This is a genomic window from Pseudomonas sp. AC083 (assembly GCF_979253165.1).
Map to the genome: position 1 here is coordinate 1 of NZ_CEEDDH010000008.1, position 55,511 is coordinate 55,511.

Genomic DNA, 55,511 nt, shown 5'->3' on the forward strand with positions numbered 1-55,511 from the left:
ACGGAGTGCTCAAGTCTGGACTGCCATATGACCCGAAACTTGCGCTTGCCCGGTGAGGCTCAAGACGGTATCTACAGGGTGTGCGTCAAATCAAGGAGCGCCGGTTTATTCGGCGTTACACAATGCCAGGCAGTTATCCAGCATGCGGTTGGAGAAGCCCCATTCGTTGTCGTACCAGGCCAGCACCTTGAGCAACTTGCCGCTGACCTTGGTGTGGTTGGCGTCGAAGATCGACGACAGCGGGTTGTGGTTGAAGTCGCTGGAAACCAGCGGCAAGGTGTTGTAACCGAGAATTTTCGAATGCTGGCTCGCCGCTTTCAGCAGCGCGTTGACTTCGTCGGCACTGGCTTCTTTCTTCAGTTGCACGGTGAGGTCGACCAGCGACACGTTGATCACCGGCACGCGCACAGCCATGCCGGTCAGTTTGCCCGCCAGTTCCGGCAGCACCAGGCCTACCGCTTCGGCTGCGCCGGTCTTGCTCGGGATCATGTTCTGCGTGGCCGAGCGGGCACGGTACGGGTCGCTGTGATAGACGTCGGTGAGGTTCTGGTCATTGGTGTAGGCGTGGATGGTGGTCATCAGGCCGCTTTCGATGCCCAACTCGCGATGCAGCACCTGCGCCACTGGTGCGAGGCAGTTGGTGGTGCACGAAGCGTTGGAAATGATCTGGTGCGACTGACGCAGAATGTCGTGGTTGACGCCGTAGACGACGGTGGCGTCGGCGCCTTTGGCCGGGGCGGAAATGATCACCTTGCGGGCGCCGGCGCTGATATGCGCGGCGGCTTTGGCACGGTCGGTAAACAGACCGGTGCATTCGAACACTACGTCGATTTTTTCAGCGGCCCACGGCAGGTCGGCCGGGTTGCGAATGGCGCTGACCGCGATGCGGTCGCCATTGACCGTCAGGCTTTCGTTATCGTGCGCCACTTCGGCGTCGAAAGTGCCGTGGACGGTGTCGTATTTGAGCAGATGGGCATTGATCGAACTGTCACCCAGATCGTTGATCGCGACGATCTGCAGGTCTTGACGATAGCCTTGGGTATACAGTGCGCGCAGGACATTACGGCCGATGCGGCCGAAACCATTGATTGCAATTCGAAGAGTCATGGAACAGCGCCGCCGTCGTTTTGTTGTTGGAATTACAAGATTATTCGCATAAAAATAGAAAACAAGCCTTTTTAGTGGCAATATTTTGTTTTATCTACAACGAGTGACCTGAATCAACTGGTCCGAATGGTCAAAAAAGCCGTCTGTCATTCCAACAACAACGGCGTTTGACCAGCATAGACAATCAGGTCGCCACATCCGTTAGCCTGGAGTTCTACACATGCATCCCCGCGTTCTTGAGGTCACCGAACGGCTTATCGCCCGCAGCCGCGCCACGCGTCAGGCTTACCTTGCATTGATTCGCGGCGCCGCCACCGACGGCCCGATGCGCGGCAAGCTGCAATGCGCCAACTTCGCCCACGGCGTGGCCGGTTGCGGCACTGAAGACAAGCACAGCCTGCGGATGATGAACTCGGCGAACATCGCCATTGTGTCTTCGTATAACGACATGCTTTCGGCGCACCAGCCGTACGAAGTCTTTCCACAACAGATCAAGAACGCCCTGCGCGAAATCGGCTCGGTCGGCCAGTTCGCCGGCGGCACTCCGGCGATGTGCGACGGCGTGACCCAGGGCGAGCCGGGCATGGAACTTAGCCTGCCGAGCCGCGAAGTGATCGCCATGTCGACCGCCGTGGCGCTGTCGCATAACATGTTTGACGGCGCGCTGATGCTCGGCATCTGCGACAAGATCGTCCCGGGCCTGATGATGGGTTCGCTGCGTTTCGGTCATCTGCCAACGATCTTTGTCCCGGGCGGGCCGATGGTTTCGGGGATTTCCAACAAGGAAAAAGCCGACGTCCGTCAGAAGTACGCCGAAGGCAAGGCGACCCGCGAAGAGCTGCTGGAATCGGAGATGAAGTCCTACCACAGCCCGGGCACCTGCACCTTCTACGGCACCGCCAACACCAACCAGTTGCTGATGGAAGTCATGGGCCTGCACTTGCCGGGCGCCTCTTTCGTCAACCCGAACACACCACTGCGCGACGCGCTGACCCGCGAAGCCGCGCATCAGGTCACGCGCCTGACCAAGCAGAACGGCAACTTCATGCCGATCGGCGAAATCGTCGACGAGAAAGCGCTGGTCAACTCCATCGTTGCCCTGCACGCCACCGGCGGCTCGACCAATCACACCCTGCACATGCCGGCCATCGCCATGGCCGCTGGCATTCAACTGACCTGGCAGGACATGGCCGACCTTTCCGAAGTCGTGCCGACCCTGAGCCACGTCTACCCGAACGGCAAAGCCGACATCAACCACTTTCAGGCAGCGGGCGGCATGTCGTTCCTGATCCGCGAACTGCTCGGCGCCGGCCTGCTGCATGAAGACGTCAACACCGTGCTCGGTCATGGCCTGAGCCAGTACACCAAAGAGCCGTTCCTCGATAACGGCGAGCTGGTCTGGCGCGAAGGCCCGACCGACAGTCTCGACGAAAACATCTTGCGTCCGGTGTCCCGTGCGTTCTCGCAAGAGGGCGGCTTGCGGGTGATGGAAGGCAACCTCGGTCGCGGGGTGATGAAGGTTTCTGCCGTTGCGCTGGAGAACCAGATCGTCGAAGCACCGGCGATGGTGTTCCAGGATCAACAAGACTTGGCGGACGCATTCAAGGCCGGTCTGCTGGAGAAGGATTTCGTCGCGGTGATGCGCTTCCAGGGCCCGCGTTCCAACGGCATGCCCGAGCTGCACAAGATGACGCCGTTCCTCGGCGTATTGCAGGATCGCGGCTTCAAAGTGGCGTTGGTGACTGACGGGCGCATGTCCGGCGCGTCGGGGAAAATCCCCGCAGCGATTCACGTCAGCCCGGAAGCTTATGTCGGTGGCGCTTTGGCGCGCGTGCAAGAGGGCGATATCATCCGCGTCGATGGCGTCAAAGGCACCTTGGAACTAAAGGTCGACGCCGCCGAATTTGCAGCGCGCGAACCTGCCAAGGGCCTGTTGGGCAACAACATTGGCAGCGGCCGCGAGCTGTTTGGCTTCATGCGCATGGCCTTCAGCTCGGCGGAGCAGGGCGCCAGCGCCTTCACTTCTGCCCTGGAGACGCTTAATTGAAACTGGCTTTGGTCGGTGACATCGGAGGCACCAACGCGCGGTTCGCGTTGTGGCAAAACCAGCAACTGCAATCGGTTCAGGTGCTGGCCACGGCCGACTTTGCCAGCCCGGAAGAGGCGATTGCTCTGTACCTGAGCGGGCTCGGTCTGGCGCCGGGCTCGATTGGCTCGGTGTGCCTGTCGGTGGCAGGTCCGGTGAGTGGCGATGAATTCAAGTTCACCAACAATCACTGGCGGCTCAGCCGCAGCGCGTTCTGCAAGACCTTGCAGGTCGAGCAGTTGTTGCTGACCAACGACTTCTCGGCGATGGCGCTGGGCATGACCCGCTTGCAGCCCGGCGAATTCCGCGTGGTTTGCGAAGGCACGCCGGAGCCTCTGCGCCCGGCAGTGGTGATCGGCCCGGGCACTGGTCTGGGTGTCGGCACCTTGCTCGATCTCGGCGAAGGACGCTTCGCGGCGTTGCCGGGCGAGGGCGGCCACGTCGACCTGCCGCTGAGCAGCCCGCGCGAAACGCAACTGTGGCAACACATCTACAACGAGATCGGCCATGTCAGCGCGGAAACCGCGTTGAGCGGCGGCGGCCTGCCTCGGCTGTACCGGGCGATCTGCGCGGTCGATGGTCATGAGCCTAAGCTGGAGACGCCGGAAGCGATCACCGCCGCCGGCCTGGCCGGTGATCCGATTGCTTTGGAAGTGCTTGAGCAGTTCTGCTGCTGGCTCGGTCGCGTCGCCGGCAACAACGTGCTCACCACCGGCGCGCGCGGCGGGGTGTTCATCGTTGGCGGGGTGATTCCACGCTTCGCCGATTTCTTCCTCGCCAGCGGCTTCGCCCGCTGCTTCGCCGACAAGGGCTGCATGAGCGATTACTTCAAAGGCATCCCGGTCTGGCTGGTGACCGCGCCGTATTCCGGCCTCGTTGGTGCCGGTGTGGCCCTGGACCAATCAATCCCGACCTGAAATGCAATCCAATTGTGGGAGCGAGCCTGCTCGCGAAAGCGGTGTGTCAGTCAACAGATCTGTTGAATGTTAAAACCGATTCGCGAGCAGGCTCGCTTTCACAAGGGTTTCTGTAGTGTTTGTTAGTTTGATGCTTAAGGCATAATCCGCCCCAACTCCAACAACAAGGATGCCTTCGAAGTGAGCTCAGTCAACAAGTCGATATTGTTGGTCGATGACGACCAGGAAATACGCGAGTTGCTGGAAACCTACCTGACCCGCGCCGGGTTTCAGGTGAGGGCCACCGCCGATGGTGCCGGTTTTCGTCAGGCGCTCAACGAGGCGCCGAGCGATCTGGTGATCCTCGATGTGATGCTGCCCGACGAAGACGGTTTCAGCCTGTGCCGCTGGGTGCGCCAGCATCCGCGTCAGGCGCAGGTGCCGATCATCATGCTGACCGCCAGTTCCGACGAAGCCGACCGGGTGATCGGTCTGGAACTTGGCGCTGATGACTACCTCGGCAAACCGTTCAGCCCGCGCGAACTGCAAGCGCGGATCAAGGCCCTGCTGCGCCGCGCACAGTTCGCCCACGAACGCAGCGGCAGCGAAGTGCTGGCCTTCGACGACTGGCGCCTGGACACGGTCAGTCATCGGCTGTTCCACACCGACGGCGAGGAAGTGATCCTCTCCGGCGCCGATTTCGCCCTGCTGAAACTGTTCCTCGATCATCCGCAGCAAATCCTCGACCGCGACACCATCGGCAACGCCACCCGTGGCCGCGATCTGATGCCCCTCGATCGCATTGTCGACATGGCCGTCAGCCGTTTGCGCCAACGCCTGCGCGACACCGAAAAACCGCCACGGCTGATCCGCACCGTGCGTGGCAGCGGTTATCAGTTGGCAGCCAATGTGGTTGCCGGCAATGCTCACTGAGTCGCTACGCAAATTTGCCAACCGCATACCGGTGCCGCGCTCGCTGCTCGGGCGGATGCTGCTGCTGACCCTGCTTGCCGTGTTGTTCGCGCAGACGCTGTCGAGCGTGATCTGGGTATCGCAGTTGCGCGCCACTCAACTCGAAGGCCTCGTCACCAGTGCCCGCAGCCTGGCGCATTCGATGACTGCCAGCGTCAGCTATTTCCGTTCCTTGCCAGTGGCCTATCGACCGCTGGTGCTCGATCAGTTGCGCAGCATGGGCGGCACCCGATTTGTCGTGACCCTCAACGATAAGCCGCTGGGCATGGACGTGCTGCCGGTGACGCCGCGCAAGGCTGCGGTGATGCAAGCGGTGGACGAAGTGCTGCGCCAGTCTCTGGGCCATGACACGGATATTTCGGTGACCTTCGTCAGCCCCGAAGACCTGCGCATTTTCAACGCAGGGTTGAAACTTGATGAATTGCCGCGCTCCTGGGCGCATTACGCGTTGACGCTGGAGCCGGTGAATCCGCCGGTGCTGGTCACGCAGATTCAAATGGCTCCGGGGGAATGGCTGTACATCGCCTCGTTGCTGCCCGAGCCGTACACCAGTCTCGAAGAGCAAGGCCTGCCGGCGCAGCAGGTGTGGTTTATCGTCCTCACCAGCGGCTTCTTGCTGTTGTTCATCGGCCTGCTGGTGCACTGGCAGAGCCGGCCGCTCAAGCGTCTGGCGCGGGCAGCGCGGGATCTGTCGCTGGGCGCCGACGTCGAGCCGGTGGCGGAGGGCGGTGGCAGTGAAGTGGTCGAAGTCGGTCGCGCGTTCAACACCATGCGCGAACGCATCAGCCGCTACCTGACCGAGCGCAGCCAGTTGTTCAGCGCGATTTCCCACGACTTGCGCACGCCGATCACCCGTTTGCGTTTGCGCGTCGAGCTGCTCGAGGACGAACAGCTGCAAGCCAAATTCGGCCGCGATCTGGATGAACTCGAATTGCTGGTCAAAGGCGCGTTGCAATGCGTGAAAGACACCGACATCCACGAGAACATCGAGCCGGTGGATCTCAACCATGTCCTCGATTGTCTGGTCGAGCCGTATCTGGCGCCGAACGGCAATGGCCGCGTCACTCAGCATGGCCGCGCGCTGTCGGCGTATCCGGGCAAGCCGCTGGCGCTCAAGCGCTGCATCGGCAACCTGATCGACAATGCCTTGAAGTACGGGCAGAACGCGCATCTGCACATCGATGATGATGACAGCGCCTTTGTTCTGCATGTCGATGATGAAGGGCCGGGTGTGCCGCAGCAGCGGCTGGAGCAAGTGTTCGAGCCGCACTTCCGCCTGGCGGGGCAGCAGCAGGGTTATGGCTTGGGCCTTGGCATTGCGCGCAACATTGCCCATAGCCATGGCGGCGAGGTGACGTTGCAGAACCTGCGTGAAGGTGGGCTGCGGGTGACGTTGCAGTTGCCGCGCAGTGTTGATTAGTCAGACCGCGTTATCGTTCTTCGCGAGCAGGCTCGCTCCCACATTCGCCCGCGTTGTGACGGTTGGAATGCGTTCGCCTGTGGGAGCGAGCCCGCTCGCGAAGACGTCAGACGCATCAATCCAAATGTCACAGGCCAGTGACAAACCCCGTCCCCTTCGTTACAAGCCCGCCCCGGCCCGTTGTTTAGACTGCCCGCAGTCCTAACAACAAAAAAGGGTCACACCATGGACACCTTTCACCCAGACTTCAGCAGTTGGCTGAACGCCCCTGCCCACCAGCAATGGCTAGCCGCCGAAGGCCTGCGTCTGCTGGATTTCGCCAAGGCATCACGACTGCCCGAAGGCTTCGGCAACCTCGACGAACGCGGCCGTTTGCCAGCGCACGCGCAAGCCGAGACCATGAACACCGCGCGCATGACGCACAGCTTCGCCATGGCGCACATTCAGGGCCTGCCGGGGTTTGCCGAGCTGGTCGACCACGGTATCGCCGCGTTGCGCGGGCCTCTGCGTGATGCGCTGCACGGCGGCTGGTTTGCGGTGGCCGAACATCGCGACGACAACACCGGCAAGAACGCCTACCTGCACGCCTTTGTCGCGCTCGCCGCCAGCTCCGCCGTGGTCGCGCAACGACCCGGCGCCCAGGCTTTGCTCAATGACGCCATCGACATCATCGACACTTATTTCTGGAGCGAAGAAGAGGGCGCCATGCGCGAATTCTTCAATCGCGACTGGAGCGAAGAAGAAGCCTATCGCGGCGCCAACAGCAACATGCACGCGACCGAAGCATTCCTCGCGCTGGCTGATGTCACCGAAGATCCGCGCTGGCTGGTGCGCGCCCAGCGCATCGTCGAGCGGGTGATCCATGGCCACGCTGCGGCCAACGATTACATGGTCATCGAACACTTCGATCGCGACTGGCAGCCGCTGCGCGAATACAACCACGACAATCCGGCTGACGGTTTCCGTCCTTACGGCACCACGCCGGGCCATGGTTTCGAATGGGCGCGCTTGCTCCTGCACCTTGAAGCCGCACGGGTACAGGCCGGCATGCTTACGCCGGGCTGGCTGGCGACTGATGCGCAAAAACTCTTCGAAAACAATTGCCGGCACGGCTGGAATATCGATGGCGCGGCGGGCATCGTCTACACCCTCGACTGGCACAACAAAGCCGTGGTCCGTCATCGCCTGCACTGGACGCATGCCGAAGCCAGCGCCGCCGCCAGCGCCTTGCTCAAACGCACCGGCGACGCGCAATACGAAACCTGGTACCGGCTGTTCTGGGAGTTCTGCGAGACGAATTTCATCGACCGCTGCAACGGCAGTTGGCATCACGAACTCAATCCGCAGAATGTGCCAAGTGCCGATATCTGGCCGGGCAAGCCCGATCTGTATCACGCCTGGCAGGCTGTGCTGATTCCGCGATTGCCGCTGGCGCCGAGCATGGCCACGGCTTTGGCGCGGTTGTCCCGGCCTGTTGCTGTGTAACCATGTCGTGACATTTACGCGTCCCTTCGTTACCTGCGAAGCGAAACGCTCTGTTTAAACTCCGTGCAGCGCAAGCACCAGACTTGCAATGCATAACAACAAGAAAGGTACATCTCGAATGAATGCGATTTCTCGCCTCGCTACTGTCATTTCTGTCGCCTCCCTGTTCCCGCTCGCAATCCTGCCGCTCAGTGTCTCCGCTGCCGATTCCAAAGGTTCGGTCGAAGTCGTGCACTGGTGGACTTCCGGTGGCGAAAAAGCCGCTGTCGATGTGCTCAAGGCCCAAGTCGAAAAAGACGGTTTCACCTGGAAGGACGGTGCTGTCGCCGGTGGTGGCGGTGCGACTGCCATGACCGTGCTGAAAAGCCGTGCCGTTGCCGGCAACCCGCCAGGCGTTGCCCAGATCAAAGGCCCGGACATCCAGGAATGGGCGTCGACCGGCCTGCTCGACACCGACGTTTTGAAAGACGTCGCCAAGTCGGAAAAGTGGGACAGCCTGCTCGACAAGAAAGTCTCCGATACCGTGAAGTACGACGGTGATTACGTGGCCGTGCCGGTGAACATTCACCGCGTGAACTGGCTGTGGATCAACCCGGAAGTCTTCAAGAAAGCCGGCATCACCAAGAATCCAACCACCCTCGAAGAGTTCTACGCAGCCGGCGACAAGCTGAAAGCGGCGGGCTTCATTCCGCTGGCCCACGGCGGTCAGCCTTGGCAGGACAGCACCGTGTTCGAAGCCGTGGTGCTCTCGGTCATGGGCGTGGATGGCTACAAGAAAGCCCTGGTCGATCTCGACAACAAGGCGCTGACCGGCCCGGAAATGGTCAAGGCGCTCACCGAGCTGAAGAAAGTCGCGACCTACATGGACGCGGACGGCAAAGGCCAGGACTGGAACCTCGAAGCGGCCAAGGTCATCAACGGCAAGGCCGGCATGCAGATCATGGGTGACTGGGCCAAGTCCGAATGGACCGCCGCCAAGAAAGTCGCCGGCAAGGACTACGAGTGCGTAGCGTTCCCGGGCACCGACAAGGCGTTCACCTACAACATCGACTCGCTGGCCGTGTTCAAGCAGAAGGACGCAGGCACTGCGGCCGGTCAGCAGGACATCGCCAAAGTCGTGCTGGGTGAGAACTTCCAGAAAGTCTTCAGCATCAACAAAGGCTCGATCCCGGTACGCAACGACATGTTGAACAACATGGACAAGCTCGGCTTCGACTCCTGCGCACAGACCGCTGCCAAGGACTTCCTCGCGGACGCCAAGTCCGGCGGCCTGCAACCGAGCATGGCGCACAACATGGCGACCACGCTGGCCGTGCAGGGCGCGTTCTTTGACGTAGTCACCAACTACATCAACGACCCGAAAGCCGACCCGGCCGATGCGGCGAAGAAACTCGGCGCGGCGGTTCAGTCGGCCAAGTAATGCTTGGCGCCTGTGGGAGTGAGCGTTTGTGGTGAGGGGATTCATCCCCGATGGGTTGCGAAGCGACCCCGGAAAGTTGCAGCGGCGCAGTGTCTGAAATACCGCATGTAATGATTTCGCGACTGCTGCGCAGTCGATCGGGGATAAATCCCCTCGCCACAGGGCTCACTCCTGCAAGGGAATGCTTTCGTAAACCCTTATTGTGGATTTCCCCATGAGTTCTGTTGCTGTGTTCAGCAAGGCCTCGCCGTTCGATGCGTTGCAGCGCTGGCTACCGAAACTGGTGCTGGCGCCGAGCATGTTCATCGTGCTGGTGGGCTTCTATGGCTACATCCTGTGGACGTTCATTCTGTCGTTCACCACCTCGACTTTCCTGCCCAACTACAAGTGGGCCGGCCTGGCGCAATACGCGCGGTTGTTCGACAACGATCGCTGGTGGGTGGCGAGCAAGAACCTCGCCGTGTTCGGCGGCATGTTCATCGGCATCACCCTGGTGATCGGCGTGTTGCTGGCGGTCTTCCTCGACCAGCGCATCCGTCGCGAAGGCTTTATCCGCACCATTTACCTGTACCCGATGGCGCTCTCGATGATCGTCACCGGTACCGCGTGGAAGTGGCTGCTCAACCCGGGCATGGGCCTGGACAAATTGTTGCGTGACTGGGGCTGGGAAGGCTTCCGTCTGGACTGGCTGATCGACCCTGATCGCGTGGTCTACTGCCTGGTGATCGCCGCTGTGTGGCAAGCCTCGGGCTTCATCATGGCGATGTTCCTCGCCGGCCTGCGTGGCGTCGATCAATCGATCATCCGTGCTGCACAGATCGACGGCGCGAGCATGCCGCGCATCTACTGGAAAGTCGTGCTGCCAAGCCTGCGTCCGGTGTTCTTCAGTGCGGTGATGATCCTCGCGCACATCGCGATCAAGAGCTTCGACCTCGTTGCGGCAATGACCGCCGGCGGTCCGGGTTATTCCTCCGACCTGCCAGCGATGTTCATGTATTCCTTCACCTTCAGTCGCGGCCAGATGGGCATGGGCTCGGCCAGTGCGATTCTGATGCTCGGTGCGATCCTCGCGATCATCGTGCCTTACCTGTATTCCGAGCTGAGGACCAAGCGTCATGACTAGTCTTGCTGCCAAACCCGCTATCAGCTTGAGCCGCATCGCAATCTATGCGGTGCTGATCCTTGCAGTGTTCCTCTATCTGGTGCCGCTGGTGGTCATGTTGCTGACCAGCTTCAAGACCCCGGAAGACATCAGCACCGGCAACCTGCTGAGCTGGCCGACCGTGGTCAGCGGCATCGGCTGGGTCAAGGCCTGGGCCACGGTTGACGGCTACTTCTGGAACTCGATCAAGATCACCGTACCGGCGGTAATCATCTCCACCGCCATCGGTGCGTTGAACGGTTACGTGCTGTCGATGTGGCGCTTTCGTGGTTCGCAGTTGTTCTTCGGTCTGCTGCTGTTCGGCTGCTTCCTGCCGTTCCAGACCGTGCTGCTGCCGGCCTCGTTCACCCTCGGCAAGATGGGCCTGGCGAGCACCACCACCGGCCTGGTCTTCGTGCACGTGGTCTACGGTCTGGCGTTCACCACACTGTTCTTCCGCAACTACTACGTGAGCATTCCCGACGCGCTGGTCAAGGCTGCGCGTCTGGATGGCGCCGGGTTCTTCACGATTTTCCGCCGCATCATTCTGCCGATGTCGACGCCGATCATCATGGTCTGCCTGATCTGGCAGTTCACCCAGATCTGGAACGACTTCCTCTTCGGGGTGGTGTTCTCCAGCGGTGATTCGCAACCGATTACCGTGGCGCTCAATAACCTGGTCAACACCAGCACCGGCGCCAAGGAATACAACGTGGATATGGCAGCGGCGATGATCGCCGGCCTGCCAACCCTGCTGGTCTATGTGGTCGCAGGCAAGTATTTCGTGCGCGGGCTGACGGCCGGCGCGGTCAAGGGGTAATCATGGCTACGCTTGAACTTCGCAACGTAAACAAGACCTACGGGGCCGGCCTGCCGGACACCCTGAAGAACATCGAACTGTCGATCAAGGACGGTGAATTCCTGATCCTCGTCGGCCCGTCGGGCTGCGGCAAATCGACCTTGATGAACTGCATCGCCGGCCTGGAAACCATCACCGGCGGCGCGATCATGATCGGTGATCAGGACGTCAGCGGCATGAGCCCCAAGGATCGCGACATCGCCATGGTGTTTCAGTCCTATGCGCTGTACCCGACCATGAGCGTGCGCGAGAACATCGAGTTCGGCCTGAAAATCCGCAAGATGCCGCAGGCAGCGATCGACGAAGAAGTCGCCCGCGTGGCCAAGCTGTTGCAGATCGAACACCTGCTCAATCGCAAGCCGGGCCAGCTCTCCGGTGGTCAGCAGCAGCGCGTGGCGATGGGTCGTGCTCTGGCGCGGCGGCCGAAGATCTATCTGTTCGACGAACCGCTGTCGAACCTCGACGCCAAGCTGCGCGTCGAGATGCGCACCGAAATGAAACTGATGCACCAGCGCCTGAAAACCACCACGGTCTACGTAACCCACGACCAGATCGAAGCGATGACCCTGGGCGACAAAGTCGCGGTGATGAAGGACGGCATCATTCAGCAATTCGGTACGCCGAAAGACATCTACAACAACCCGGCCAACCTGTTCGTGGCGAGTTTCATCGGTTCGCCGCCGATGAACTTCATTCCCCTGCGTTTGCAGCGCAAGGACGGTCGTCTGCTGGCGCTGCTCGACAGCGGCCAGGCGCGCTGCGAATTGCCGATGAGCATGCAGGACGCCGGGCTTGAAGACCGCGAAGTGATCCTTGGCCTGCGCCCGGAGCAGATCGTTCTGGCGAATGGCGAGGGCAATGGTCTGCCGAGCATCCGTGCCGAAGTGCAGGTCACCGAACCGACCGGTCCGGACACCCTGGTGTTCGTCAACTTGAACGACACCAAGGTCTGCTGCCGACTGGCGCCCGACGTGGCACCGCAGGTAGGCGAAAGCCTGACGCTGCAGTTCGATCCATCGAAAGTGTTGTTGTTCGATGCCAATACCGGTGAGCGTCTGGGCGTTGCGGGCCAGGTGCAGACAGAGACCCGGTCGGCGAATGTGGCGCAATTCAAAGGGCGCTGAAGTACAAAATGTGGGAGCGAGCCTGCTCGCGAAAGCGGTCTGACATCCAGCATTGATGTCGCCTGTTCCACCGCATTCGCGAGCAGGCTCGCTCCCACAAAGGAGCACGCGGTGCCCGGCCTGTCGAGCACTGCAATTTATGTAAACCGCGTTAGATAAAAACAGTTAATAACAATAAAGACGAGGATGTAGGGATGAAAAAGAAACACGTCAATGCCCGGTTGATCTGCCAGGTTTCTGCGGCAGCTGCACTGGTGCTGGCCGGTAATGCGATGGCGGCGGATGCGTTCAGCTCCGACTCCAAGTGGATGACCGGCGACTGGGGCGGCGAGCGCACCAAGCTGATCGAGCAGGGTATCGACATCAAGGCCGACTACGTTGGTGAGATGGGCGCCAACCTGAACGGTGGCTACAACGACGACAAGACTGCGCGTTACGCCGACCAGTTCGGTCTGGGCGTGGCCCTCGACCTGCAGAAACTGTGGGGCTGGGACAACACCCAGGCGAAGATCCAGCTGACCAATCGTAACGGTTACAACATCTCCAACGACCGCGTTGGCGATCCGCGTGCCGGCACCCTCAGCTCCTCGCAGGAAGTCTACGGCCGTGGCCACATGGTGCGTCTGACCCAACTGTGGATCCAGCACCAGTTCTTCGACAACAAGCTCGACGTCAAGGCCGGTTACTTCGGCGAAGGCGAAGACTTCAACACCTTCCCGTGCGACTTCCAGAACCTGGCGTTCTGCGGTTCGCAAGTGGGTAACTGGGCGACCAACATCTGGTACAACTGGCCCGTCAGCCAGGCCGCGATCCGTGTGAAGTACAACATCAACGACGAGCTCTACGCGCAAATCGGTGCGTACAACCAGAACCCGTCGCAGCTGGAACACGGCAACGGCTTCAAGCTCAGCGGCAGCGGCACCAAAGGTACGGTGCTGCCGGTTGAATTGGTGTGGTCGCCGAAGGTCAACAGCCTGCCGGGCGAATACCGCGTCGGTTACTACAAGAGCACGGCCGATGCCGACGACGTTCGCGAAGACGTCAACGGTTTCGACGCGGCAACCACCGGTGACGACTACAAGTCGCACAACAGCAAAAGCGGTTACTGGTTCGTCGCGCAACAGCAACTCACCAGCCACAACGGTGATGCGACTCGCGGTCTGAACATCGCTGCCAACGCGACTTTCCACGACAAGGACACCAACTTCATCGACAACTACCAGTCGGTGATGTTTGTCTACAAAGGCCCGTTCGACGCGCGTCCGAAAGATGACATCGGTATCGGCGCTGCGCGTATCCACGTCAACAAGGACGTCAAGCGCAACGCTGAACTGCTGAACGCTGCCAACGGTGTGTCCGACTACGACAACGCCGCGTTCTCGCCGATTCGTGAGACCGAATACAACTACGAGCTCAACTACGGCATCCATGTCACCAACTGGCTGACCGTGCGTCCCAACCTGCAATACATCACCCATCCGGGCGGTGTGGATGAAGTCGATAACGCTTTGGTCGCTGGCCTGAAAATTCAGTCAACGTTCTGACGCGTCTGCGATAAGCTCCTCTCTATGTGCGCATTTTGCGGACAGCCAAGGCTGTCCGCTTTTTTTTGCGAGACCCGCAGAAAGAGTTATGTCGTACCCATTGTGGTGAGGGGATTTATCCCCGATGGGCTGCGAAGCGGCCCCAAAGCCATCCACTGAGGTGTATCAGCGAGAGGCCGTTTTCCAGGTTTGCGACTGCTTCGCAGTCGAACGGGGATAAATCCCCTCGCCACAGTATTCAAGGGTCACAAAGGTAATTGTAACTCCATGATTTTCAGGACCGTAGCCAATGCATGAGCATCCGCTGCAACGCTTCTTCAAATCCCTGCGCGAGCGGCCGGTGTTCGCCTGGGAGCGCTATCAGATGCGCGACGTGTTGGTGATCGATCATACGCTGTGTCAGGCGGTGTTCAGTCGTCAGGGCGCGCAGTTGCTGCATTTTCAGCCGCGCGGGCAGAAGCCGTGGTTGTGGTGCGCGGCGAAGTGGCCGCATGTCGGCGCGATTCGCGGTGGCGTGCCGGTGTGCTGGCCGTGGTATGGCCGTCATCCGAGCGAAAACGCATGGCCGTCCCATGGTTGGGCGCGACTGCTCGACTGGAAACTGCTCGACAGCAGCAGCGCCGAGGATGGCGTGCGCCTGCACTGGCAACTGCAGCTGTGCGATTGGCAGGTCGACCTGCACGCGCACTTGGGCGAACGCATGGAATTGCGCCTGAGCACCGAGCATCAGGACGACATGCCGTGCCAGTTGAGCCAGGCTTTGCACGCTTACTGGCGTATCGGTGATGTCGGTGAGATAGCGCTGTCTGGCCTCGAAGGCGCGCAGGGTTATGATCAGTTGAATCGTCAGGTTTGCCAGCAGGAAGGCGAGTTGCGGGTCGATGGCGGCTGTCAGCGGGTGTTCCAGCATGACGGCGAATTGCAGCTCAAGGATCACGCCTGGCAGCGCGAGTTGTGCATCGATACCGGTGACAGCGGCGACACCGTCGTCTGGCATCCCGGCGCGCGGCCGTTGCTGGGGGTGAGTTGGGACGAGATTTCCGAATTCGTTTGCGTAGAAGCAGCGGCGGGCGGCACCGACAGCCTGCACCTGGCGCCGGGGGAGAAGGCACATTTGAGTTTGCAGGCGTGGGCGGCGGCCTGATCGTTCCCACGCTCTGCGTGGGAATGCAGCCCGGGACGCTCTGCGTCCCTTTCGGAACTGGAACGCGGAGCGTCCCTTGAGGCATTTCCACGCAGAGCGTGGGAACGATCAGCCATCAGAGATCAATTGAACTCGTCACCCACCGGATACCGGCTGGCATTCAGGCTCTCTTTGATCTTGCGCAAATGCGGCTGGAAATCCACGCCACGGCGCAAGGTCATCCCGGTCGCCAGCACATCCAGCACGGTCAACTGAATGATCCGCGACGTCATCGGCATGTAAATGTCGGTGTCTTCCGGCAACGGAATATTCAGGCTCAGGGTACTGGCCTTGGCCAGCGGTGAGTTCTCCGCCGTCAGGCCCAACACCGAAGCACCGTTCTCGCGGGCAATCCGCGCCACTTCCACCAGCTCGCGGGTACGCCCGGTGTAGGAAATGATCACGAACAGCTCACCGGTGTGCGCCACCGAAGCAATCATTCGCTGCATCAGCACATCGGCATGCGCAGTGACCGCAAGGTTGAAGCGGAAGAACTTGTGCTGCGCATCCAGCGCTACCGGGGCAGAGGCGCCGAGGCCGAAGAAATGGATCTGCCGGGCCTGGATCAACAGGTCGACGGCGCGGCTGATCAGGTTCGGGTCGAGCGCCTGACAAGCGCTGTCCAGGGAAGCGATGGCGCTGCCGAAAATCTTCTGCGTGTACGCCTCGGGATTGTCGTCAGCCTCGACCGCGCGGCTGACATACGCCGCGCCACTGGCCAGGCTCTGCGCCAATTGCAGCTTGAGCTCGGGATAGCCGCTGACACCGAACGAACGGCAGAAACGGTTGACCGTCGGTTCGCTCACCGAGGCGGCCTGGGCGAGGGCGGCGATGCTGAAGCGGGTGGCCTGCTGCGGGTTGAGCAGGATCACCTCGGCGACCTTACGTTCGGCCTTGTTCAGCTCTTCAAGGCGACTCTGGATCTGTTCCAGTAAATTTCGCACGCGGTCCATATGGAATTCCTGATTCACCGACGCAGAGTTGCGTCGGGCTATGCAAATTGGGCCTTTGATATGGCCCGTGACGGTGGCCTATCCTACTGATGCGTCCGGGCGACCACCACTCGGATTAAGTATTCTGCGAAAATGTTGTGGTTATTACTACATTTTCCCTTGAGTGATGCCTTGAAAAAAGGTATTTGTAGCTTAACTTGATAAAAGAACAAACATCATGCCTTCCATTACGGTTGAACCGTGCACCTTTGCCTTGTTCGGCGCGCTTGGCGATCTGGCCCTGCGCAAGCTGTTTCCTGCCCTGTATCACCTTGACGGTGCCGACCTGCTGCACGAGGACACGCGCATCATCGCGCTGGCCCGTGAGCCCGGCAGCGAGCAGCAGCACATGGCGTTCATCGCCGCCGAATTGCGCCGTTACGTCGGCAAAGAGCTGAACGAAACCGTGGCCGAGCGCTTTCTCGCGCGCCTGACCTATCTGCACGTCGACTTCCTCAAGGCTGAGGATTACGTGGCGCTGGCGGAACTGGCTGGCAGCAGCCAACGCATGATTGCCTACTTCGCCACCCCGGCGGCGGTGTACGGCGCGATCTGCGAGAACCTCGAGAAAGTCGGTCTGGCCGAAAATACTCGGGTGGTGCTGGAAAAACCGATCGGCTCTGACCTGGAATCGTCGCGCAAGGTCAACGACGCCGTCGCGCAGTTCTTCCCGGAAGACCGCACCTACCGCATCGACCACTATCTGGGCAAAGAAACCGTTCAGAACCTGATCGCCCTGCGTTTCGCCAACAGCCTGTTCGAAACCCAGTGGAACCAGAATTACATCTCCCACGTGGAAATCACCGTGGCCGAGAAGGTCGGCATCGAAGGCCGTTGGGGCTATTTCGACAAGGCCGGCCAGCTGCGCGACATGATCCAGAATCACCTGTTGCAGCTGCTCTGCCTGATCGCCATGGACCCGCCGGCCGACCTGTCCGCCGACAGCATCCGTGACGAGAAAGTGAAAGTGCTCAAGGCGCTCGCGCCGATCAGTCCGGAAGGCCTGACCACGCAAGTGGTGCGCGGTCAGTACATCGCCGGCCACAGCGAGGGCAAATCCGTTCCGGGTTACCTCGAAGAACCGAATTCCAACACCCAGAGCGACACCGAAACCTTCGTCGCCCTGCGTGCCGACATCCGCAACTGGCGCTGGGCCGGCGTGCCGTTCTACCTGCGTACCGGCAAGCGCATGCCGCAGAAGCTGTCGCAGATCGTCATCCACTTCAAGGAACCGTCGCACTACATCTTCGCCCCGGAGCAGCGTCTGCAGATCAGCAACAAACTGATCATCCGCCTGCAACCGGACGAAGGCATTTCCTTGCGCGTGATGACCAAGGAGCAGGGCCTGGACAAGGGCATGCAACTGCGCAGCGGGCCGCTGCAACTGAATTTCTCCGACACCTGGCGTAGCGCGCGGATCCCCGATGCCTACGAGCGGTTGTTGCTGGAAGTGATGAACGGCAATCAGAACCTGTTTGTCCGTAAAGATGAAATCGAAGCCGCGTGGAAGTGGTGTGACCAGCTGATCGCCGGGTGGAAGAAATCCGGTGACGCGCCCAAGCCGTATGCGGCCGGGTCGTGGGGGCCGATGAGCTCCATTGCTTTGATCACGCGGGACGGGAGGTCGTGGTATGGCGATATCTGATGTGCAACTGCCGACGGGCGTGACTGCCCGCGAATTCAACAGCCCGGTGCTGCTCGCCGAAGGTCTGGCGCTGAACGTTGCCAAGCAACTGAGCGACGCCATTGCCGCGCGCGGCAACGCGGTGCTGGTGGTGTCCGGCGGGCGCAGCCCGGTAGCGTTCTTCCAGCACCTGGCCAAGCAGGAGCTGGACTGGTCGAAGGTCGTCGTGACCCTGGCCGACGAACGCTGGGTGCCGGTGGAACATGCCGACAGCAATGCCGGCCTGCTCAAGCAGTATCTGCTCAAAGGCCCGGCAGCCAAGGCGCAGTTCCTCAGCCTCTACAGCGCGGCGGCCAACGTCGAGCAGGCTGCGGAACAGGCCGATCGTCTGCTCGGCGAACTGCCGCCGATCGACGTGCTGGTATTGGGCATGGGCGATGACGGTCACACCGCGTCGCTGTTCCCCGACAGCCCGAACCTCGGCGAAGCCCTGCAAGCCGATGGCACGCGCCGTTGCTGGCCGATGCTGGCGCCCAGCGTGCCACGTCAGCGCCTGACCATGAGCCGCGCGCTGCTGGCCTCGGCCCGGCACAAGATTCTGTCGATTTCCGGTCAATCGAAACTGACCACCCTGAATGCCGCGCTGGCATCCGATGACGTTGCGGCCATGCCGGTGCGCGCGTTTCTGCAACCTACGTTAGAGATTTACTGGTGCCCATGAGCCAAGGAACAGCCGCTATGACAACCCCATCCCCGACCGTTTCCATGGCGGACAAAGTTGCCCTGATCGACAGTCTCTGCGCCAAGGCGCGGATCCTGCCAGTGATCACCATCGCCCGCGAACAGGACGTGCTGCCACTGGCCGACGCCCTCGCTGCCGGTGGCCTGACTGCGCTGGAAGTGACCCTGCGTTCGCAGTTCGGCCTCAAGGCCATTCAGATCCTGCGCGAACAGCGCCCGGAACTGATGACCGGTGCCGGCACCGTGCTCGACCGCAACATGCTCGCAGCGGCGGAAGCGGCCGGCTCGCAATTCATCGTCACCCCGGGCATCACCCGTGACCTGCTCGAGGCCAGCGTCGACAGCCCGATTCCGCTGTTGCCGGGCATCAGCAACGCCTCGGGGATCATGGAAGGCTACGGTCTGGGCTATCGCCGCTTCAAGCTGTTCCCGGCGGAAGTCAGCGGTGGCGTGGCGGCAATCAAGGCGCTCGGCGGCCCGTTCGGCGAAGTGAAATTCTGCCCGACTGGCGGCGTCGGCCCGGCCAATATCAAGAGCTACATGGCGCTGAAAAACGTCATGTGCGTGGGCGGTAGCTGGATGCTTGATCCGGAGTGGATCAAAAACGGCGACTGGGCGCGCATTCAGGAATGCACTGCCGAAGCCCTGGCGCTGCTGGACTGATCTTTACCCCTACACCTCGTTGTGTGCTTTACGGCTTTATGGTGCGCTTGGTCGGCGCACCTTTTTTTTGCGCTGAAAAAACTGCCGGTACATGCCGCGATACATAGTTACTGCACGCTGGCTTTTTCACGGGGTTAATCTGCGTCCATCTTATGGAAGAGAGAACGCCTCATGGACGACCGTCAGTCTCTGACCCTTACACCACAATCCCGTTATCAACCGAAGCAACTTCCCCTCGGCCGCCCCGCAGCCGATTCCCAAGTGCGCAATATCAGCCAGGGTGTCCAAGGCCTGCCGCTGATCCTGCGTCTGTCGCTGGTCGATGCGATGACCAGCGAGCCGGTCATCGGCGCGCTGGTGCGCATTCAACAGCGTGTCGATGGCGACACCAGCCTGGGCGGCAGTCAATTGACTGATAGCCATGGCATCGTCCGCTTCACCAGTGTCTATCCGGATCGACCTGCGCACGGGGCTGCTTGCCTGAAGCTGAACGTATTCATTCCCGGCGACGAAGCAGGAGCCCAAGCTCACCACGAGGCCTGGGCCGGCACCTTGCACCTCCCAGGCCGCTGCGGCTGTGAAGCTGCCGCCGAGGACGCCTTGCAGTTGGTATTGCAGCCGATCGCCGGCGCCGATCTTGAAGACGGCGCCTTCGCCAGCCTGACCCTCGGCATCGACACCTTCGCCGTGTCGGCGCAGTTGGGTCTTGAAGGCTACGAAAAAAACTCCGGTGTGCCGTTCTAGCGCAGCTGGTTCAGCGCCCGAACCAGCTGCTCCATTTCGCTGGCCGTAGTGGTCAGCCCCGGGGTGATGCGGATACAAGGCCCGCACGCGGCGCCGGTGCGCACCACGGTGAACAGGTTGAATTCGTTGAGCAGACGCTCGGCCATGGCCTGTTGATCGGTATGCCGGGTGAAGCGCAGCGCGGTGATCCCGCAATACAGTTGCGGGTCGTCAGGCGTCAGCACTTCGATGCCCGGCAGGTGTCGCACGGCGCTGACCCACAGGTTGCGCAGGTAATTCAGGCGTGGGCTTTTGGCTGCGGCGCCGCCGAGCGCGTCGTGCTCTTCGAACACCAGCGGCAAAGTCATCAGCGCCGGGATGTTCGGCGTGCTGTACGAGGTGCGCGCGCGGATATCGGTAACCGGGTAATGCATCTCGCCCATGTCCGGATCGATATCAGCCAGACGCTGCGGGGCGATATAGATGAAGCCAAGGGTCAGCGGTGCGCCGATCCATTTGTGCAGGTTGTAACCGGCGAAAGCGATGCCCAACGCTTGCAGGTCAAATTCAATCTGGCCGAGGGCGTGGGCACCGTCGAGGATGATGTCGACGCCGTGCTCTTTGGCCAGTGCGGCGATGGCTTGCACCGGCATGACCAGACCGGTGCGATGGGTGACATGGGTCAGCGTCATCAGTTTGAGCTTCGGGTGGCGGGTGAAAGCTTCCCAGTAGCTTTCCAGCAGGCTGTCGAAACTGGCGGGATGCTGGTGGGTAATCTCGATGACCTCAACGCCACGCTGTTTCGCCAGCCAGCGCATGGCGCCTTTGACCGTGTCGTACTCAAGGTCGCAGATCAGCACCTGATCGCCCGGTTGCAAGCGATTGTAATTGCGGATCAGCGATTGCAGGCCTTCGGTGGCATTGCGCGTCAGCGCCACGCTTTGCGCGCGCACGCCGATCAGTTCGGCCAGTTGCGCGCGGATCTCAAGGTTGTCGTGCTGTTCAAAGCGCTGGCGCACATAAATCGAGTTGCTGGTGTTGATCAGCTCGATATTGCGCTGGTACTCCTCGATCACCGTGCGCGACATGCGCCCGAAGTAACCGTTTTCCAGATTGACCGGGCCGGGCTGCACATCGTATCGGTCGGCGAATGTCTGCCAGAAGGCTTCGTCACGGGCGCGGCGGGTGTTGTCAGGCATGGTCGGCAACGCTCAAGAGGGAAGGGCGCGTCAGTGGCGCGGGGCGGGTTTGCCGTGTTTGGCGCGCAGCGGTTCGAGCAGGTCGGACAGGCCGTTGTGGTCGATCTCCTGCATCAACGCCAACAGGCCACCGAGTTCACCGTGGGGAAAGCCTTCACGGGCGAACCAGTTCAGATAGGGGCCAGGCAAGTCGGCAATGATCCGCCCTTTGTATTTGCCGAAGGGCATCTCGCGGGTGATCAGCAGTTCGAGTTTTTCCGGATTCATCAGCACGCTTCATCGATTCACATGACAGCCTGGAAAATACAGGCATTCTGCATGCAGGCCAAATGACAGATCATGCAAAAAACCAGCATACAGATGGTTCAATCTTTCTTAAGTCACTGAAAACAAAGAATTTTTTACCTGAAGCGAAGCTGGCACGCACACTGCAATATCCCTTGCATCTTCAACCCATCGCAAGGAATTGAAAAATGACCGACATGAATAAAGAAGCCATTTCTGTACTCAACGACCTGATTGAAACCTGCAAGGACGGTCAGGAAGGGTTCAAGACTTGCGCCGAAGACATCAAGCACCCAGAACTGAAAACCCTGTTCGTGCAGCGCTCCGCCGATTGCGCCACCGCAGCAGCCGAGCTGCAGGCTCAGGTACGTTCGCTGGGCGGTGATCCGGAAACTTCGACCAGTGTTGCCGGTGATCTGCACCGTCGCTGGGTCGACGTCAAATCCATGTTCACCGGTAAAGACGAAGAGGCTGTGCTGAACGAAGCCGAGCGCGGTGAAGACCATGCGCTGAAGGCTTATCGTGAAGCGATCGAGAAGATCAACAAGCACAATCTGGTGGGCATCAAGGATCTGGTTGAGCGTCAGTACCACGGCGTACAACGCAACCACGACCAGGTGAAAGCCCTGCGTAACCAGGCTCGTGCGAACTCGTAAGAGTTAGTCGGCTGAAAAAAAACGCCAGCTTGTCTGGCGTTTTTTTGTGCCCGCAGGAAAAGCCCCTCACCCTAGCCCTCTCCCGGAGGGAGAGGGGACTGACCGAGGTGAATGCCGGAGTTAAGCCGACTTGAGCGATCTGAGTTGAACTCTGGTTCTGGAAGGTCTTGAAGATCGCCCGCGCCGAGCGCAGGATTTGAATCCGATGCAGATCAGCTCCCTTTCCCCCTCGCCCCCTTGGGGGAGAGGGCTGGGGTGAGGGGGTAGCAATCTACCTGACACTTCCCAATCATCAGCCAATACTGATCGCCGGCAATGTCGGCAACGTCACCGTCTGCTGTTTGCGCGGCGCCAGAATCTCCGCTTCACCATCCACTACCAATTCATCACGCTGATTGAACACGCGAGTGGCAATGCGCACGCGGAATTTCGGCAGTTTCTCCAGAATCTCCAGGCGCACCGTCAGCGTGTCGCCGATCTTCACCGGCTTCTGAAAGCTCATCTGCTGACCGATATAGATAGTGCCCGGCCCAGGCAATTCACAGGCCACCGCTGCGCTGATCAGCGCCCCGCTGAACATGCCGTGGGCGATGCGTTCCTTGAACATGCTGGCGGCGGCAAACTCGGCGTCCAGGTGCACCGGGTTGTGGTCGCCCGACATCGCGGCGAACAGCTGAATGTCGCGCTCTTCGACAGTCTTGCTGTAGCTGGCGGTCTGGCCGACTTCAAGGGCTTCGTAAGGGATGTTGGTAACCTGGGTCATCGGTTTCGATTCCTGTGACGGATTTCAGTCAATCCACAAAAAATTATTCGCTGCGCTGTGGGCGCCGGTGGCTCAGGGCCTGGTCGATCCAGGCGAGCACATCGGCGCTCACTTCGTCGCGATTGCTTTCATTGAACAATTCGTGCCGGGCCTGCGGGTAGATCTTCAGTTGCAGATGCTGGCTGCCGGCCCTGCGCAAGGCATTGGCCAGATCTGTCAGACGCTTGCCCTCGCTCACCGGATCACATTCGCCGCCAATCACCAGCAGCGGCAGGCCCGGATCGATCTGCGCGAGATTGGACGCTTTGCTGATTTGCTGCAACCCGCCGAGCAGGTCGATCCACAGCTGATTGGTGCAGCGAAAGCCGCACAACGGGTCGGCGGCGTACTTGTCGACCTCCGCCGGGTCGCGGCTCAGCCAGTCGAAACGGGTGCGCACCGGTTTGAATTTATTGTTGAACGAGCCGAACGACAGCCACTCGATCAATGCACTGCGGCCCTTGCCGCCCTGGCGAAGTTTTTCCAGCCGGGCTATCTGCCGCGCGACGCGATAGAGGGCCACCGGCTGGAAATTCGAGCCGCTGAGAATCGCCCCGTGCAGACTGGCGCTGTGGTGCAACAAATAGCCTTGGGCGATGTAGCTGCCCATGCTGTGGCCGAGGAGGATGATCGGCACGCCGGGATGTTGCTGGCCGATGTGCTGGTTGAGGCTGGCCAGATCGCCGACGACCTTGCACCAACCGTCGTCATCGGCGAAATGGCCGAGAGTGCCGTTGTCGGCGGTGCGACCATGGCCACGCAGATCCGGGGCGTAGACGCCATAGTCTTTGTCGCAAAACGTGTCGGCGAGTCGAGCGTAGCGAGCGCTGTGTTCGGCCATGCCATGGGCCAGCAGAATCACCGCTTTCAATGGCGTGGCCGGCAGCCAGCGGTTGACGTACAGGCGGCTGCGGTCACTCGCGTCCAGCCAGAAGGTGTCGTGGGTCATGGCGATTCCTTTGCTCAGCATCGCCACAGTGTATAGCGCGTCTGATCAGCTCACGCCACGGCAGGAAGATTCACGGGATCAATGAGGGCTTGCGTCATATTTGCCTCAATGGCCATAGCTGCTAGTGTCCGTGAAGCTCCGCTTTGTGCTTTTCGCCTTCCATGGACGAAGCAGAAACGACAGAAAGCGGCTCCCGGATCGGCTCAGGTAAAGAGGACAAGAACAATGCAACCTGATTTCTGGAATGACAAACGCCCGGCCGGCGTACCGCTGGACATCGACATGGGCGAGTTCAAGTCGGTCATCGAAGTGTTTGAGCGTTCCTGCAAGAAGTTCGCTGACCGCCCGGCGTTCAGCAGCATGGGCATCACCCTGACCTACGCCGAACTCGAGCGCCAGAGCGCGGCGTTTGCAGGATACCTGCAGGCCCATACCGATCTGGTGCCGGGGGATCGCATCGCGGTGCAGATGCCCAACGTTCTGCATTATCCGATTGCCGTGTTCGGCGCGCTGCGCGCCGGGCTGATCGTGGTCAATACCAACCCGTTGTATACGCCACGGGAAATGCGCCACCAGTTCAAGGATTCCGGCGCGCGCGCGCTGGTCTATCTGAACCTGTTCGGGCAGAAAGTCCAAGAAGTGCTGCCCGACACCGACATCCAATATTTGATCGAAGCGAAGATGGGCGACCTGATGCCCACCGCCAAAGGCTGGCTGGTCAACACCGTGGTCAGCAAAGTGAAGAAACTGGTTCCCGAGTATTCGCTGCCGCAAGCCACTTCGTTCAAAAGCGCGCTGCGCATGGGCCGCGGCCTGGGCATCAAACCGCTGAACGTCGGCCTCGATGACATCGCCGTGCTGCAATACACCGGCGGCACCACCGGCCTGGCCAAGGGCGCGATGCTCACCCACGGCAATCTGGTGGCGAACATGCAGCAGGTGCGCGCCTGTCTGGCTCAGCTCGGCGCGGACGGTCAGCCGCTGTTGCGCGAAGGCCAGGAAGTGATGATCGCGCCGCTGCCGCTGTACCACATCTATGCCTTCACTGCGAATTGCATGTGCATGATGGTGTCCGGCAACCACAACGTGCTGATCTCCAATCCGCGCGACATCGCCGGCTTCATCAAGGAACTGAAGAACTGGCGCTTCTCGGCGCTGCTGGGTTTGAACACCTTGTTCGTTGCGCTGATGGATCATCCCGATTTCAAGACCCTGGATTTCTCCAGCCTGAAGCTCACCAACTCCGGCGGCACTGCGCTGGTCAAGGCCACCGCCGAGCGCTGGGAGCTGATGACCGGTTGCCGTATCACCGAAGGCTACGGCCTGACCGAAACCTCGCCGGTGGCGTGCACCAACCCATACGGCGATCAGTCGCGCCTGGGCACTGTCGGCCTGCCGGTGCCGGGCACGCTGGTGAAAATCATCAACGATGACGGCGTCGAACAGCCGCTGGGCGAGCGCGGCGAGCTGTGCATCAAAGGCCCGCAGATCATGAAGGGTTACTGGAACAAACCCGAAGCCACCGCCGAAGTGCTGGATGCCGAGGGTTGGTTCAAGTCTGGAGATATCGCCGTGATCGACCCCGACGGTTTCGTGCGCATCGTCGATCGCAAGAAGGACATGATCATCGTCTCCGGCTTCAACGTTTATCCCAACGAAATCGAAGACGTGGTCATGGCCCACCCGAAAGTCGCCAACTGCGCGGTCATCGGCGTGCCGGACGAGCGTTCGGGAGAGGCGGTGAAGCTGTTTGTGGTAGCGCGGGAGAGCGGGGTCAGCCTGGAAGAGCTGAAGGCTTACTGCAAAGAGAATTTCACGGCCTACAAGGTGCCGAAGCACATCGTGTTGCGTGAGTCGTTGCCGATGACGCCTGTAGGGAAAATTCTGCGGCGCGAGTTGCGGGATATCGCATAAAGGTTACAAGCGAAAAGATCGCAGCCTTCGGCAGCTCCTACAGGAAACGCATTCCAAAATGTAGGAGCTGCCGAAGGCTGCGATCTTTTGCTTTTACACCCCATGACTACGGGGCTTTCACGGTTTAATAGGATTTTTGCTCTAAAATGACCGCTGGCAAGTCTTGAGTCATCAATATGACTGTAGGGGCCTCTTTTGGCTCTGGTCGACCCTTGGCAAAGCTGCTACTCTCGGCGCGCTTTGTGACTTCTCGGCCTGTAAAACGCCGGATTCACCAATACAAAACACACACCAATAATAATCGCATCAAATGCGGTGAAGAATTCGCGTTGCTGAGGAGTGGGCTTCCATGATCGAAGACTTTTGGAAGGATAAGTACCCGGCTGGAATCGCAGCCGAGATCAATCCAGACGAGTATCCGAACATTCAGGCAGTGTTGAAGCAATCCTGCCAACGCTTCGCCAACAAACCGGCTTTCAGCAACCTCGGCAAGACAATCACCTACGGTGAGCTGTACGAGCTGTCCGGTGCCTTTGCCGCGTATCTGCAACAGCATACCGACTTGCAGCCCGGTGATCGAATCGCCGTGCAACTGCCCAACGTCCTGCAGTACCCGGTCGCGGTCTTCGGTGCCATTCGCGCCGGGCTGATCGTGGTCAACACCAACCCGCTGTACACCGCGCGGGAAATGGAACACCAATTCAACGACTCCGGCGCCAAAGCCCTGGTGTGCCTGGCGAACATGGCGCACCTGGCCGAAGCCGTGGTGCCGAAGACCGGCGTCAAGCACGTCATCGTCACCGAAGTCGCCGACCTGCTGCCGCCGATCAAGCGCCTGCTGATCAACAGCGTCATCAAGTACGTGAAGAAAATGGTCCCGGCCTATCACTTGCCCAAAGCCGTCAAGTTCAACGACGTCCTGAGCAAGGGCCACGGCCAGCCAGTGGCCGAAGCCAACCCGGACAGCGGCGATGTCGCGGTGCTGCAATACACCGGCGGCACCACCGGCGTAGCCAAGGGCGCGATGCTGACGCACCGCAACCTGGTCGCCAACATGCTGCAATGCAAGGCGCTGATGGGCTCCAACCTCAACGAAGGCTGCGAGATCCTGATCACGCCGCTGCCGCTGTATCACATCTATGCGTTCACCTTTCATTGCATGGCAATGATGCTGATCGGCAACCACAACATTCTGATCAGCAACCCGCGCGACCTGCCGGCGATGGTCAAGGAACTGTCGAAGTGGAAGTTCAGCGGTTTCGTCGGTCTGAACACGCTGTTCGTGGCGCTGTGCAACAACGAAGGTTTCCGCAAGCTGGATTTCTCCGCCCTGAAAGTCACCCTGTCCGGCGGCATGGCCCTGCAACTGGCGGCGGCCGAGCGCTGGAAAGCCGTGACCGGTTGCGCCATCTGCGAAGGCTACGGCATGACCGAAACCAGCCCGGTGGCCACGGTCAACCCGATCCAGCACATCCAGATCGGCACCATCGGCATTCCGGTGCCGTCGACCCTGTGCAAAGTCATCGACGATGCCGGTGTCGAGCAGCCGCTGGGCGAAATCGGCGAGCTGTGCGTCAAGGGCCCGCAAGTGATGAAGGGCTACTGGCAGCGTCAGGAAGCCACCGATGAAATGCTCGACAGCGACGGCTGGCTGAAAACCGGTGACATCGCGCTGATCCAGCCGGACGGCTACATGCGCATTGTCGATCGCAAGAAAGACATGATTCTGGTGTCAGGCTTCAACGTCTATCCGAACGAACTGGAAGACGTGCTGGCGACTTTGCCGGGCGTGTTGCAGTGCGCGGCAATTGGCGTGCCGGACGAGAAGTCAGGTGAGGCGATCAAGATTTTCATCGTCGCCAAACCGGGCGTGACCCTGACCAAAGAGCAGGTCATGGACCACATGCGCGCCAACGTTACCGGCTACAAGGTGCCGCGCTCGGTGGAGTTCCGCGATGCGCTGCCGACTACCAACGTCGGCAAGATCCTGCGCCGCGAATTGCGGGATGAAGAGCTGAAGAAGATCAAGGCCAAGTCTGCCGCGTAAATAAAAAGCCCCGCAGATGCGGGGCTTTTTGTTGGTGAACTGATCGTTCCCACGCTCCGCGTGGGAATGCCGCCCCGGACGCTCCGCGTCCAGCACTGCAGGGACGCAGAGCGTCCCGAGATGCATTCCCACGCAGAGCGTGGGAACGATCAAGTGCAAATCCTACTGACGAAACGGCGCAAAATTCACATTGGTCCCCGCCGGTCGCATGTCCTGCAGATACGAATCCTTGTCCGCACTCAATTCCAGGCTCAGCGCCGCCTTGCGTTTGCCTTCGTTGCGAATCACCAGGCCTTCGAGCTTTTCGCGCAGGAACACCGTCGGCACTTTCAGGTGCAGCAACTCATCGGTCGCCGGGGTGTGCAGCAGCAAGTGAATCCACTCGTACTGACCGATGGCCAGACGCGACACCGGCAGGTCGAACCACCAGATGTTGCGGTTACGGTTCAGTTCGGCGAAGTGGCAGTTGTTGGTGCCGAGCACGGCGCCGCCCAGTTCCTGGTTGCGACGGGCGATGGCCTGGGTTTTATTGAGCTTCATGACATTCCTGCGAATCGGTGTGCCGGGCGCAGCGCCCGTAGGCTGAGCATTCTCGGGGCAACGCCGGCAAACATAAAGCGCAACCTGCATGCCACGACGAAATGCCGGCAAAATAAATGAAACTCGGCGCAAAGCGCACCGGTCAATCGTTACGTAATGACTTTTCTTCCCTTTATGCTTCACGGAGAAACACCATGAGTAGCACAGGCGATAAAGTAAAAGGCATGGCCAACGAAGCCGTCGGCAACGTCAAACAAGGCGTCGGCAAAGCTACTGACAACGACAAGCTGCGGGCTGAAGGCAAAGTCCAAGAGAAAAAAGGCGAAGCCCAGCAAGCGGTCGGCAACGCCAAGGACGCTGTGAAAAAGGGCGTCGACAAGGCGTAAGCGAGCCTTGAACGAATCACACGAGCGGCCATCCAAGGATGGCCGTTTTTGTATCAGAACCCTGCGGTCATCCGCCAAAGGCTCGTCAACTAGGCTACCTTGAGGTAAAAAACGGCCCCTGAGTCGCCACGACTTCAACCTTTTGCGGCGCAAGGAGACGCGAATGATATTCCCGGACATGAAAGGTCTGCCCCTGCACCGGGTGATGGTGCGCACGGTCACTGAGTTCGTCGATGACGAAATGTCGACCTACGCCTCGGCGCTGGCCTACCAGATGCTGTTCTCGCTCTTCCCGTTCATTCTTTTCCTGATCGCCCTGATCGGTTTCCTGCACCTGCCGGATTTCTTCTCCTGGCTGCGTCTGCAATCTGAACTGGTGCTGCCGCCGCAAGCACTGGAGCAGGTCAACCCGGTGATCGACCAGTTGCAGCAATCCAAGGGTGGCCTGCTGTCCATCGGTATCGTGATCGCCCTGTACACCGCGTCCGCCGGCGTGCGCCTGATGATGAGCGCGATGAACGCCGCTTACGACGTGGTCGAAGGCCGGCCGATCTGGAAGCGTTTCCCTTTGTCGATCGTCTACACCGTTGGCATCGCCGGGATGCTGCTGATCGCCGCTGCGCTGATGGTGCTCGGGCCACAGGTGATGGGCTGGATTGCCGCACAGGTGGGGCTGGAATACTTCATCGTCACAGTGTGGACGATCGCCCGCTGGCCGGTGATCGTGATTCTGATGATGGTTGCGGTGGCGCTGATCTATTACGTAATGCCCGACGTCAAACAGGAATTCCGTTTCATCACCCCAGGTTCAGTCCTGGCCGTGGTGGTGTGGATCCTCGCCTCGTTGGGGTTTGCCTTCTACGTGAAAACCTTCGCCAACTACAACGCGATGTATGGCAGCATCGGGGCGATCATCGTGCTCTTGCTGTATTTCTATATTTCCTCCGCAGTCCTGTTGCTCGGCGCGGAGATGAACGCGGTGATTGAGCACATGTCCGCCGAAGGCAAGGAAAAGGGCGAAAAAGCCCCTGGCGAGCCTGACGAATCCCCCAAACAACACGTCTCGGGCCTGGGCCGCGATCATTCGCTCAAGCCGGACACTGACGAAGCGCGACCATGATTCGTGAAATTCTGAAAATGGGTGATGAGCGCCTGCTACGCATCGCCGCGCCGGTACCACCGGAAATGTTCAACAGCGCCGAGCTCTGGCAATTGATCGACGACATGTTCCAGACCATGGAAAGCGTCGGCGGTGTTGGCCTCGCGGCGCCGCAGATCGGCGTCGATCTGCAACTGGTGATCTTCGGCTTCGAACACAGCGAGCGTTACCCGGACGCCGAAGCGGTGCCGCAGACGATCCTGATCAATCCGCTGATCACGCCGTTGAATCCGCTGATGGAAGAGGGCTTCGAAGGCTGTCTTTCGGTGCCGGGGCTGCGCGGCGCGGTGGATCGTTATCAGCAGATTCGCTACGAAGGCTTTGATCCCAAGGGCGAGCCGATCGTGCGCGTGGCCTCGGGGTTTCATGCGCGAGTGGTGCAGCATGAATGCGATCACCTGATCGGACGACTGTATCCGTCACGGATTACCGATTTCAGCAAGTTCGGCTTTACCGAAGTGCTGTTTCCGGACCTTGATCCCAACGCTGACGACTGATTGTCAGAACACCATCAATACCTGTGGGAGCGAGCCTGCTCGCGAACGCGGAGTATCAGAACCAGATTCGGCGCTGACACACCGCATTCGCGAGCAGGCTCGCTCCCACAGGGTTTCAGCGTAAATCTGCGGGATTGAGCCCCATCGCAATCATCGGCTTGCTCCGCGCATACCGGCTCAACCGCTCGGCCATCGCCTGCGGCAGCGGCGGATCGAAACTGAAGCCACGCCGCTCATAAAACCCGCGCAAATCCGGATGACAAAACAGCCACACCGGCTCGTCCACCTGGGCAACCGCCGCTGCGATCAACTGCGCAGCGACACCTTGTTCCCGGCACTGCGGATCAACAAACAACCCCGTCAGCCAGTGTCCGCCCGAGACTGGCCGCAAACACAGCGCCGCAACGATCTCGCCGCGCCGCGCTACCCACAACTGCGCCTCGCGCACGGCTTTCATCGACGACTGGTGGCTGCGGTAGAACTTGTTCATCAGCGGCCACAACGATTCGTCGAGCTGGCTGTAGTGGATATCGGACATGGTTCGGGCTGTCGCTGCGAAAAGCGCCGATTATAAAAGAACGCACGCCTCGGGATAGGTGTATACCTGAACTCACACCCCTGTGAGTGGAGTACCGATCATGTCCAAAGGTATGGATTCAAAGAAAGCTGCGAAGAAGAAACCGGCCAAGACTGCGATTGAAAAACGTGCCGAGAAGAAAGCCAAGAAGGTCGATATCTTCGGCCATTAAGCAATCTCTACGGGAGCCCGTTTCGCGGGCTTCCGCTTCGCTGGCGAAAACGTCCGTTTTCACCACACTGTTTCCCCGCGCTGAACCGTTTCTTGTGCAAAAAGTGCCAGATACTGGCCGACTAGTGGCCTTGCGCCCGGCGTTGCGCTGGCTATGCTTGCAGGTAACTAACCATGTCGACCGTCATGCCAACCGGCCGATGGCGCAGGTTGGTCCGTGATTCATGCTGCCAGAGTGCGCAATCCAAGGCACCGACACTGAACCAACAAGGAGCGTCATCTAAATGGAAGTTCTTCTACACGTTAGGGCTGGCCCGCTTGCGGGCTATCAAGAAAAGGATGTCTTGATCAGAGCGTCGCTGCTGGGACCCTCCGATTGATCATCATTTATCACCTGACAACTTCCTCCCGTGGAGGAAGGAGTGTGCCTGTTCTGTGGAACGTAGTGATGGATCTTGCAAGACCAGAACTTTCATCAAATCAAAAGAACGCGCGGAAGGTGATACAACCATGTTCAACCTACATCACAAGGCTGACCTGCGGGAAATCGAACGCTTCAGCTGTGCGCTGACCGAGGCCAACGCGAAAATAGAGGCGATCAGCCGTTCGATGGCGATGATCGAGTTCACCCCGGACGGCATCGTCCTCGACGCCAACGAGAACTTCTGCAAGACCATGGGCTACAGCGCCGAAGAAGTGCGCGGCAAACACCATCGGATCTTCTGTGAAGAAAGCTTCTACCGCAGCGAGGACTACGCGAAGTTGTGGCGTGACCTGGCCCGTGGTGAACCGCTCAGCGGCACTTTTCTGCGCCTGAACAAGAGCGGCCGGGAGATCTGGCTTGAAGCCAGTTACATGCCGGTGTTCGGGCCCGACAAACAGGTCAGAAGTGTGATCAAGGTTGCGGCGGACATCACCGCACGCATCAACAAAGAGCATGAAGAAGAAGCCATGCTCGCGGCGATCGGCCGTTCCATGGCGGTGATCGAGTTTACCCCCGAAGGCAATGTCATCCGCGCTAACGACAACTTCCTGCAGACCATGCAGTACGCGCACCCTGAAATTGTCGGCCAGCACCACAGCCTGTTCTGTCACCGTGCCGAAGCCGAATCCGCGCAATACAAAGCTTTCTGGGCTTCGCTCAATCGCGGCGAATATCACTCGCACCGTTTCGAACGCAAGAACAAGTCCGGCCAGATGGTTTATCTGGAAGCCTCGTACAACCCGCTGTTCGACGCCAAGGGCCGCTTGTACAAAGTGGTCAAGTTCGCCAGCGACATCACCCGGCAGATGACCACCCTGCAAAACGCTGCGGAATCGGCCCACAGCACCTCGGTACAAAACGACGCCTGCGCGCAAAAAGGCTCACAAGTCGTGCAGCAGACCGTGCAGATCATTCAGGACATTTCCCGCGATCTGAACGAAGCGGCGGTGAGCATCGATGCGGTAAGCAAACAGTCGGACATCATCGGCACCATCGTCCAGACCATTCGCGGCATTGCCGACCAGACCAACCTGCTGGCACTCAATGCAGCGATCGAAGCGGCGCGCGCCGGTGAGCATGGACGCGGTTTTGCCGTCGTCGCCGATGAGGTGCGCAGCCTCGCCGCGCGGACCAGTCAGGCCACTCTGGAAATTGTCGACGTGGTGCGCAAGAACCACGACCTGTCGCTGAGCGCGGTGTCGAGCATGCAGTCGAGCCTGAGCCGAACCGGGTTGGGCGTGGAGCTGGCGAACGAGGCGGGCGAGGTGATCCTCGAGATTCAGCAGGGCTCGCGGCATGTGGTGGATGCGATCAGTCAGTTCAATGAAACCCTGCAATTGAACTGAGCTGTTCAACGTCACCAATAGCCAATGTGGGAGCGAGCCTGCTCGCGAAAGCGTTGTGTCAGTCAAGCCTATAGCCACTGACACGACGCTTTCGCGAGCAGGCTCGCTCCCACAGTTGAGTCATGTATTAGCCATCAGCGATGAGCAATATTCTCCAACGCCAGATTACGCGTTCGTGGACCGAACCAGCCGATGGTCAGCATCACGATCAGCATGCTGCTGACGATAAACGCCAGTACCCCCGGCGTGCCGAAATTATCCAGAAACATGCCGATCAGCAGACTGCTGAACACCGTCGACAAGCGACTGAACGAATAGCAGAACCCGACCGCGCGGGCGCGGATGTTGGTCGGGAACAGTTCGCTCTGATAGGAGTGATAACTGAAGCTCAGCCAGGCGTTGCAGAAGGTGATCATTACCCCGCAGAAGATCAGCCCGAACGCGCTGCTCTGCAGGGCGAACAGGGTGCCGAAGGTCATCGCGCCGAGGGCCGAGCCGACGATCTGCCATTTGTTTTCGAAGCGGTTGGCGAACTTCACGAACAGCAACGGCCCGAGCGGGTAGGCGAGGGTGATGATGAAGGCGTACATCAGACTGTGGGTGACACTCACGCCTTGCCCCGAAAGCAGCGCCGGCAACCAGTTGCCGAAACCGAAGAAACCGATCGCCTGAAAGATGTGGAAGACGATCAACATCAACGCGCGGCGGCGGTAGGGCGGTTGCCAGATATCGGCGAAACGGCCCTTGCCTTCGACATCGACTGACACCGGTTCCGGCGCATCCAGCGCCTGGCCGTAATCCTTGGCGCAGCGCGCTTCGAGATGGTCGAGGATCCGGTTGGCCTCATCAAAGCGACCATGCTGCGCCAGCCAGCGCGGCGATTCCGGCAGACGCTTGCGCAGCCACCAGATAAACAGCGCAAACACCGCGCTGGCCAGCACCACCCAACGCCAGCCGGACACCCCGAACGGCGCTTGCGGCACCAGCCACCACGACATCAAGGCCACCGCCGGCACCGAGAGGAACTGCACGAAAAACGCAAAGGCAAACGCCGAGCTGCGCATGCGCTTGGGCACCAGTTCCGAGAGGTAAGCGTCGATGGTCACCAGCTCGATACCGAGGCCGATGCCGACCAGAAAACGCATGCCGATGATGCCCAGCGCCGAAGTCTGAATCCCCATCAGCACTGTCGCCGCCGTGTACCAGATCAGCGCGAAGGTGAAGATCGCCCGGCGGCCGAAACGATCCGCCAGCGGACTGAGCAGGCTGGCGCCGAGGAACAGGCCGAGGAACGTCGCCGAGGCAAACGCCGCCTGATCGGAGAAACCGAACACGCCTTGCTTGCCCGTGGCGAACAAGCCGTCGCGAATCAGCCCGGGGCTGATGTAGGCGGTCTGGAACAGATCGTAGAGTTCGAAAAATCCGCCGATCGACAGCAGCGCCACCAGACGCCAGATGGTGGCAACGGCGGGCAGTCGATCGATGCGGGCGGAAATTTCGGCGGCGCGTACCGGGTCGATGCCATCACTGGGCGCAGCGGCGGGAGTGTGAGCAGTCATAAGCTGATCCATTTTTTATTGATGGAAAAGCTTAGCCTGCTATCGGTGTTTGCGGATTGTGAATACAAGCGGTTTACCCGGTCAAACCGCTGATTTCTCGCAGTATCTGCTTACGAATTAGCGATTTATGCCGCAGCGGCAGAATCCGGCAGCGCCGAGTTCGGCAGGCCGAAGATCCGGTCGAACAGCCAGTTGAACACGAAGGTGTAGCAAGGAATGAAAATGATCAGTGCCAGATCCAGCAGGAACGCCTGCACAAGACTGATGTGCATCCACCACGCAATCAGCGGAATCAGAAACACGATCAGCGTCAATTGAAAGCCGACCGCATGGGCGATACGCCGTTTGACCGTACGGGTGCGCGAGACCTGGCGACTTTCCCAGCGCTCGAACAACGAGGTGTAAATGAAATTCCAGGTCACGGCGATGCTGGTGATGATCACCGCCAGCGGCCCGGTGCTGCCCGGCGATGTGCCCGATAACAGTGCCAGACCAAGTGCCGAGAAGGTCATGCCGATCACTTCGTAGAGCGACACGTAGACCAGTTTGCGTTTCACGCCTTGCATGCAGATTTGCCTCTTTCTTGCCGAATGTTGGCCAGCGGGGCTGGCGAAGGCGGCGAAAGATAGCTTCAATAGACCTGACAGAAAAAGTCGGTAGCTTTCAGTCTTATTGATAGGTGAGGCATTTGAATTTCAGCAGCGACAGCATCGAATTATTTCTCGCGGTGATCGAACGCGGCTCGTTCTCCGCTGCGGCGCGGCAGTTGGGCAAGGTGCCGTCGGCAGTAAGCATGGGCATCGCCAACCTTGAGGCCGAGCTCGGTTATGCGTTGTTTGATCGCAGTCATCGCGAGCCGCAACCCACGGCGATGGCCCAGTCGTTAGTGCCGCACGCACGGTTGATCGCCGAACAGCTCAAGCAGCTGCAGGTGCACGCGGTGGAGCTGTCGCTGGGGCTGGAAAGCAGGTTGTCGATTGGCGTGGTTGCGGACATCGATCGGCGGCGCTTGCTGGCAGCGATCAAGGTGATTGCCGAGCGGCATCCGTTGCTCGACATCGAAGTGCTGACCGCGCCACAGGATGATGTGCTGGCGATGTTGCACACTGGCCGGGTCAGCCTGTGCCTGGCGTTCGCCGGTTTGAGCGTGAATGCGCTGGAGCGGTTTCAGTTTGTCGGCAGCGAACGCATGATCGCCACGCTGGCGGCGGACAGCCCGTTGTTGCAGGGGCGGGATGTGTTTCTTGAAGATCTGGTGCAGGTGCGGCAGATCATCGTCGCCAGCCGCGACCTGCCGATCAGCGAAACGCGGCCGTTGGTGGCTGAATCCTACTGGCGTACGGACAATCTCGAGACGGCAATGGAGATGGTCGAAGCGGGGTTGGGCTGGGGTAATTTTCCGCTGTCGGTGGTGCAGCCGTGGCTGGACGCGGGACGTTTGAAAAGGCTGAATTTTCGCAACATCGAAAATGGCCTGGTGCTGCCGGTGCACGCGGTGTGGCTCAAGAGCCAGCCCTTGCAGAAGGGCGCGCAGGCCCTGGTTGACCTGCTCAGCCATTGAATTTGGTAGAGATCCCCTGTGGGAGCGAGCCTGCTCGCGAAGGCGTCGTGTCAGCTGTATCAATGCTGACTGACCCAGCGCTTTCGCGAGCAGGCTCGCTCCCACAAGGGTTGTGTTTCAACTCAGCATTTGTGAAGGGTCAGGTACTCTCGCGAACCTTCAGCTCAAACCCCATATCCTCCACCGGCCGCGCCACTTTGTTACCCGCCATCAACGTCAGCATCTGCTCCGCCGCGCGCCGGCCGATCGCCTCGCGCGGGGTGTTGATGCTGCTCAGGCGCGGGACCATGTGCTCGGACATCGGCAAATCGTTGAAACCGAGAATCGCCACTTGCTCGGGAATCTTGATGCCGTTACGCAAGGCTTCCAGCAGCGCGCCTTGGGCCAGGTCATCGTTGCCGAAGAAAATCGCATCAACATCCGGATGCGCCGCCAGCAATTGCAGAAACAGCTCGCTACCCAGACCCACCGACGAAGCACGTGGCGTCAGCACTTCCAGATCCGGGTCGTAACGGCCCGCCTTCTGCAACGCCTTGCGGAAGCCTTCACCGCGCAACAACGTGCGTTGATCCAGCTGCGCGCCAATGTAGGCCAAGCGCTTGCGTCCGCGAGACAGAAGGTGTTCGGCGGCAGTTTCCCCGGCGCTCAACTGCGAGAAACCCACGCAATTGACTCCGGCAGCACTGTCCAGCTCCATCATGTACACGCAAGGAATGTTGCTGGCCTCGATCATCCGCCGCGAACTTTCCGTGCGATCAAAACCGGTCAACAGAAAGCCGCGCGGCTGATAAGCCATGTAGTTGCGCAGCAGGTTTTCTTCTTCATCGCGCGAGTAGTGGAAGTTGCCGATCAACACTTCGAAGCCCTTGGGCGTCAGCACCCGATGAATGGCTTCCAGCGTGTCGATGAACAGCAGGTTGGACAGCGACGGCACCAGCACCACCACTGAATGGCTCTGCGCCGAGGCCAAAGCGCGGGCGGCAGGGTTGACCACATAGTTGAGTTCGAGCGCGGCTTTCTGCACTTTTTCCACCAGTTCGGTGGCTACCGTGCTCACCCCGCGCAAGGCGCGCGAGGCAGTGATCGGGCTGACGCCGGCCAGGCGGGCTACTTCGTTGAGGGTCGGACGGCCGGTGGTGCGGGTATTTTTATCGTTCTTGGGGGAGGTCATCGGGCGGCTTGCCAAACAAAAATCAAGGCACTAAGGTAGCGCTGTCCTGATGCAGCTGCAAATGCGTGAGCGCGGTCCTGCCTGATCTGTGCTTTTTGGCGTCGGGAACAAACCTGCTGCAACCCAAAAAAACGACAAGAAGGCGTCGGCAACTTCTGCCTGTGCACTAGAGTCATAGCTAGCAAAGGTAGCGCTGTCTGCGCGCTGAGGTGTTATATGAGTCATCCCATCACCGCCCTGGTCATCATGGGCGTTGCCGGTTGCGGCAAGACGTGCGTCAGCCAGGCCCTGTGCCAATTGAGCGGCGCCACTGCCATTGAAGGCGATACTTTTCATCCGGCCGCGAACATCGAAAAGATGAGCGCGGGGATCCCCCTGAACGACGAAGACCGCGCTGGCTGGCTCGACAGCCTGTGCGATGAACTGCGTCGCGTCGATGCCCAAGGCCAGCGCCCGGTATTGACCTGCTCCGCCCTTAAACACAGTTACCGCGAACGTCTGCGCAGTGCCTTGCCGGGCCTCGGTTTCGTGTTTCTTGAATTGACCCCGGAAGTCGCCGCCGAGCGCGTATCGCACCGCCCGGGCCACTTCATGCCGGCGACGTTGATCGAAAGCCAGTTCGCCACCCTCGAATCGCCCAAGGGCGAGCCGCTGACCCTGCCGCTCAATGCCTCGATTCACAGCGTCGAAGAGCTGGCCCTGCAGGCTCACGTCTGGTGGCAGGCCAACGGTCTGAAACAGGCGGTATGAGCATGTTGAAAAAGACAGCGCTGTCCTCCCGACTTCTGTTCAACCCGCTTTAATAACAACAACAATCCAGGAGACACCCCCCATGTTTGGCATGTCCCACGAGACGTTCCTGCTGCTCGATGCGGTGGTCACGGTAATCGGCCTGATTATCCTGATCACCAAATTCAAGATTCACCCGTTCATAGCCCTGACCATCGCCGCCGCTTTCCTCGGCCTGACTTCCGGCATGCCGATCAACACCATCATCAAGGCGTTCCAGGACGGCTTCGGTGGCGTGCTCGGTTTCGTCGGCATCATCCTTGCCCTGGGCACCATGCTCGGCAAAATGATGGCCGAATCCGGCGGCGCCGATCAGATCGCCCAGACCCTGATCCGCGCCTTCGGCAAGGACAAAGTCCAGTGGGCAATGATGTTCGCCGCGTTCCTGGTGGGCATCCCGCTGTTCTTCGAAATCGGCTTCGTGCTGCTGATTCCGCTGGTGTTCATCGTTGCGCGTCGCACTGGCGTATCGATCATCAAGATCGGTATCCCGCTGCTCGCCGGCCTCTCTGCGGTGCACGGTCTGGTACCGCCGCACCCAGGCCCGCTGCTGGCCATCGGCGTGTTCGGCGCTGACATCGGCAAGACCATTCTCTACGGTCTGATCGTCGCGCTGCCGACCGCCATCATTGCCGGTCCGATCTTCGGTACCTTCATCGCCAAGCACATTCCCGGTCACCCGAATCAGGAGCTGGTCGATCAACTGGCCCGTGAAAACGATTCGGCCAACCTGCCAAGCTTCAGCATTACTCTGGTCACCGTGCTGCTGCCGGTGTTCCTGATGCTGCTGAAAACTTTCGCTGACGTGGCGCTGCCGGACGGCAACTTCTTCCGCATCTGGATGGACATGATCGGCCACCCGATCTCCGCACTGCTGCTGGCGTTGCTGTTGTCGCTGTACACCTTCGGCTACAAGCAGGGCATCGGTTCCAACCAGATGCTCAAGTGGCTCGACGCAAGTCTGGCGCCTACCGCTGCGATCATTCTGATCATCGGTGCCGGCGGTGGCTTCAAGCAGATGCTGGTGACCAGTGGCGTGGGTGACGTGATCGGCCACATGGCGGTCAGCGCGCAGATCTCGCCGATCCTGCTGGCGTGGCTGGTGGCGGCGGTAATCCGAATCGCCACCGGTTCGGCGACCGTGGCGACCATCACTGGCGCGGGCATTGTGGTACCGGTTGTCGGCATGATTCCGGGCGTCAACCGTGAGCTGCTGGTGCTGGCCACCGGCGCCGGTTCGCTGATCCTGTCCCACGTCAACGACGCCGGTTTCTGGCTGGTCAAGCAGTACTTCAACATGACCGTGGCCGAAACGTTCAAGACCTGGACCGCGATGGAAACCATCCTCTCGGTGGTCGGCCTGGGCTTTATCCTGCTGCTGTCGCTGTTCGTTTAAGCGGCAGTTTGCAGGCGCAAAAAAACCGCAGCGATGCGGTTTTTTTGTGGGCGTGGACTTCCTGCTTGATCGTTCCCACGCTCCGCGTGGGAATGCCTCAATGGACGCTCTGCGTCCGCTTTGAGACGCAGAGCGTCTCGGGCTGCATTACCACGCAGAGCGTGGGAACGATCAGAGGCGTGTCAGTTATTTGGTAACCAAGCCATCCGCGCGGAACATCCCGCGAATCCCGCGCACGGCCTGGCGGATGCGATCCTGGTTTTCGATCAGCGCGAAGCGCACGTGGTCATCACCGTACTCGCCAAAACCCACGCCCGGCGAGACGCAGACCTTGGCCTCGGCCAGCAGTTTCTTGGCGAACTCCAGCGAGCCCAGATGCGCATACGCCTGGGGAATCTTCGCCCAGACGTACATCGACGCTTTCGGATTCTCGACCATCCAGCCCAGCTCATGCAGGCCTTTGACCAGCACGTTGCGACGCTGGCGATACTGCTCGGCGATGTCGCGCACGCATTGCTGATCGCCTTCCAGCGCGGCAATCGCCGCCACTTGCAGCGGGGTGAAGGTGCCGTAGTCGTGGTAGCTCTTGATCCGCGCCAGGGCGCTGACCAATTCCGGGTTGCCGACCATGAAACCGATACGCCAGCCGGCCATGTTGTAGCTCTTGGACAGGGTAAAAAACTCCACCGCAATGTCCTTGGCCCCCGGCACCTGCATGATCGACGGCGCTTTCCAGCCGTCGTAGACGATGTCGGCATAAGCCAGGTCGTGGATGACCAAAACGTCGTACTGCTTGGCGAGGGCGATCACCCGTTCGAAGAAATCCAGTTCCACACACTGTGCAGTCGGGTTCGACGGGAAGCCGAGGATCATCATTTTCGGCTTGGGGATCGAGCCGCGAATGGCGCGCTCCAGCTCATCGAAGAAATCCACCCCCGGCACCAGCGGCACCGAACGCACCTGAGCGCCGGCAATCACTGCGCCGTAAATGTGGATCGGATAGCTCGGGTTCGGCACCAGCACGGTGTCGCCCTGGTCCAGGGTGGCCAGCATCAAATGCGCCAGGCCTTCCTTGGAACCGATGGTGACAATGGCTTCGCTTTCCGGGTCGATATCGACTTCGTAGCGCTGCTTGTACCAGTTGGAAATCGCCCGGCGCAGGCGCGGAATGCCTTTGGACGTCGAGTAACCGTGGGTGTCCTCACGTTGGGCGACCTGCACCAGTTTTTCGACAATGTGCGGCGGCGTGGCGCCGTCGGGATTGCCCATGCTCAGGTCGATGATGTCTTCACCACGGCGGCGAGCGGCCATTTTCAGCTCGGCGGTGATGTTGAACACGTAAGGGGGGAGTCGATCTATGCGCGCAAAGCGGCGCGGCGAACCTTGTTCGGCCATTGTTGCCTCGGATAACGTAAGCGCCCGGAACCGTCCGAGCGACGCTGGTCACTGCGGTGACCTGTGGCGGAAGATAAGGGCAGTGATGGCATACTGTCCAGCGCGCTTGTAAACATTTTTTTCAAGGAAAATCGGTCAATGGAATTCACCAGCGGCTTCTTGCTGAGCCTTTCGCTGTGCCTGGATATCGGCGTAGCCAACATCGCGATGATCACCCTGGCCATGCAGCGCGGCTACTTTCAGGGCTTCGCCCTGGGCCTGGGCACCTGCGTCGGTGACCTGATCTACGCGGTGCTGGCGCTAGCCGGCATGACCGTTTTGCTGCAATACGAAACCGTGCGCTGGGTGCTATGGATTGGCGGTTCGGCGCTGCTGATCTACTTCGCGGCGAAGATGATTTACTCGGCGATTCACCACGAAGCGCTGCTGGCGGAAACGGCGGAAGTGGGGCAGAACTCTCATCGCAAGGAATTCTTCCGCGGCATCTTCCTCGCCATGTCTTCGCCGAGTGCGATTCTCTGGTTTGCTGCGGTCGGCGGCACGTTGATTGCGCGATCCGGTGGCGGTGGTCCGTTGAGTTCGGCGCTGTTTCTCGGTGGTTTTCTCTGCGCCGGGCTGCTGTGGTCGGCCGGTCTGTGCTTCGCAGCAAGCCATGGCGGCAAGCTGCTGGGCGACAAGCTGCTGCGCTACTCCTATCTGGCATCGGCGGCGATCTTCTGCTATTTCGCGGTGTACGTGATCGTTTCCGGCTACAACGAGTTCGTCGGCTCGGGCGCCGTCGAGCAGTTGCACTCGCTGTAAACGTGCGAAACGGGTCGGGCTTTCTATACTCCCAGCCGAATCCATTATTCCGTTCTGAGGAGTCGCGTCATGGATGAAGAACAACGCGTCGAGATAACCGAGCCTCGCTTCGAACACGGGCAATTTCTGCTGATTGCCGGTTTCGGCGGGCGATTCACTCAGGAGACCACCGAAGACATTCCCGCGTTGTGGGAAAAGCTGATCCCGCACTTGGGAAAAATCCCCGCGCAAGTCAACGAAGTAACCTACGGCGTTTGCTGCAATGCGGACGGCGAGGGCGGTTTCGAATACATCGCCGGGGTGCAGATCGACAAGCTCGACGACCTGCCGGAAAAGTACCGCTGGGTTGAAATCCAGCCGCAGAAATATGCGGTGTTCGAGCACAAGGGGTCACTGGCGCAACTCCCTGACACCTTCCAGTACATCTGGAACACTTGGCTGCCGCAGTCCGGCCACGAAGCGGCGGACGCCCCGGAATTCGAGCGCTACAGCGAGGATTACAACCCGAAACTCAATACCGGCACCCTGGAAATCTGGCTGCCGATCAAGGCCTGAGCGGCGTAACAATCGAGGTGGAGCATGTCCGCCCCGTTGGTTCTGCATTATGCTGGCGGGCCTTGTTTCCACAGATTTTTGAGCTGCCATGAACACCGTGATCCGCAACGTCAGCGCCGCCGACCTCGACCGCTGCTACGCCATCGAAACCGTCGCCTACGAAGGCGACGAAGCCGCCACCCGCGAAAAGATCGCCACGCGCATCGCCACTTGGCCGGACGGCTTCATCGTCGCCGAGGTGGACGGCGTGGTCGCCGGTTTCATCAATTCCGGCGCGGCGTTCGACGTGCAGATGTCCGACGAGGCGTTCAAGGAACTGATCGGCCACGACCCGAAAGGGCCGAACGTGGTGATCATGTCGGTGGTGGTGCACCCGGATTACCAAGGGCAGGGCCTGGCCAAGCGCCTGCTCGGCGAATTCATCGAGCGCATGCGCGCCATGGACAAAGCGACGATTCATCTGATGTGCAAGGAACAGCACATCGCGCTATACGCAGGTTTCGGTTTTGCCTACATCAAACCGTCCGAATCCGACCACGGCGGCATGGCGTGGCACGAGATGATCCTGACCCTCTGAACTTCAATCAAAACTGTGGGAGCGAGCCTGCTCGCGAAAGCGGTATTTCAGCTAAGCAAGTGTCGACTGACACGATGCCTTCGCGAGCAGGCTCGCTCCCACAGGGTTTTGAGGTGTTTGTAGTTACGCGGTTAGTAAAGGCTTTCACGCACCCGTTTCGGCGCTTCCCGATCGTAGGTGTCGGCGTCGAACTGGCCGTCATTCAGACGCTTGTGAAATGCGCCAGCAGATGGCAAGGCCGAGCGCGGCAGGTGCGTTTCGGGATTCCACGCATCCGAGCGGACAAAGGCTTTCGAACAGTGAAAAAACGCCGCGTCCACCGTCACCAGCAACACAGTTTTCGCCGGTTTGCCATTCACCGCGAAACTCTCCAGCAACGCCGGTTCATCGCTGATCAGGGCCGTGCCATTGACCCGCAATGTTTCGCCGATCCCGGGAATGATGAACAGCAGCGACACCCGCGAATCGTGCAGCACATTGCGCAAGGTATCGATGCGGTTGTTGCCCGGGCGATCCGGCAGGGCCAACGTGTTTTGATCAATGATCCGAACAAACCCCGGCGCATCACCGCGCGGCGAGTTATCGAGGCCATCGGTCCCCACCGAGCTGACGATCACTAGCGGCGACAGGCGCACCATCGCCTGATAATCCTCGTTGAGAAAGCCGATCTGCTTGCGCACCGCACGTTCGTGGGGCAATCCGTAAATAGCTTCCAGTGCTTCGATTGAGTCAATCATCGTTATCCCTCTACGATTTAAAAAAACAGCCCCATCCGCCGCTCGTACCCAATCCGGCCCTTGTACGCTTCGCCGCTGTCGACGTAGCCATGCCTGGCGTATAGCGCAATCGCCGCCTCGTTATCAGCGTCCACCGACAATTCCAGCCCCTTGATCTCCGGCCACGCTTCACGGGCGACAGCGGGCAGCGCTTGCAGGCACGCCTTGCCGTAACCCTTGCCCTGCGCGCGCCGATCGACCTGCAGAGCATGCAATGTGGCGCTGTGTTCGTCGGCCCAGTCGGGCAATACCGGCGGGCGCTTGAGCAGCAGAAACGCCACCGGTGCGTCGTCCGCCAGCAGGGCAAAACCCTTTACGCCGGGGCCGGGTTTCGACAGCAGGGTGTGCAGGGCACCGTGGATGTCTCCGGAGAACTTGATCTGCTCGGGGTGAATTTCAATCGACTCGACTTGCTCACGCTGCAAAGGGCTGAGGCTGTCGTAAGGCACGAGTTGGGCTGACACGGGAATTTCCTTTTTCCTACAAGGATTGAAGCTCGGATTCTAGCGACATTGTTGTCGGCGAAATTTTTTTGTTTGCCCTGTCGATCTGCGCAAAGGGCAAACGACTAAGGGTGTCTTCACAACAAAAAACACGGAGAACACCATGAGCGCACAAAGCGAAATCCAGACCCTGATCAATACCTATCGCGAAGCGGTAATGGCCAAGGACGTCGAGAAAGTCATGGCCCTGTACGCCGACGACATCGTCTCGTTCGATGCGATCAAGGCCCTGCAATTCAAAGGCAAAGCGGCCTACCGCGCGCACTGGGTCGAGTGCATGGAAATGTGCCCCGGCCCGCACATCTTCGAGTTCCACGAAATCGCCATCGAAAGCGCCGACGACATTGCCTTCGCCCACTGGGTGGCCAACTGCGGCGGCACCAATGACAAGGGCGAAACCCAGAGTTGCTGGATGCGTGTGACCGCCTGTTATCGGCAAGTTGGCGGGGCGTGGAAGATTGCCCACGAACACTGGTCGGCACCGTTTGATCCGATGAGCGGCGCGACGCTGTTCGATGTAACCCCCTGATCTTCAGCCATAGTTGATCCGTTCGAATCAGGAGATCGCCATGAAATACCTATGCCTGGTCTACAGCGATGAACGCTTGCTGCACACCTCGCCGGACAGCCCGGAAGACGCCGAATGCTGGGCCTACGCCGAGTCGATTCAGGGCAGCGGGCGGATGATCGCCGCCGAAGCGCTGGAGTCGGTAGAAACCGCCACCACCGTACGGATGCGTAATGGCAAGTTGTCGATCACCGACGGGCCTTTCGCTGAAACCAAGGAGCAACTGGCCGGTTTTTACCTGATCGATGCCAAGGATCTCAACGAAGCGATTCAGGTCGCCGGCAACATTCCGGCAGCGCGGGTCGGCAGCGTTGAGGTACGTCCGGTGCGGCAGTTGAATGTCTGACGTCAGGGCGCGGGTCGAGCAGGTCTACCGCGAGGATTCGCGGCGGATTCTGGCCACGCTGATCCGCCTGCTCGGTGATTTCGACCTCGCCGAAGAAGCCTTGCACGAGGCGTTCTTCGTCGCGGTCGAGCGCTGGCAGCGCGATGGCGTGCCGGACAACCCGCGCACCTGGCTGGTCTCCACCGGACGTTTCAAAGCCATCGATGTGCTGCGCCGGCGCGCGCGGTTCAAGGCGTCGCAACCGTTGCTGCTGGCACAACTCGATGAACTCGAACAGGCTGACTGGAGTGGCGAAGACGTGGAAGACGATCGCTTGCGGCTGATCTTCACCTGCTGCCACCCGGCCCTGGCGGCAGATGCGCAAGTGCCGCTGACCTTGCGCGAAGTCTGCGACCTCACCACCGAGGAAATCGCCCGTGCTTTTCTCTCGGCGCCGGCGGCGATTGCCCAGCGCATCGTCCGCGCCAAGGCGAAGATCCGCGACGCGAAAATCCCTTATCAAGTGCCCACGCTGAACGAATTACCCGAGCGCCTCGACAGCGTGCTGCGGGTGATTTATCTGGTGTTCAACGAAGGCTATTCGGCCTCGGTCGGTGCCGAGCTGACCCGCGAGGATCTGACGCGCGAAGCGATTCGGCTGGGGCGCTTGTTGATGGAGTTGCTGCCGGAGCCGGAAGTCATGGGCCTGCTGGCGCTGATGCTGCTGCACGAATCACGTCGACCGGCGCGCACTTCGCCGAGCGGTGAACTGGTATTGCTCGACGATCAGGATCGCTCGTTGTGGCACGCCGGGCTGATGGCCGAAGGCTGCGCGCTGGTCGAGCGCGCCCTGAGTACGCGACGCTTCGGGCCATATTGCCTGCAAGCGGCGATTGCAGCGGTGCATGCGGAAGCGCCGTCGGCGGCGGAAACGGACTGGCAGCAGATTGTCTGTCTGTACGACGTATTGCTGCGCGCGGTGCCGTCGCCGGTGATCGAGCTGAACCGCGCGGTGGCGGTGGCCAAACGGGATGGAGCGTTGGCCGGGTTGTTGTTGGTAGAAGGGATTTTGGCGCGTGGGGAGTTGCAGGATTACCACTTGGTCCATTCGGCGCGGGCGGAGTTTTGCCGGCAGTTGGGTCGGGTGGAGCAGGCGCGGGCAGCGTATCAGCGGGCGCTGGAGTTGACGCGGCAGGAGCCGGAGCGGCGGTTTATCGAGGGGCGACTGAGGGACCTGGGTTGATCTGGAAGCTGCGTCGGTGCGGCTGGCCCTTTCGCGAGCAGGCTCGCTCCCACAGGTGATTGCATTTCAAGTGTGGGAGCGAGCCTGCTCGCGAATGGCAGCACCGCTTATTCAAGCATCTTGCTGAGCAACCAGCTCCCCGCCGGCCCCGGCGGATACAAGCGCGACCACAACGCATCGACAAACACCGGTTTCGGCCAGCCGCGCACGTCGAGCTCTATCAGCAAATCATTGGCATAACGCTGCACCAGCCACCTCGGCAACGGTGCCCAGCCAAAGCCTTTTTCCGCCATTTCCAGCAGCATCAGGTAACTCGGCGCCGACCACACCCGGCCTTTGCCGCGACTGTCGTAGGGATTGACGATGGTCGCCAGCCGCAATTCGCGATGTTGCTCGAGAATCTGCTGATCGACATGCTCAAGCTTGGCCAACGCATGCTCACGACTGACGAACAAGGCAATCTCCGTGCGCTCGGCCACAGTGGAGGTCACCAGATCCGGCGGGTAGTTGTCCTGCATTTCCGCGAAGGCCAGATGCGCTCGGCCGCGCTGGACCAGTTCGATCAGGTCTTCGCATTCGGCAATCAGGCATTCCAGCTCAAGCTCCGGATAACGCTGCTCGAAATCCACCAGCGCCGCCTCGAAACGATAGGACTGATAAGTGTCGGAAATCGCCACGGTCAGTTTCGGTTCAACACCTTGGGCCAATTGCCGCGCGCTCATCTCCAAGCGACTGGTGGCGGCCAGAATCGCCTCGGCTTTTTGCAACATCACGTGGCCGGCGGGGGTGAGGGTCGGTTTGCGGCTGCTGCGGTCGAACAGCTGCAGGTCCAGATCGATCTCGAGACTGGCGACCGCCGCGCTGATGGTCGACTGACTGCGCCCCAACTTGCGTGCCGCCGCGGAAAACGAGCCTTGCGTCGCCGCTTGGACAAACGCCAACAGCACTTCCTGCGAAGCCATGAACTATCGCCTTGATCGATGGTTATTGGTTATGAAGTATCGGTCTTCAGTTGGATCATGGCAACCATCGTCAAACAAGGAGTCAGGCCATGTCTGCCCACAAGTCCATCACCGAACGTGTTTTTCAGGCTATCGGTTTCGAATTTCTCGCCATCCTGATCTGCACACCGCTGCTCGCCTGGATCATGCAAAAGCCGTTGCTCGACATGGGCGCGGTGACCGTGTTGATCGCGCTGTTGGCGCTGGCGTGGAACGTGGTTTTCAACCGTTTTTTCGACCGCGCATTGGCGCGGATGAATCTGCCGCACAACGCCTGGGTCCGTATAGTGCATGCGTTGCTGTTCGAAGGTGGGCTGATCTTGATGGGTGTGCCGCTGATTGCCTGGTGGCTGTCGGTCAGCCTGTGGCAGGCGTTGTTGCTCGACATTGGCGTGCTGCTGTTCTTCCTGCCGTACACCTACGTCTACCACTGGGGTTATGACGTCCTGCGCGAGCGCTTCATGGCCCGCCGCACATGTGAAAGCTGAGGTAGCCCTGTGGCGAGGGGATTTATCCCCGCTGGGCTGCGTAGCAGACCTGATTTTGGGGCCGCTCCGCAGCCCAGCGGGGATGAATCCCCTCGCCACGAAAAGTCAGCTGGTTGAGGTCAGAGAAACATGCCGCCGGATGCCTCGACCCGCTGACCGTTGATCCACTGTCCGCCCTCCGACAACAGCAGCGCCAGTGCACCGCCAATATCATCCGGCAGCCCTACACGACCCAGCGCAGTGTTGCTGGCGACCATCGCGTTGACAGCACTGTTGTCGCGCACCGTGCCACCGCCAAAATCGGTTTCAATCGCACCCGGCGCCAGAACGTTCACGCCAATCTGCCGCGCCCCTAGCTCTTTCGCCTGATAACGCGTCAGCACTTCCATCGCGCCTTTCATCGCCGCGTAAGCGCCGTAACCCGGCAGGCTGAAGCGGGTCAGGCCGCTGGAAATATTGACGATGCGCCCACCGTCATTGATCAGCGGCAGCAATTGCTGAGTCAGGAAAAACGGCCCTTTCAACTGCACGTTCATCAGCAGATCGAACTGCTCCGGCGTGGTCTCGCTGAACAGCGCGTGCACGCCGACCCCGGCATTGTTGATAAGGAAGTCAAAGCGCTGGCGCTGAAAAGTCTCCTCCAGTGCTTGTTCAACCTGTTCGGCAAACGCGGCGAAATTCTCGCTGCGGCCGACGTCCAGTTGCAGCATCGCCGCTTTCGCGCCGAGCGCCTGCAATTCAGTGACCAACGCCTGGGCCTCGTCGGCGCGGCTGTTGTAGGTGCCGATGATGTCGATGCCTTGGGCGGCGAGGTGCAGGGCGGCGCTGCGGCCGAGGCCACGACTGGCGCCAGTGATCAGTGCGATTTTGCGGTTCATGCTGACTTCCTCGATTGCATTGATTGGGGATGGAAGAAGTTTATTTATCCGCCCTGAGGTGATAAACATGGCAAAAGCGGAATCACTGATCGGCTCAGCCGAACAATCACTGGGGCTTGTCATGAACAAACTGGAACTGCTGCGGACCTTCGTCCGGGTCAGCGAACTGTCGAGTTTCACTCTCGCCGGGGAAAGCCTCGGCCTGCCGCGCTCCACCGTGTCCGAACAGGTGCAGGCACTTGAAGCCTTGCTCGGCACGCGGCTGTTGCAGCGCACCACGCGCAAGGTGCAGGCCACTCAGGATGGACTGGTGCTGTATGAGCGCAGCAAGGACTTGCTCTCGCACATGGATGAAATCGAAGGGCTGTTCCGTCAGGACGAGGCTTCGCTGACCGGGCGCATCCGCGTCGATATGCCGAACATCCTCGCGCGACGCTTGATCATGCCGCGCCTGCCGGAATTCATGGATCGCCACCCGAATCTGCAGATGGAAATCAGCAGCACCGACCGCCGCGTCGATCTGCTCAGCGAGGGTTTCGACTGCGTGTTGCGCATCGGCGCGCAGCCGGATCAGTCGGTGGTCGCTCGGCATCTCGGCGACTTCCCGATGGTCAATTGCGCCAGCCCGGCTTACCTGCAACGTTACGGCGTGCCGCAGACCATCGAGGATCTGGCGCAGCATCGGCTGGTGCATTACGTCGGCGTACTGGGCTCGCGTTCGGAGGGGTTCGTCTATGAGGAAAACGGCGAGGTGCGGCGCGTGGCGATGGCCGGCAGTGTCACGGTCAACAGCACCGATGCCTATGAAGCGGCGTGCCTGGGCGGCTTCGGCCTGACGCAGGTACCGCGCACCGGCATGCAGCCGCATCTGGAGAATGGCGAACTGGTGACCGTACTGCCACAACACACCGCACCGCCGATGGCGATTTCGTTGCTGTACGCGCGGCAACGGCATTTACCGCTGCGGGTGCGGGTGTTTATGGATTGGCTCGGCGATGTTGTTCGTTCAACACTCTGACATTGAGCACATTGCCCCTGTGGGAGCGAGCCTGCTCGCGAAAGCGCCATGTCATTCAACATTGATTTATCTGACACACCGACTTCGCGAGCAGGCTCGCTCCCACATTTGCCCTACGGTGGCATTGCGTTTTGCGCTCAGTAATCGCCACGCTTGCGAAACGCCCAGCGCCCGGCAATCACGGTGAACGTCGCCACCAGCGCGACCAGCACCCAAAATCCGTGCGGGTCTTGGGACAGCGGCACACCGCCGACATTCATCCCAAAAAAACCGGCAATGATGTTGATCGGCAAGGCCAGGACCGTCACCACCGTGAGGGTGAACAGCGTGCGGTTGCTCTGTTCGTTGAGGTTGGCGGCGATTTCTTCCTGCAACAGTTTGATCCGTTCGCCGAGGGCGGTGAGGTCGTTGATGATCAGCGCAAACTCCTCGGTGGATTTGCGCAACTCCTTGACGTCCTCCTTCTGCAACCACGGCGGCGGACGATTGAGCAGGCGCAGCAGCGAACCCGGCTCCAGCGCCAACAGCCGTTGCAGACGCACCAGCACGCGACGGTTGGCGCCAAGTTCGGCGCGGTTGGTCGACAGGCGCGAGGAGAGCAGTTCGTCTTCGACCTGATCGACATTCAGGCTGGTCTTGCGCACGATCTGCGTCAGCACTTCGCCCTGATCGCGCAGCAAATGCACGAGCAGTTCCGAGGGCGAGCGAAAGCACTCGCCGGCCTTCACCGACGAGCGCAACTTGTCCACCGAATGCAGCGGTTGCAGGCGCGCGCTGACGATCAGTTTGCTGCGCACGCAGACCCACAGCGTCGACACGTCGGAGGAGACCATGTTGCTGAGGTTGAACACTACATCGTTGACCACCGCCAGCAGCGCCGAATCGACATGCTCGATACGTGTCGAACGCGAACCTTCGTGCAACGCCTCGAAAAACTCCTCGGGTAATTGCAGATGACTTTTCATCCAGCGCTCGCACGCGGCGTGGGCCAGGTTCAGGTGCAGCCAGAGAAATTCTTCGCTGTCACCGTCATCCTGCAAACAGCGCAAAGCCGTCGCCGAATCGATCTCGCGCCCGCGCTCCCCGGGCAGGAAGCGAAAGCCGTAGAGCAAGCCAAACAGGTCCGGGGCGCGATGGCTGATATCGAGGCTGTGGTTCATGGCGGCTCGCTGCGAGGAGGGTGTCTGGTGGGGGATTTTCAGGTTCACCTGTGCGGCATCATCGCAAGCCAACATGACCGTTTTGTGACAGTAAAGTGACTGCAAATCAACGCGTTACCGACTGTCGGAAGATTCTCAAGAAGCGCTCTGGCGCGCCGATCTCAGGTGAGTTAGGTTGCGCGCCATTGGCTTTCGGTCATGGTACGTCGACAGGGAAGTCCGGCCATTTTTCACGTCCGCTCGGGCGTGCCTCATCCCTGCTTCGAGTACCTTGCAATGCTGCAAAAATCCCTGAGAACGCAAATTCTCGCCCTGCTGAGCGGCAGTCTGCTGGCGATATTGTTGATCGCGCTGGCCTGCTTTCATTTCCTCTCCAACGGCGTGCAAAGCTATAGCCAGTTGATCGCCGGTCCGTTGCACACGTCGCAACTGATCGATGAAGCCAACCTGCAATTCAAAGTGCAGGTGCAGGAATGGAAAAACGTCCTGCTGCGCGGCAAGCAACCGGCGGATCTGGCGAAATACTGGAGCCAGTTCGAAGAGCGCCAGCGCGATGTGCAGAACATTCTCGGCGAACTGGCCGGCCAGAAAGGCATCGAGGCCAATCTCAAATCCCGCATCGAACGTTTGCGCGAGGAGCATCGCCAGTTGGGCGCGGCCTACCAGAAAGGCCGCAATGCCTACGTCGCTGCCGGTGGTGATCCGAGTGCCGGCGACGCGGCGGTCAAAGGCGTCGATCGCGCCACCAGCGAGCAGATGAGCGCACTGGTCGCCGAGCTGCGCGAGCAGGGCACCGCGCAATCGGCGTTGATCAGTGCCAGCGCTGAGCGCACCGTGTGGCTGGGGCTGTTGGTGATGCTCGCGTCAGGCTTGTTGATCGGTCTGCTGAGCCTGTGGCTGGTCAGCCGCAACCTGATCGAGCCGATCCGCAACCTCATCGATTACGTCACCCGCTTGAGCCGTGGGCAGTTGGCTGAACGTGTTGTCAGCGAGCGTCGCGATGAACTCGGCAACCTCGCCGCCGCAGCGAACACTCTGCGCGATTTTCTCGCGGACACCTTCACTCGCTTGCAACGCAGCGCCGGTGATCTGGACAGCGCCAGCGGCGAGTTGAATGCCATTGCCACGACGATGGCCGGCGGCACCAGCGAGCAATTCAACCGCACTGATCAAGTGGCCACGGCGATGAATGAAATGTCCGCCACGGCCCAGGAAGTCGCCCGTCATGCCGCCGATGCCGCGCGTGCTGCCGACGATGCCGATCAGTCGGCGCAGCAGGGTGAAAAGGTCATGCAGACCACCATTCACTCGATCACGCAGATGCGCGGCGAAATCGCCAACACCGCCACGGTGATCCGTCGCCTGGAAACCGACAGCGGTCGTATCGGCAAGGTGCTGGAAGTGATTCGTGGCATCGCCGAACAGACCAACCTGCTGGCGCTCAACGCAGCCATCGAAGCGGCGCGGGCGGGTGAGGCCGGGCGTGGTTTTGCCGTGGTCGCCGATGAGGTGCGCAACCTCGCTCAGCGCACGGCGGAGTCGATCATCGAGATCAACCAGATCATTCAGAACGTGCAGACCGGCGCTGTCGATGCCGCGCAGGCTATCGAGAGCGGCCAGGCGCGCAGCGATGAGAGCGTCGAACAGGTGACCCAGGCCGGCGCGATGCTGGAGCGCATCACCTTGGCGGTGGAGGCGATTCGCGACATGAACCGGCAGATCGCCACGGCCGCTGAAGAGCAGACTTCAGTGGCCGAGGATATCTCGCGCAACCTGACTGAAATCACCGCGATTGCCAGCACCAACCTGGACAACGTGCAGCGCACCGAAAGTGCCAGTCAGAACCTGCACGGATTGTCGGGGCAGTTGAATGAGGTGACGGCGCGGTTGAGTGCTTGATTGCGAGTTCAAGCGTCCGGCAACTTTCGTAGGTCCTCGCCTGCTCGCGATAACGGTGGAACAGTCAACATTGATGTCGCTGACACTCCGCTTTCGCGAGCAGGCTCGCTCCCACATGATTTACGGCAGGCATGAAAAAGCCGCACGATTTTTCAATCGTGCGGCTCTTTAACAGCGGTCTATCAAGTGTCTTGCTTGTCGCTGAGCACTTTACCGGTGGTGGCATCAAAGTCCACGTCGAACTCTTTGCCGTCAGCGGTTTTAAGTTCAACTTCATACTCATAACCATTGAAGTGGTTATCCAGGTCGGTGTCGGTAATCGTTGCGCCCGGGTGCAGTTTCAGTGCTTCGGCGTTCATCGATTCCAGCGACTTGATCTTGCCGTCCTTGACCAGTTGCGGGATCTGGTCGATGCGAACATCAGCCTGAGCCAGGCCAGCGGTGAGGGTCAGGGCAGCGGCGGTAAACAGGGCAGTCAAAGTTTTCATCGGTTCATTCCTTGGCAGTGCGTTGAAGTGGTTGATCTGTGTAAGTGGGTTCAGATTAACCAGCGCAACTTAACTCACCCTTAAATCTCTGCTTCGCGATAAAACTGCTCTTTGTGGGAGCGAGCCTGCTCGCGAAGCAGGCGACTCGATAACAACTTAGAAACCGTTCTTCTTCAGAACCTCATCAACACTGCCAACAACCGGACGCTTGTAAAACTTCAACAGTTCACTGGCGCGGTTGGTAAAGATGCCGTCAACACCCGCTTCCATGACTTTTTCGTAGTCCACCGCCTCGTCGACCGTATAAACGTGCACCAGCATGCCCTGATCGTGGGTGTACTGATTCATCCATGGCTGCACCAGGTCGGAATAGCTCTGATCACCACCCTGAGTCAGCTTCGCCGAAGGGCCAGTGCCGATCGCGCCCTGGGCCTTGGCGTAGTCGACCCATTGCTTGAATTCCGCTTCTGACTTGGGTTCCTGCTTGCCGTAGTAAACGTTTTTGTCTTTCTCGCCGGACGCGGCAAACGTCACGGCGGATTTAGGCTCGATGCTGCCTTCGCCGACCCACAACAGCAGGATCTTCGGCACTTGCGGCATCTCCTTTTCCAGTAATTGCAGGCTGTTCTTATCGAAGGTCTGCAGGATCACCTTGCCTTTGCCCTGACCGACACCGAGCGCACTTTTCGCCAGTTTCGACCCGGCCGGACTGAGCCAGCCGCGATCCTGCAGTTTTTCCTTGAGGTCATGTTCGATGCCGGGAAACAGCTGCGGCTCTTTGGTTTCGATGTACAGGCCCGGCTTGTGCTGCGGGTTGGCGCGGGCGATGTCGATGATTTCATCGAGGGTAAGAATCTTCAGCCCGGCGTAGGAGGGGCGTGCGCGGTCAGGATATTTGCTGTTGAACCAGCTGCCGGCATCGAGGGTTTTCAGTTCGGCCATGGTGAACGCGGTGGCCGGGCTGTCCTTGCGCTCAGGGAATTTGCTGGCGACGTCGGTGGTGCGTTGCAGGTTGTCGTCGTGCAGGGCGAAGAGCACGCCATCCTTGCTGCGCTGCAAATCCATTTCCAGGTAATCGGCGCCGAGGTCACGGGCCAGTTTGTAGGCCGCAGCGGTGGATTCCGGGGCATCGAACGACGCGCCACGGTGGGCGATCACCGCCGGATGCGGAATGCCATGGGCGGCAGCGATTGCCTTGGGCTCCGGGTGGCTGGCGGCATGCGCCTGACCGAGGCCGAACAACAGACTCAGCACCAGAGCGCTTCGGGTAAAAGTGGCAGGCATGGTCGAGTTCCTTTCGCAGGTTTTTTTCGAGACGTACCTTTTAACAATTGACGCGCCGCAGGGCTATCGCCAGACCGACATAAACCGAGCAAAACGGAAATTTCCTGCACTTTTGTGGCGCTGTTTGCAGTACGCTTGCCCTCGGCAGACGCCCCGGCAGAGGGCGCGCCGCTGCGATGCCCTGCGTGTAAACCATCATCATCTTTCGTGAGGTTTACCATGCGCATCACCTCCCAGCTCATCTGCCAGGCCGCCGACGATCTCAAAGGCTTCGTCGGCCTCAACCGCAAGACCGGTCAGTACATCGTGCGCTTCAGCGAAGATTCATTCGGCATGGACGTGGCCGACGACGGCATCATCCCGGCCAGTGAATTCGTCTGGGCGAGGGCGTCGGAAACCACCATGACCCTCAAGCGCGAATTGATTCAGTTGCTGCTCGATCAACACATCGACGAGCGCATCAACATCACTGAGCCGTTGCGGGTTTACATGAGCAAGGTTGAAGTGCCGGAGATTGTGGCGGTGCGGAGTCTGGTGCGCGGTTGAGTTTTGCTGTGTGGTTGCGGGCCTCTTCGCGAGCAGGCTCGCTCCCACAGGGATTTTCTGAACGCCACAGATCCAATGTGGGAGCGAGCCTGCTCGCGAAGGCGGCGTTGTGGGCGCCGCCAACCTCACTGGCCGAGTGCATAACGCTCAATCCGGCAATCCGCAGGCTTCGATAAATGCGCGAACCAGCGGTGGCATTTTTCCTTTTAGTGCGGCGCGTTCCGGCTGGAACAGCGTGGCGAGGAAAAACGGATGTTTTTTCAATTCGATAGCGCGCAGATCCCCCGCTGAATCACGGCCTACCGCTTGTAGCTGATCGCTCATCAAATGCTGTTCGAACTGCGGATTCACGCCGTAGCGGCAGCGATAGCGTTCTTCAATTTCAGACTTTTCGTACGCCTTGGCGATCAACGAGCCGGGCTGGAGGTGAATGACGTCGATGGCTTCAACCAGCGAGCAGCTCAGCGGCGTGAGCACAGCGCGTTCGGATTCTGGCGAGGTTTCCCCGTGCTCGGCGTCGGCCCAGCCCAGCACATTG

54 protein-coding genes and 2 pseudogenes (1 of these 56 running past the window's edge) are annotated in these 55,511 nt (G+C 60.1%); 36 read left to right on the forward strand and 20 right to left on the reverse strand.

Annotated features, from left to right (window positions below):
- Window positions 1-105: 105 nt before the first annotated feature.
- A complete protein-coding gene (gap, locus tag AC0IXA_RS13625; protein ID WP_016773526.1) occupies window positions 106-1,107 on the reverse strand; it encodes a type I glyceraldehyde-3-phosphate dehydrogenase in 1,002 nt (333 codons plus the stop codon).
- 220 nt (window positions 1,108-1,327) lie between these two features.
- On the opposite strand from gap, the gene edd reads away from it, so the two are divergent.
- The 11 genes from edd to AC0IXA_RS13680 all read left to right on the forward strand — a co-directional run bounded on the left by edd (window position 1,328) and on the right by AC0IXA_RS13680 (window position 15,198).
- A complete protein-coding gene (gene edd, locus AC0IXA_RS13630) occupies window positions 1,328-3,154 on the forward strand; it encodes a phosphogluconate dehydratase (RefSeq protein WP_016773527.1) in 1,827 nt (608 codons plus the stop codon).
- A complete protein-coding gene (locus tag AC0IXA_RS13635) occupies window positions 3,151-4,110 on the forward strand; it encodes a glucokinase (protein WP_130886998.1) in 960 nt (319 codons plus the stop codon). Before edd ends, AC0IXA_RS13635 begins: the two co-directional genes overlap by 4 nt.
- Before the next feature lie 180 nt (window positions 4,111-4,290).
- Entirely contained in the window at window positions 4,291-5,022 is a 732-nt protein-coding gene (locus AC0IXA_RS13640) for a response regulator (RefSeq protein ID WP_039758123.1), read from the forward strand.
- Window positions 5,012-6,481 (forward strand): ATP-binding protein, encoded by a 1,470-nt coding sequence (locus AC0IXA_RS13645; protein WP_016773530.1) that lies wholly within the window; start codon window positions 5,012-5,014, stop codon window positions 6,479-6,481. Before AC0IXA_RS13640 ends, AC0IXA_RS13645 begins: the two co-directional genes overlap by 11 nt.
- Before the next feature lie 225 nt (window positions 6,482-6,706).
- On the forward strand, window positions 6,707-7,966 hold the full coding sequence (locus tag AC0IXA_RS13650) for a D-mannose isomerase (RefSeq protein WP_471813452.1): 1,260 nt from the start codon (window positions 6,707-6,709) through the stop codon (window positions 7,964-7,966).
- A 118-nt stretch (window positions 7,967-8,084) separates the two neighbouring features.
- On the forward strand, window positions 8,085-9,386 hold the full coding sequence (locus tag AC0IXA_RS13655; protein ID WP_024014061.1) for an ABC transporter substrate-binding protein: 1,302 nt from the start codon (window positions 8,085-8,087) through the stop codon (window positions 9,384-9,386).
- 214 nt (window positions 9,387-9,600) lie between these two features.
- Window positions 9,601-10,509, forward strand: a complete 909-nt coding sequence (locus tag AC0IXA_RS13660) for a carbohydrate ABC transporter permease (RefSeq protein WP_016773533.1) — start codon at window positions 9,601-9,603, stop codon at window positions 10,507-10,509.
- Entirely contained in the window at window positions 10,502-11,347 is an 846-nt protein-coding gene (locus AC0IXA_RS13665) for a carbohydrate ABC transporter permease (RefSeq protein ID WP_039758116.1), read from the forward strand. The genes AC0IXA_RS13660 and AC0IXA_RS13665 overlap by 8 nt, the downstream gene beginning before the upstream one ends.
- Window positions 11,348-11,349: 2 nt before the next feature.
- Window positions 11,350-12,510: an ABC transporter ATP-binding protein gene (locus tag AC0IXA_RS13670; protein ID WP_073472036.1), complete on the forward strand. Its 1,161-nt coding sequence runs from the start codon at window positions 11,350-11,352 to the stop codon at window positions 12,508-12,510.
- 194 nt (window positions 12,511-12,704) lie between these two features.
- Complete coding sequence (locus tag AC0IXA_RS13675) at window positions 12,705-14,054, forward strand: carbohydrate porin (protein WP_076563920.1); 1,350 nt, start codon at window positions 12,705-12,707, stop codon at window positions 14,052-14,054.
- 289 nt (window positions 14,055-14,343) lie between these two features.
- Window positions 14,344-15,198 (forward strand): D-hexose-6-phosphate mutarotase, encoded by an 855-nt coding sequence (locus AC0IXA_RS13680; protein WP_471813456.1) that lies wholly within the window; start codon window positions 14,344-14,346, stop codon window positions 15,196-15,198.
- Window positions 15,199-15,320: 122 nt separating this feature from the next.
- On the opposite strand, the gene AC0IXA_RS13685 is transcribed toward AC0IXA_RS13680, so the two are convergent.
- Window positions 15,321-16,181, reverse strand: coding sequence for a MurR/RpiR family transcriptional regulator (locus AC0IXA_RS13685; RefSeq protein ID WP_169842436.1), 861 nt, complete (start codon window positions 16,179-16,181; stop codon window positions 15,321-15,323).
- A gap of 226 nt (window positions 16,182-16,407) precedes the next feature.
- Between AC0IXA_RS13685 and zwf the strand changes: the two genes are divergently transcribed.
- The 4 genes from zwf (at window position 16,408) to AC0IXA_RS13705 (ending at window position 20,001) form a co-directional block, all read left to right on the forward strand.
- Entirely contained in the window at window positions 16,408-17,874 is a 1,467-nt protein-coding gene (gene zwf / locus AC0IXA_RS13690; protein WP_016773537.1) for a glucose-6-phosphate dehydrogenase, read from the forward strand.
- A complete protein-coding gene (gene pgl, locus AC0IXA_RS13695) occupies window positions 17,861-18,574 on the forward strand; it encodes a 6-phosphogluconolactonase (protein WP_016773538.1) in 714 nt (237 codons plus the stop codon). Before zwf ends, pgl begins: the two co-directional genes overlap by 14 nt.
- Before the next feature lie 17 nt (window positions 18,575-18,591).
- Window positions 18,592-19,257: a bifunctional 4-hydroxy-2-oxoglutarate aldolase/2-dehydro-3-deoxy-phosphogluconate aldolase gene (locus AC0IXA_RS13700; RefSeq protein WP_016773539.1), complete on the forward strand. Its 666-nt coding sequence runs from the start codon at window positions 18,592-18,594 to the stop codon at window positions 19,255-19,257.
- Window positions 19,258-19,428: 171 nt separating this feature from the next.
- The gene (locus AC0IXA_RS13705) at window positions 19,429-20,001 is read left to right on the forward strand and encodes a peptidase associated/transthyretin-like domain-containing protein (RefSeq protein WP_125926435.1); all 573 of its coding nucleotides are present in this window, start codon (window positions 19,429-19,431) and stop codon (window positions 19,999-20,001) included.
- Here the strand turns inward: AC0IXA_RS13705 and AC0IXA_RS13710 are convergent.
- Together AC0IXA_RS13710 and AC0IXA_RS13715 are read right to left on the reverse strand one after the other, a co-directional pair.
- Complete coding sequence (locus AC0IXA_RS13710; RefSeq protein ID WP_471813459.1) at window positions 19,998-21,179, reverse strand: aminotransferase class V-fold PLP-dependent enzyme; 1,182 nt, start codon at window positions 21,177-21,179, stop codon at window positions 19,998-20,000. The two genes, AC0IXA_RS13705 and AC0IXA_RS13710, sit on opposite strands and share 4 nt — an antisense overlap.
- 30 nt (window positions 21,180-21,209) lie before the next feature.
- Window positions 21,210-21,446 carry a DUF3820 family protein gene (locus AC0IXA_RS13715; protein ID WP_003227425.1) on the reverse strand — a complete coding sequence of 79 codons (237 nt, stop codon included), beginning with the start codon at window positions 21,444-21,446 and terminating at the stop codon, window positions 21,210-21,212.
- Window positions 21,447-21,652: 206 nt separating this feature from the next.
- On the opposite strand from AC0IXA_RS13715, the gene AC0IXA_RS13720 reads away from it, so the two are divergent.
- Window positions 21,653-22,120, forward strand: a complete 468-nt coding sequence (locus AC0IXA_RS13720) for a ferritin-like domain-containing protein (protein ID WP_016773542.1) — start codon at window positions 21,653-21,655, stop codon at window positions 22,118-22,120.
- 292 nt (window positions 22,121-22,412) lie between these two features.
- Here the strand turns inward: AC0IXA_RS13720 and AC0IXA_RS13725 are convergent, their stop codons facing one another.
- On the reverse strand, window positions 22,413-22,883 hold the full coding sequence (locus AC0IXA_RS13725) for a MaoC family dehydratase (RefSeq protein ID WP_003227420.1): 471 nt from the start codon (window positions 22,881-22,883) through the stop codon (window positions 22,413-22,415).
- Between the two features lie 43 nt (window positions 22,884-22,926).
- Window positions 22,927-23,871: an alpha/beta hydrolase gene (locus AC0IXA_RS13730; protein WP_130887395.1), complete on the reverse strand. Its 945-nt coding sequence runs from the start codon at window positions 23,869-23,871 to the stop codon at window positions 22,927-22,929.
- A gap of 225 nt (window positions 23,872-24,096) precedes the next feature.
- On the opposite strand from AC0IXA_RS13730, the gene fadD2 reads away from it, so the two are divergent.
- Window positions 24,097-25,785 carry a long-chain-fatty-acid--CoA ligase FadD2 gene (gene fadD2, locus AC0IXA_RS13735; protein ID WP_341638962.1) on the forward strand — a complete coding sequence of 563 codons (1,689 nt, stop codon included), beginning with the start codon at window positions 24,097-24,099 and terminating at the stop codon, window positions 25,783-25,785.
- 349 nt (window positions 25,786-26,134) lie between these two features.
- A complete protein-coding gene (fadD1, locus tag AC0IXA_RS13740) occupies window positions 26,135-27,832 on the forward strand; it encodes a long-chain-fatty-acid--CoA ligase FadD1 (protein WP_471813463.1) in 1,698 nt (565 codons plus the stop codon).
- Window positions 27,833-27,994: 162 nt separating this feature from the next.
- Here fadD1 and AC0IXA_RS13745 read toward each other — a convergent pair whose 3' ends face one another.
- Window positions 27,995-28,372 carry a hypothetical protein gene (locus AC0IXA_RS13745; protein WP_016775519.1) on the reverse strand — a complete coding sequence of 126 codons (378 nt, stop codon included), beginning with the start codon at window positions 28,370-28,372 and terminating at the stop codon, window positions 27,995-27,997.
- A gap of 194 nt (window positions 28,373-28,566) precedes the next feature.
- Here AC0IXA_RS13745 and AC0IXA_RS13750 point away from each other — a divergent pair, with 194 nt between their 5' ends.
- The 3 genes from AC0IXA_RS13750 (at window position 28,567) to def (ending at window position 30,414) form a co-directional block, all read left to right on the forward strand.
- Window positions 28,567-28,758, forward strand: coding sequence for a CsbD family protein (locus AC0IXA_RS13750; protein ID WP_042607250.1), 192 nt, complete (start codon window positions 28,567-28,569; stop codon window positions 28,756-28,758).
- Between the two features lie 163 nt (window positions 28,759-28,921).
- Window positions 28,922-29,878 (forward strand): YihY/virulence factor BrkB family protein, encoded by a 957-nt coding sequence (locus AC0IXA_RS13755; RefSeq protein WP_041479188.1) that lies wholly within the window; start codon window positions 28,922-28,924, stop codon window positions 29,876-29,878.
- Window positions 29,875-30,414: a peptide deformylase gene (def, locus tag AC0IXA_RS13760; RefSeq protein ID WP_041479189.1), complete on the forward strand. Its 540-nt coding sequence runs from the start codon at window positions 29,875-29,877 to the stop codon at window positions 30,412-30,414. The genes AC0IXA_RS13755 and def overlap by 4 nt, the downstream gene beginning before the upstream one ends.
- Before the next feature lie 115 nt (window positions 30,415-30,529).
- Here the strand turns inward: def and AC0IXA_RS13765 are convergent, their stop codons facing one another.
- Window positions 30,530-30,952 carry a GNAT family N-acetyltransferase gene (locus AC0IXA_RS13765; protein ID WP_056787980.1) on the reverse strand — a complete coding sequence of 141 codons (423 nt, stop codon included), beginning with the start codon at window positions 30,950-30,952 and terminating at the stop codon, window positions 30,530-30,532.
- An 825-nt stretch (window positions 30,953-31,777) separates the two neighbouring features.
- Here AC0IXA_RS13765 and AC0IXA_RS13770 point away from each other — a divergent pair.
- Window positions 31,778-32,446: pseudogene (locus AC0IXA_RS13770) on the forward strand (PAS domain-containing protein); the annotation flags it as partial.
- Between the two features lie 114 nt (window positions 32,447-32,560).
- Window positions 32,561-32,992 (forward strand): annotated as a pseudogene (locus AC0IXA_RS13775) (methyl-accepting chemotaxis protein); the annotation flags it as partial.
- A gap of 134 nt (window positions 32,993-33,126) precedes the next feature.
- Here the strand turns inward: AC0IXA_RS13775 and AC0IXA_RS13780 are convergent.
- A complete protein-coding gene (locus AC0IXA_RS13780) occupies window positions 33,127-34,551 on the reverse strand; it encodes an MFS transporter (RefSeq protein ID WP_471813467.1) in 1,425 nt (474 codons plus the stop codon).
- A 125-nt stretch (window positions 34,552-34,676) separates the two neighbouring features.
- Window positions 34,677-35,117 carry a PACE efflux transporter gene (locus tag AC0IXA_RS13785; protein WP_471813469.1) on the reverse strand — a complete coding sequence of 147 codons (441 nt, stop codon included), beginning with the start codon at window positions 35,115-35,117 and terminating at the stop codon, window positions 34,677-34,679.
- A gap of 122 nt (window positions 35,118-35,239) precedes the next feature.
- Here AC0IXA_RS13785 and AC0IXA_RS13790 point away from each other — a divergent pair, with 122 nt between their 5' ends.
- Window positions 35,240-36,112: a LysR family transcriptional regulator gene (locus AC0IXA_RS13790; RefSeq protein WP_471813471.1), complete on the forward strand. Its 873-nt coding sequence runs from the start codon at window positions 35,240-35,242 to the stop codon at window positions 36,110-36,112.
- A 139-nt stretch (window positions 36,113-36,251) separates the two neighbouring features.
- On the opposite strand, the gene gntR is transcribed toward AC0IXA_RS13790, so the two are convergent.
- A complete protein-coding gene (gene gntR / locus AC0IXA_RS13795) occupies window positions 36,252-37,283 on the reverse strand; it encodes an HTH-type transcriptional regulator GntR (RefSeq protein ID WP_471813473.1) in 1,032 nt (343 codons plus the stop codon).
- A gap of 216 nt (window positions 37,284-37,499) precedes the next feature.
- Here gntR and AC0IXA_RS13800 point away from each other — a divergent pair, with 216 nt between their 5' ends.
- Both AC0IXA_RS13800 and AC0IXA_RS13805 read left to right on the forward strand, forming a co-directional pair.
- Complete coding sequence (locus AC0IXA_RS13800; protein ID WP_016773550.1) at window positions 37,500-38,033, forward strand: gluconokinase; 534 nt, start codon at window positions 37,500-37,502, stop codon at window positions 38,031-38,033.
- Window positions 38,034-38,115: 82 nt separating this feature from the next.
- On the forward strand, window positions 38,116-39,468 hold the full coding sequence (locus tag AC0IXA_RS13805) for a GntP family permease (RefSeq protein ID WP_016773551.1): 1,353 nt from the start codon (window positions 38,116-38,118) through the stop codon (window positions 39,466-39,468).
- 186 nt (window positions 39,469-39,654) lie between these two features.
- Here AC0IXA_RS13805 and alaC read toward each other — a convergent pair whose 3' ends face one another.
- Complete coding sequence (alaC, locus tag AC0IXA_RS13810) at window positions 39,655-40,863, reverse strand: alanine transaminase (RefSeq protein ID WP_016773552.1); 1,209 nt, start codon at window positions 40,861-40,863, stop codon at window positions 39,655-39,657.
- Between the two features lie 138 nt (window positions 40,864-41,001).
- On the opposite strand from alaC, the gene AC0IXA_RS13815 reads away from it, so the two are divergent.
- From AC0IXA_RS13815 to AC0IXA_RS13825, 3 genes are all read left to right on the forward strand, one after another.
- Entirely contained in the window at window positions 41,002-41,664 is a 663-nt protein-coding gene (locus AC0IXA_RS13815; protein WP_016773553.1) for a LysE family translocator, read from the forward strand.
- A gap of 69 nt (window positions 41,665-41,733) precedes the next feature.
- Window positions 41,734-42,219: a GyrI-like domain-containing protein gene (locus AC0IXA_RS13820; RefSeq protein ID WP_471813476.1), complete on the forward strand. Its 486-nt coding sequence runs from the start codon at window positions 41,734-41,736 to the stop codon at window positions 42,217-42,219.
- 88 nt (window positions 42,220-42,307) lie between these two features.
- On the forward strand, window positions 42,308-42,796 hold the full coding sequence (locus AC0IXA_RS13825) for a GNAT family N-acetyltransferase (protein ID WP_016773555.1): 489 nt from the start codon (window positions 42,308-42,310) through the stop codon (window positions 42,794-42,796).
- Window positions 42,797-42,927: 131 nt separating this feature from the next.
- Here AC0IXA_RS13825 and AC0IXA_RS13830 read toward each other — a convergent pair whose 3' ends face one another.
- Together AC0IXA_RS13830 and AC0IXA_RS13835 are read right to left on the reverse strand one after the other, a co-directional pair.
- Entirely contained in the window at window positions 42,928-43,533 is a 606-nt protein-coding gene (locus AC0IXA_RS13830; protein WP_341638968.1) for a pyridoxamine 5'-phosphate oxidase family protein, read from the reverse strand.
- Window positions 43,534-43,550: 17 nt separating this feature from the next.
- On the reverse strand, window positions 43,551-44,036 hold the full coding sequence (locus AC0IXA_RS13835; protein ID WP_341638969.1) for a GNAT family N-acetyltransferase: 486 nt from the start codon (window positions 44,034-44,036) through the stop codon (window positions 43,551-43,553).
- Window positions 44,037-44,178: 142 nt separating this feature from the next.
- Here AC0IXA_RS13835 and AC0IXA_RS13840 point away from each other — a divergent pair, with 142 nt between their 5' ends.
- The 3 genes from AC0IXA_RS13840 to AC0IXA_RS13850 are packed head-to-tail and all read left to right on the forward strand — an operon-like array spanning window position 44,179 to window position 46,211.
- On the forward strand, window positions 44,179-44,604 hold the full coding sequence (locus tag AC0IXA_RS13840) for a YybH family protein (protein ID WP_471813479.1): 426 nt from the start codon (window positions 44,179-44,181) through the stop codon (window positions 44,602-44,604).
- A 40-nt stretch (window positions 44,605-44,644) separates the two neighbouring features.
- A complete protein-coding gene (locus tag AC0IXA_RS13845; RefSeq protein WP_024014039.1) occupies window positions 44,645-44,989 on the forward strand; it encodes a YciI family protein in 345 nt (114 codons plus the stop codon).
- Window positions 44,982-46,211, forward strand: a complete 1,230-nt coding sequence (locus AC0IXA_RS13850) for an RNA polymerase sigma factor (RefSeq protein ID WP_471813481.1) — start codon at window positions 44,982-44,984, stop codon at window positions 46,209-46,211. Before AC0IXA_RS13845 ends, AC0IXA_RS13850 begins: the two co-directional genes overlap by 8 nt.
- A 107-nt stretch (window positions 46,212-46,318) precedes the next feature.
- Here the strand turns inward: AC0IXA_RS13850 and AC0IXA_RS13855 are convergent, their stop codons facing one another.
- Entirely contained in the window at window positions 46,319-47,173 is an 855-nt protein-coding gene (locus tag AC0IXA_RS13855; RefSeq protein ID WP_073472068.1) for a LysR family transcriptional regulator, read from the reverse strand.
- 89 nt (window positions 47,174-47,262) lie between these two features.
- On the opposite strand from AC0IXA_RS13855, the gene AC0IXA_RS13860 reads away from it, so the two are divergent.
- Window positions 47,263-47,700 (forward strand): multidrug/biocide efflux PACE transporter, encoded by a 438-nt coding sequence (locus tag AC0IXA_RS13860; protein WP_471813483.1) that lies wholly within the window; start codon window positions 47,263-47,265, stop codon window positions 47,698-47,700.
- Window positions 47,701-47,819: 119 nt separating this feature from the next.
- Here the strand turns inward: AC0IXA_RS13860 and AC0IXA_RS13865 are convergent, their stop codons facing one another.
- Window positions 47,820-48,578, reverse strand: coding sequence for an SDR family NAD(P)-dependent oxidoreductase (locus AC0IXA_RS13865; RefSeq protein WP_471813485.1), 759 nt, complete (start codon window positions 48,576-48,578; stop codon window positions 47,820-47,822).
- 121 nt (window positions 48,579-48,699) lie between these two features.
- On the opposite strand from AC0IXA_RS13865, the gene AC0IXA_RS13870 reads away from it, so the two are divergent.
- Window positions 48,700-49,596: a LysR family transcriptional regulator gene (locus AC0IXA_RS13870; protein WP_024014036.1), complete on the forward strand. Its 897-nt coding sequence runs from the start codon at window positions 48,700-48,702 to the stop codon at window positions 49,594-49,596.
- 137 nt (window positions 49,597-49,733) lie between these two features.
- Here the strand turns inward: AC0IXA_RS13870 and AC0IXA_RS13875 are convergent, their stop codons facing one another.
- Window positions 49,734-50,756, reverse strand: a complete 1,023-nt coding sequence (locus AC0IXA_RS13875) for a transporter (RefSeq protein ID WP_471813487.1) — start codon at window positions 50,754-50,756, stop codon at window positions 49,734-49,736.
- 276 nt (window positions 50,757-51,032) lie between these two features.
- On the opposite strand from AC0IXA_RS13875, the gene AC0IXA_RS13880 reads away from it, so the two are divergent.
- The gene (locus tag AC0IXA_RS13880; RefSeq protein WP_471813489.1) at window positions 51,033-52,655 is read left to right on the forward strand and encodes a methyl-accepting chemotaxis protein; all 1,623 of its coding nucleotides are present in this window, start codon (window positions 51,033-51,035) and stop codon (window positions 52,653-52,655) included.
- Window positions 52,656-52,837: 182 nt separating this feature from the next.
- Here AC0IXA_RS13880 and AC0IXA_RS13885 read toward each other — a convergent pair whose 3' ends face one another.
- Both AC0IXA_RS13885 and AC0IXA_RS13890 read right to left on the reverse strand, forming a co-directional pair.
- Window positions 52,838-53,143, reverse strand: coding sequence for a PepSY domain-containing protein (locus AC0IXA_RS13885; protein ID WP_016773566.1), 306 nt, complete (start codon window positions 53,141-53,143; stop codon window positions 52,838-52,840).
- Window positions 53,144-53,299: 156 nt separating this feature from the next.
- Window positions 53,300-54,427 carry a glycerophosphodiester phosphodiesterase gene (locus AC0IXA_RS13890; protein WP_471813491.1) on the reverse strand — a complete coding sequence of 376 codons (1,128 nt, stop codon included), beginning with the start codon at window positions 54,425-54,427 and terminating at the stop codon, window positions 53,300-53,302.
- A gap of 219 nt (window positions 54,428-54,646) precedes the next feature.
- Between AC0IXA_RS13890 and AC0IXA_RS13895 the strand changes: the two genes are divergently transcribed.
- Window positions 54,647-54,973 carry a DUF2025 family protein gene (locus tag AC0IXA_RS13895; RefSeq protein ID WP_471813493.1) on the forward strand — a complete coding sequence of 109 codons (327 nt, stop codon included), beginning with the start codon at window positions 54,647-54,649 and terminating at the stop codon, window positions 54,971-54,973.
- Window positions 54,974-55,120: 147 nt separating this feature from the next.
- Here AC0IXA_RS13895 and AC0IXA_RS13900 read toward each other — a convergent pair whose 3' ends face one another.
- Window positions 55,121-55,511 carry the 3' portion of a CTP synthase C-terminal region-related (seleno)protein gene (locus AC0IXA_RS13900; RefSeq protein WP_471813495.1) on the reverse strand. 314 nt of this gene lie beyond the right edge of the window, so the window shows 391 of its 705 coding nt (coding positions 315-705); the start codon falls outside the window, past its right edge; its stop codon occupies window positions 55,121-55,123.

Bases quoted from the DNA above. Each gene is read 5' to 3' on its own strand.
- AC0IXA_RS13645 (WP_016773530.1), top strand. From the start codon at position 5,012: ATGCTCACTGAGTCGCTACGCAAATTTGCCAACCGCATACCGGTGCCG.
- AC0IXA_RS13800 (WP_016773550.1), top strand. From the start codon at position 37,500: ATGAGTCATCCCATCACCGCCCTGGTCATCATGGGCGTTGCCGGTTGC.
- AC0IXA_RS13655 (WP_024014061.1), top strand. From the start codon at position 8,085: ATGAATGCGATTTCTCGCCTCGCTACTGTCATTTCTGTCGCCTCCCTG.
- AC0IXA_RS13680 (WP_471813456.1), top strand. From the start codon at position 14,344: ATGCATGAGCATCCGCTGCAACGCTTCTTCAAATCCCTGCGCGAGCGG.
- AC0IXA_RS13885 (WP_016773566.1), bottom strand. From the start codon at position 53,143: ATGAAAACTTTGACTGCCCTGTTTACCGCCGCTGCCCTGACCCTCACC.
- AC0IXA_RS13700 (WP_016773539.1), top strand. From the start codon at position 18,592: ATGACAACCCCATCCCCGACCGTTTCCATGGCGGACAAAGTTGCCCTG.
- edd (WP_016773527.1), top strand. From the start codon at position 1,328: ATGCATCCCCGCGTTCTTGAGGTCACCGAACGGCTTATCGCCCGCAGC.
- AC0IXA_RS13805 (WP_016773551.1), top strand. From the start codon at position 38,116: ATGTTTGGCATGTCCCACGAGACGTTCCTGCTGCTCGATGCGGTGGTC.
- AC0IXA_RS13825 (WP_016773555.1), top strand. From the start codon at position 42,308: ATGAACACCGTGATCCGCAACGTCAGCGCCGCCGACCTCGACCGCTGC.
- AC0IXA_RS13865 (WP_471813485.1), bottom strand. From the start codon at position 48,578: ATGAACCGCAAAATCGCACTGATCACTGGCGCCAGTCGTGGCCTCGGC.
- gntR (WP_471813473.1), bottom strand. From the start codon at position 37,283: ATGACCTCCCCCAAGAACGATAAAAATACCCGCACCACCGGCCGTCCG.
- AC0IXA_RS13855 (WP_073472068.1), bottom strand. From the start codon at position 47,173: ATGGCTTCGCAGGAAGTGCTGTTGGCGTTTGTCCAAGCGGCGACGCAA.
- AC0IXA_RS13745 (WP_016775519.1), bottom strand. From the start codon at position 28,372: ATGAAGCTCAATAAAACCCAGGCCATCGCCCGTCGCAACCAGGAACTG.
- AC0IXA_RS13670 (WP_073472036.1), top strand. From the start codon at position 11,350: ATGGCTACGCTTGAACTTCGCAACGTAAACAAGACCTACGGGGCCGGC.
- AC0IXA_RS13870 (WP_024014036.1), top strand. From the start codon at position 48,700: ATGAACAAACTGGAACTGCTGCGGACCTTCGTCCGGGTCAGCGAACTG.
- AC0IXA_RS13660 (WP_016773533.1), top strand. From the start codon at position 9,601: ATGAGTTCTGTTGCTGTGTTCAGCAAGGCCTCGCCGTTCGATGCGTTG.
- AC0IXA_RS13850 (WP_471813481.1), top strand. From the start codon at position 44,982: ATGTCTGACGTCAGGGCGCGGGTCGAGCAGGTCTACCGCGAGGATTCG.
- AC0IXA_RS13840 (WP_471813479.1), top strand. From the start codon at position 44,179: ATGAGCGCACAAAGCGAAATCCAGACCCTGATCAATACCTATCGCGAA.
- AC0IXA_RS13815 (WP_016773553.1), top strand. From the start codon at position 41,002: ATGGAATTCACCAGCGGCTTCTTGCTGAGCCTTTCGCTGTGCCTGGAT.
- AC0IXA_RS13860 (WP_471813483.1), top strand. From the start codon at position 47,263: ATGTCTGCCCACAAGTCCATCACCGAACGTGTTTTTCAGGCTATCGGT.
- AC0IXA_RS13675 (WP_076563920.1), top strand. From the start codon at position 12,705: ATGAAAAAGAAACACGTCAATGCCCGGTTGATCTGCCAGGTTTCTGCG.
- gap (WP_016773526.1), bottom strand. From the start codon at position 1,107: ATGACTCTTCGAATTGCAATCAATGGTTTCGGCCGCATCGGCCGTAAT.
- AC0IXA_RS13875 (WP_471813487.1), bottom strand. From the start codon at position 50,756: ATGAACCACAGCCTCGATATCAGCCATCGCGCCCCGGACCTGTTTGGC.
- AC0IXA_RS13710 (WP_471813459.1), bottom strand. From the start codon at position 21,179: ATGCCTGACAACACCCGCCGCGCCCGTGACGAAGCCTTCTGGCAGACA.
- zwf (WP_016773537.1), top strand. From the start codon at position 16,408: ATGCCTTCCATTACGGTTGAACCGTGCACCTTTGCCTTGTTCGGCGCG.
- AC0IXA_RS13665 (WP_039758116.1), top strand. From the start codon at position 10,502: ATGACTAGTCTTGCTGCCAAACCCGCTATCAGCTTGAGCCGCATCGCA.
- fadD1 (WP_471813463.1), top strand. From the start codon at position 26,135: ATGATCGAAGACTTTTGGAAGGATAAGTACCCGGCTGGAATCGCAGCC.
- AC0IXA_RS13705 (WP_125926435.1), top strand. From the start codon at position 19,429: ATGGACGACCGTCAGTCTCTGACCCTTACACCACAATCCCGTTATCAA.
- AC0IXA_RS13785 (WP_471813469.1), bottom strand. From the start codon at position 35,117: ATGCAAGGCGTGAAACGCAAACTGGTCTACGTGTCGCTCTACGAAGTG.
- AC0IXA_RS13715 (WP_003227425.1), bottom strand. From the start codon at position 21,446: ATGAATCCGGAAAAACTCGAACTGCTGATCACCCGCGAGATGCCCTTC.
- alaC (WP_016773552.1), bottom strand. From the start codon at position 40,863: ATGGCCGAACAAGGTTCGCCGCGCCGCTTTGCGCGCATAGATCGACTC.
- AC0IXA_RS13765 (WP_056787980.1), bottom strand. From the start codon at position 30,952: ATGTCCGATATCCACTACAGCCAGCTCGACGAATCGTTGTGGCCGCTG.
- AC0IXA_RS13895 (WP_471813493.1), top strand. From the start codon at position 54,647: ATGCGCATCACCTCCCAGCTCATCTGCCAGGCCGCCGACGATCTCAAA.
- fadD2 (WP_341638962.1), top strand. From the start codon at position 24,097: ATGCAACCTGATTTCTGGAATGACAAACGCCCGGCCGGCGTACCGCTG.
- AC0IXA_RS13750 (WP_042607250.1), top strand. From the start codon at position 28,567: ATGAGTAGCACAGGCGATAAAGTAAAAGGCATGGCCAACGAAGCCGTC.
- AC0IXA_RS13730 (WP_130887395.1), bottom strand. From the start codon at position 23,871: ATGACCCACGACACCTTCTGGCTGGACGCGAGTGACCGCAGCCGCCTG.
- AC0IXA_RS13725 (WP_003227420.1), bottom strand. From the start codon at position 22,883: ATGACCCAGGTTACCAACATCCCTTACGAAGCCCTTGAAGTCGGCCAG.
- AC0IXA_RS13890 (WP_471813491.1), bottom strand. From the start codon at position 54,427: ATGCCTGCCACTTTTACCCGAAGCGCTCTGGTGCTGAGTCTGTTGTTC.
- AC0IXA_RS13780 (WP_471813467.1), bottom strand. From the start codon at position 34,551: ATGACTGCTCACACTCCCGCCGCTGCGCCCAGTGATGGCATCGACCCG.
- AC0IXA_RS13830 (WP_341638968.1), bottom strand. From the start codon at position 43,533: ATGATTGACTCAATCGAAGCACTGGAAGCTATTTACGGATTGCCCCAC.
- AC0IXA_RS13820 (WP_471813476.1), top strand. From the start codon at position 41,734: ATGGATGAAGAACAACGCGTCGAGATAACCGAGCCTCGCTTCGAACAC.
- def (WP_041479189.1), top strand. From the start codon at position 29,875: ATGATTCGTGAAATTCTGAAAATGGGTGATGAGCGCCTGCTACGCATC.
- AC0IXA_RS13845 (WP_024014039.1), top strand. From the start codon at position 44,645: ATGAAATACCTATGCCTGGTCTACAGCGATGAACGCTTGCTGCACACC.
- AC0IXA_RS13755 (WP_041479188.1), top strand. From the start codon at position 28,922: ATGATATTCCCGGACATGAAAGGTCTGCCCCTGCACCGGGTGATGGTG.
- pgl (WP_016773538.1), top strand. From the start codon at position 17,861: ATGGCGATATCTGATGTGCAACTGCCGACGGGCGTGACTGCCCGCGAA.
- AC0IXA_RS13720 (WP_016773542.1), top strand. From the start codon at position 21,653: ATGACCGACATGAATAAAGAAGCCATTTCTGTACTCAACGACCTGATT.
- AC0IXA_RS13880 (WP_471813489.1), top strand. From the start codon at position 51,033: ATGCTGCAAAAATCCCTGAGAACGCAAATTCTCGCCCTGCTGAGCGGC.
- AC0IXA_RS13650 (WP_471813452.1), top strand. From the start codon at position 6,707: ATGGACACCTTTCACCCAGACTTCAGCAGTTGGCTGAACGCCCCTGCC.